The 54820-nt window shown below is 68.8% G+C and carries 57 protein-coding genes, 2 tRNA genes and 1 riboswitch (1 of these 60 cut by a window edge); of the genes, 15 read left to right on the top strand and 44 right to left on the bottom strand.

What is annotated here, in order from left to right; translation table 11 throughout:
• Positions 1-159: 159 nt before the first annotated feature.
• Both ACN5KJ_RS16450 and ACN5KJ_RS16455 read right to left on the bottom strand, forming a co-directional pair.
• The gene (locus ACN5KJ_RS16450) at positions 160-1155 is read right to left on the bottom strand and encodes a hypothetical protein (RefSeq protein WP_418595069.1); all 996 of its coding nucleotides are present in this window, start codon (positions 1153-1155) and stop codon (positions 160-162) included.
• A 16-nt stretch (positions 1156-1171) separates the two neighbouring features.
• Positions 1172-1248, bottom strand: a tRNA-Arg gene (locus tag ACN5KJ_RS16455).
• 270 nt (positions 1249-1518) lie between these two features.
• Between ACN5KJ_RS16455 and ACN5KJ_RS16460 the strand changes: the two genes are divergently transcribed.
• Together ACN5KJ_RS16460 and ACN5KJ_RS16465 are read left to right on the top strand one after the other, a co-directional pair.
• The gene (locus ACN5KJ_RS16460; protein ID WP_347166784.1) at positions 1519-2544 is read left to right on the top strand and encodes a LacI family DNA-binding transcriptional regulator; all 1026 of its coding nucleotides are present in this window, start codon (positions 1519-1521) and stop codon (positions 2542-2544) included.
• 9 nt (positions 2545-2553) lie between these two features.
• Positions 2554-3750 (top strand): winged helix-turn-helix domain-containing protein, encoded by a 1197-nt coding sequence (locus ACN5KJ_RS16465; RefSeq protein WP_418595183.1) that lies wholly within the window; start codon positions 2554-2556, stop codon positions 3748-3750.
• A 94-nt stretch (positions 3751-3844) separates the two neighbouring features.
• Here ACN5KJ_RS16465 and ACN5KJ_RS16470 read toward each other — a convergent pair whose 3' ends face one another.
• The 12 genes from ACN5KJ_RS16470 to miaB form a co-directional block, all read right to left on the bottom strand.
• A complete protein-coding gene (locus tag ACN5KJ_RS16470) occupies positions 3845-4462 on the bottom strand; it encodes a d(CMP) kinase (protein ID WP_347166783.1) in 618 nt (205 codons plus the stop codon).
• A gap of 91 nt (positions 4463-4553) precedes the next feature.
• Positions 4554-5912: a 3-phosphoshikimate 1-carboxyvinyltransferase gene (gene aroA / locus ACN5KJ_RS16475; RefSeq protein ID WP_418595070.1), complete on the bottom strand. Its 1359-nt coding sequence runs from the start codon at positions 5910-5912 to the stop codon at positions 4554-4556.
• 309 nt (positions 5913-6221) lie between these two features.
• A complete protein-coding gene (trmB, locus tag ACN5KJ_RS16480) occupies positions 6222-6935 on the bottom strand; it encodes a tRNA (guanine(46)-N(7))-methyltransferase TrmB (protein ID WP_418595071.1) in 714 nt (237 codons plus the stop codon).
• A gap of 257 nt (positions 6936-7192) precedes the next feature.
• A complete protein-coding gene (locus tag ACN5KJ_RS16485; protein WP_418595072.1) occupies positions 7193-7831 on the bottom strand; it encodes a hypothetical protein in 639 nt (212 codons plus the stop codon).
• Between the two features lie 325 nt (positions 7832-8156).
• Positions 8157-9335, bottom strand: a complete 1179-nt coding sequence (metK, locus tag ACN5KJ_RS16490) for a methionine adenosyltransferase (protein WP_418595073.1) — start codon at positions 9333-9335, stop codon at positions 8157-8159.
• Between the two features lie 7 nt (positions 9336-9342).
• A riboswitch (SAM-SAH riboswitch) is annotated at positions 9343-9391 on the bottom strand.
• A gap of 37 nt (positions 9392-9428) precedes the next feature.
• Positions 9429-10991, bottom strand: coding sequence for an apolipoprotein N-acyltransferase (lnt, locus tag ACN5KJ_RS16495; protein WP_418595074.1), 1563 nt, complete (start codon positions 10989-10991; stop codon positions 9429-9431).
• Positions 10992-11007: 16 nt separating this feature from the next.
• A complete protein-coding gene (locus ACN5KJ_RS16500; RefSeq protein ID WP_418595184.1) occupies positions 11008-11970 on the bottom strand; it encodes a hemolysin family protein in 963 nt (320 codons plus the stop codon).
• A 13-nt stretch (positions 11971-11983) separates the two neighbouring features.
• Entirely contained in the window at positions 11984-12502 is a 519-nt protein-coding gene (gene ybeY / locus ACN5KJ_RS16505) for an rRNA maturation RNase YbeY (protein ID WP_418595075.1), read from the bottom strand.
• 68 nt (positions 12503-12570) lie between these two features.
• The gene (locus tag ACN5KJ_RS16510; RefSeq protein ID WP_418595076.1) at positions 12571-13548 is read right to left on the bottom strand and encodes a PhoH family protein; all 978 of its coding nucleotides are present in this window, start codon (positions 13546-13548) and stop codon (positions 12571-12573) included.
• 143 nt (positions 13549-13691) lie between these two features.
• Positions 13692-14006 carry a hypothetical protein gene (locus tag ACN5KJ_RS16515; RefSeq protein WP_347166777.1) on the bottom strand — a complete coding sequence of 105 codons (315 nt, stop codon included), beginning with the start codon at positions 14004-14006 and terminating at the stop codon, positions 13692-13694.
• A gap of 11 nt (positions 14007-14017) precedes the next feature.
• Positions 14018-14617, bottom strand: coding sequence for an OmpA family protein (locus tag ACN5KJ_RS16520; protein ID WP_418595077.1), 600 nt, complete (start codon positions 14615-14617; stop codon positions 14018-14020).
• Positions 14618-14797: 180 nt separating this feature from the next.
• Positions 14798-16147, bottom strand: coding sequence for a tRNA (N6-isopentenyl adenosine(37)-C2)-methylthiotransferase MiaB (gene miaB / locus ACN5KJ_RS16525; protein ID WP_418595078.1), 1350 nt, complete (start codon positions 16145-16147; stop codon positions 14798-14800).
• 115 nt (positions 16148-16262) lie between these two features.
• Between miaB and ACN5KJ_RS16530 the strand changes: the two genes are divergently transcribed.
• Positions 16263-17132 (top strand): hypothetical protein, encoded by an 870-nt coding sequence (locus tag ACN5KJ_RS16530; protein ID WP_347166776.1) that lies wholly within the window; start codon positions 16263-16265, stop codon positions 17130-17132.
• Between the two features lie 237 nt (positions 17133-17369).
• On the opposite strand, the gene ACN5KJ_RS16535 is transcribed toward ACN5KJ_RS16530, so the two are convergent.
• From ACN5KJ_RS16535 to ACN5KJ_RS16565, 7 genes are all read right to left on the bottom strand, one after another.
• Positions 17370-17975 carry a DedA family protein gene (locus tag ACN5KJ_RS16535; RefSeq protein ID WP_418595079.1) on the bottom strand — a complete coding sequence of 202 codons (606 nt, stop codon included), beginning with the start codon at positions 17973-17975 and terminating at the stop codon, positions 17370-17372.
• Positions 17972-18316 carry a hypothetical protein gene (locus tag ACN5KJ_RS16540; protein ID WP_418595080.1) on the bottom strand — a complete coding sequence of 115 codons (345 nt, stop codon included), beginning with the start codon at positions 18314-18316 and terminating at the stop codon, positions 17972-17974. The genes ACN5KJ_RS16535 and ACN5KJ_RS16540 overlap by 4 nt, the downstream gene beginning before the upstream one ends.
• Positions 18317-18474: 158 nt before the next feature.
• Positions 18475-19149, bottom strand: a complete 675-nt coding sequence (locus ACN5KJ_RS16545) for an FAD-binding oxidoreductase (RefSeq protein WP_418595081.1) — start codon at positions 19147-19149, stop codon at positions 18475-18477.
• A 52-nt stretch (positions 19150-19201) separates the two neighbouring features.
• Complete coding sequence (locus ACN5KJ_RS16550; protein WP_347166772.1) at positions 19202-19534, bottom strand: hypothetical protein; 333 nt, start codon at positions 19532-19534, stop codon at positions 19202-19204.
• A 350-nt stretch (positions 19535-19884) separates the two neighbouring features.
• Positions 19885-20673: an enoyl-ACP reductase FabI gene (locus ACN5KJ_RS16555; RefSeq protein ID WP_023849516.1), complete on the bottom strand. Its 789-nt coding sequence runs from the start codon at positions 20671-20673 to the stop codon at positions 19885-19887.
• 15 nt (positions 20674-20688) lie between these two features.
• The gene (gene fabB / locus ACN5KJ_RS16560; RefSeq protein WP_418595082.1) at positions 20689-21918 is read right to left on the bottom strand and encodes a beta-ketoacyl-ACP synthase I; all 1230 of its coding nucleotides are present in this window, start codon (positions 21916-21918) and stop codon (positions 20689-20691) included.
• A gap of 201 nt (positions 21919-22119) precedes the next feature.
• The gene (locus tag ACN5KJ_RS16565) at positions 22120-22353 is read right to left on the bottom strand and encodes a hypothetical protein (protein ID WP_206566133.1); all 234 of its coding nucleotides are present in this window, start codon (positions 22351-22353) and stop codon (positions 22120-22122) included.
• 97 nt (positions 22354-22450) lie between these two features.
• Here ACN5KJ_RS16565 and ACN5KJ_RS16570 point away from each other — a divergent pair, with 97 nt between their 5' ends.
• A complete protein-coding gene (locus tag ACN5KJ_RS16570; protein ID WP_418595083.1) occupies positions 22451-23062 on the top strand; it encodes a hypothetical protein in 612 nt (203 codons plus the stop codon).
• 109 nt (positions 23063-23171) lie between these two features.
• Here ACN5KJ_RS16570 and fabA read toward each other — a convergent pair whose 3' ends face one another.
• Positions 23172-23681: a bifunctional 3-hydroxydecanoyl-ACP dehydratase/trans-2-decenoyl-ACP isomerase gene (gene fabA / locus ACN5KJ_RS16575; protein WP_206566135.1), complete on the bottom strand. Its 510-nt coding sequence runs from the start codon at positions 23679-23681 to the stop codon at positions 23172-23174.
• A 173-nt stretch (positions 23682-23854) separates the two neighbouring features.
• On the opposite strand from fabA, the gene irr reads away from it, so the two are divergent.
• Complete coding sequence (gene irr / locus ACN5KJ_RS16580; protein ID WP_418595084.1) at positions 23855-24271, top strand: Fur family transcriptional regulator Irr; 417 nt, start codon at positions 23855-23857, stop codon at positions 24269-24271.
• 198 nt (positions 24272-24469) lie between these two features.
• Here irr and ACN5KJ_RS16585 read toward each other — a convergent pair whose 3' ends face one another.
• From ACN5KJ_RS16585 to ACN5KJ_RS16605, 5 genes are all read right to left on the bottom strand, one after another.
• Positions 24470-25606: an N-acetylglucosamine-6-phosphate deacetylase gene (locus tag ACN5KJ_RS16585; RefSeq protein ID WP_418595085.1), complete on the bottom strand. Its 1137-nt coding sequence runs from the start codon at positions 25604-25606 to the stop codon at positions 24470-24472.
• A 160-nt stretch (positions 25607-25766) separates the two neighbouring features.
• Entirely contained in the window at positions 25767-26636 is an 870-nt protein-coding gene (locus tag ACN5KJ_RS16590) for a BadF/BadG/BcrA/BcrD ATPase family protein (protein ID WP_418595086.1), read from the bottom strand.
• Positions 26637-26667: 31 nt separating this feature from the next.
• Positions 26668-26752, bottom strand: a tRNA-Leu gene (locus ACN5KJ_RS16595).
• Between the two features lie 308 nt (positions 26753-27060).
• Positions 27061-27582, bottom strand: a complete 522-nt coding sequence (locus ACN5KJ_RS16600) for a tetratricopeptide repeat protein (protein ID WP_418595087.1) — start codon at positions 27580-27582, stop codon at positions 27061-27063.
• Between the two features lie 50 nt (positions 27583-27632).
• Complete coding sequence (locus ACN5KJ_RS16605) at positions 27633-28109, bottom strand: Lrp/AsnC family transcriptional regulator (RefSeq protein WP_418595088.1); 477 nt, start codon at positions 28107-28109, stop codon at positions 27633-27635.
• A gap of 126 nt (positions 28110-28235) precedes the next feature.
• Between ACN5KJ_RS16605 and putA the strand changes: the two genes are divergently transcribed.
• From putA to ACN5KJ_RS16620, 3 genes are all read left to right on the top strand, one after another.
• A complete protein-coding gene (gene putA / locus ACN5KJ_RS16610; protein WP_418595089.1) occupies positions 28236-31646 on the top strand; it encodes a bifunctional proline dehydrogenase/L-glutamate gamma-semialdehyde dehydrogenase PutA in 3411 nt (1136 codons plus the stop codon).
• Between the two features lie 240 nt (positions 31647-31886).
• Positions 31887-32660, top strand: a complete 774-nt coding sequence (locus ACN5KJ_RS16615; RefSeq protein ID WP_418595090.1) for a rhomboid family intramembrane serine protease — start codon at positions 31887-31889, stop codon at positions 32658-32660.
• A complete protein-coding gene (locus tag ACN5KJ_RS16620; protein ID WP_347166763.1) occupies positions 32657-33022 on the top strand; it encodes a GFA family protein in 366 nt (121 codons plus the stop codon). Before ACN5KJ_RS16615 ends, ACN5KJ_RS16620 begins: the two co-directional genes overlap by 4 nt.
• 308 nt (positions 33023-33330) lie before the next feature.
• On the opposite strand, the gene ACN5KJ_RS16625 is transcribed toward ACN5KJ_RS16620, so the two are convergent.
• Positions 33331-34122 (bottom strand): inositol monophosphatase family protein, encoded by a 792-nt coding sequence (locus ACN5KJ_RS16625; RefSeq protein ID WP_347166762.1) that lies wholly within the window; start codon positions 34120-34122, stop codon positions 33331-33333.
• 83 nt (positions 34123-34205) lie between these two features.
• Positions 34206-34523, bottom strand: coding sequence for a hypothetical protein (locus ACN5KJ_RS16630; RefSeq protein ID WP_418595091.1), 318 nt, complete (start codon positions 34521-34523; stop codon positions 34206-34208).
• Between the two features lie 214 nt (positions 34524-34737).
• Between ACN5KJ_RS16630 and ACN5KJ_RS16635 the strand changes: the two genes are divergently transcribed.
• Complete coding sequence (locus tag ACN5KJ_RS16635; protein WP_418595092.1) at positions 34738-35193, top strand: YHS domain-containing (seleno)protein; 456 nt, start codon at positions 34738-34740, stop codon at positions 35191-35193.
• A gap of 217 nt (positions 35194-35410) precedes the next feature.
• Here ACN5KJ_RS16635 and ACN5KJ_RS16640 read toward each other — a convergent pair whose 3' ends face one another.
• Both ACN5KJ_RS16640 and ACN5KJ_RS16645 read right to left on the bottom strand, forming a co-directional pair.
• Complete coding sequence (locus ACN5KJ_RS16640) at positions 35411-35812, bottom strand: hypothetical protein (protein WP_347166759.1); 402 nt, start codon at positions 35810-35812, stop codon at positions 35411-35413.
• A gap of 255 nt (positions 35813-36067) precedes the next feature.
• Positions 36068-37270, bottom strand: a complete 1203-nt coding sequence (locus ACN5KJ_RS16645; RefSeq protein WP_347168008.1) for a pyridoxal phosphate-dependent aminotransferase — start codon at positions 37268-37270, stop codon at positions 36068-36070.
• Positions 37271-37355: 85 nt separating this feature from the next.
• On the opposite strand from ACN5KJ_RS16645, the gene ACN5KJ_RS16650 reads away from it, so the two are divergent.
• From ACN5KJ_RS16650 to ACN5KJ_RS16660, 3 genes are all read left to right on the top strand, one after another.
• A complete protein-coding gene (locus ACN5KJ_RS16650) occupies positions 37356-37742 on the top strand; it encodes a helix-turn-helix domain-containing protein (RefSeq protein ID WP_347166758.1) in 387 nt (128 codons plus the stop codon).
• Positions 37742-38005: a succinate dehydrogenase assembly factor 2 gene (locus ACN5KJ_RS16655; RefSeq protein ID WP_418595093.1), complete on the top strand. Its 264-nt coding sequence runs from the start codon at positions 37742-37744 to the stop codon at positions 38003-38005. Before ACN5KJ_RS16650 ends, ACN5KJ_RS16655 begins: the two co-directional genes overlap by 1 nt.
• A 467-nt stretch (positions 38006-38472) precedes the next feature.
• Positions 38473-38970, top strand: coding sequence for a MarR family winged helix-turn-helix transcriptional regulator (locus ACN5KJ_RS16660; RefSeq protein ID WP_347166756.1), 498 nt, complete (start codon positions 38473-38475; stop codon positions 38968-38970).
• A 185-nt stretch (positions 38971-39155) separates the two neighbouring features.
• On the opposite strand, the gene ACN5KJ_RS16665 is transcribed toward ACN5KJ_RS16660, so the two are convergent.
• From ACN5KJ_RS16665 to ACN5KJ_RS16685, 5 genes are read right to left on the bottom strand one after another with little or no spacing between them, the layout of a single operon-like run.
• Positions 39156-39827 carry a DUF1194 domain-containing protein gene (locus ACN5KJ_RS16665; protein ID WP_418595094.1) on the bottom strand — a complete coding sequence of 224 codons (672 nt, stop codon included), beginning with the start codon at positions 39825-39827 and terminating at the stop codon, positions 39156-39158.
• Positions 39824-40528, bottom strand: a complete 705-nt coding sequence (locus ACN5KJ_RS16670) for a DUF1194 domain-containing protein (protein WP_418595095.1) — start codon at positions 40526-40528, stop codon at positions 39824-39826. Before ACN5KJ_RS16670 ends, ACN5KJ_RS16665 begins: the two co-directional genes overlap by 4 nt.
• A complete protein-coding gene (locus ACN5KJ_RS16675; RefSeq protein ID WP_418595096.1) occupies positions 40522-40956 on the bottom strand; it encodes a VOC family protein in 435 nt (144 codons plus the stop codon). Before ACN5KJ_RS16675 ends, ACN5KJ_RS16670 begins: the two co-directional genes overlap by 7 nt.
• Positions 40957-40996: 40 nt before the next feature.
• Entirely contained in the window at positions 40997-42391 is a 1395-nt protein-coding gene (locus ACN5KJ_RS16680) for a surface lipoprotein assembly modifier (protein ID WP_418595097.1), read from the bottom strand.
• Between the two features lie 45 nt (positions 42392-42436).
• Positions 42437-43471 carry a hypothetical protein gene (locus ACN5KJ_RS16685; RefSeq protein WP_418595098.1) on the bottom strand — a complete coding sequence of 345 codons (1035 nt, stop codon included), beginning with the start codon at positions 43469-43471 and terminating at the stop codon, positions 42437-42439.
• 259 nt (positions 43472-43730) lie between these two features.
• Here ACN5KJ_RS16685 and ACN5KJ_RS16690 point away from each other — a divergent pair, with 259 nt between their 5' ends.
• Positions 43731-44627: a thymidylate synthase gene (locus tag ACN5KJ_RS16690; RefSeq protein ID WP_418595099.1), complete on the top strand. Its 897-nt coding sequence runs from the start codon at positions 43731-43733 to the stop codon at positions 44625-44627.
• Between the two features lie 188 nt (positions 44628-44815).
• On the opposite strand, the gene ACN5KJ_RS16695 is transcribed toward ACN5KJ_RS16690, so the two are convergent.
• From ACN5KJ_RS16695 to ACN5KJ_RS16730, 8 genes are all read right to left on the bottom strand, one after another.
• The gene (locus tag ACN5KJ_RS16695) at positions 44816-45547 is read right to left on the bottom strand and encodes a transporter substrate-binding domain-containing protein (RefSeq protein WP_418595100.1); all 732 of its coding nucleotides are present in this window, start codon (positions 45545-45547) and stop codon (positions 44816-44818) included.
• A 40-nt stretch (positions 45548-45587) separates the two neighbouring features.
• A complete protein-coding gene (locus ACN5KJ_RS16700; RefSeq protein WP_418595101.1) occupies positions 45588-47603 on the bottom strand; it encodes a M3 family metallopeptidase in 2016 nt (671 codons plus the stop codon).
• Positions 47604-47833: 230 nt separating this feature from the next.
• A complete protein-coding gene (locus ACN5KJ_RS16705; protein WP_418595102.1) occupies positions 47834-48886 on the bottom strand; it encodes a HesA/MoeB/ThiF family protein in 1053 nt (350 codons plus the stop codon).
• Entirely contained in the window at positions 48886-49344 is a 459-nt protein-coding gene (gene dut, locus ACN5KJ_RS16710) for a dUTP diphosphatase (RefSeq protein ID WP_418595103.1), read from the bottom strand. Before dut ends, ACN5KJ_RS16705 begins: the two co-directional genes overlap by 1 nt.
• Positions 49345-49408: 64 nt before the next feature.
• Complete coding sequence (coaBC, locus tag ACN5KJ_RS16715; RefSeq protein ID WP_418595104.1) at positions 49409-50641, bottom strand: bifunctional phosphopantothenoylcysteine decarboxylase/phosphopantothenate--cysteine ligase CoaBC; 1233 nt, start codon at positions 50639-50641, stop codon at positions 49409-49411.
• A gap of 97 nt (positions 50642-50738) precedes the next feature.
• On the bottom strand, positions 50739-51149 hold the full coding sequence (locus ACN5KJ_RS16720; protein WP_347166744.1) for a VOC family protein: 411 nt from the start codon (positions 51147-51149) through the stop codon (positions 50739-50741).
• Positions 51150-51204: 55 nt separating this feature from the next.
• Positions 51205-51996: a ChaN family lipoprotein gene (locus tag ACN5KJ_RS16725; protein ID WP_418595105.1), complete on the bottom strand. Its 792-nt coding sequence runs from the start codon at positions 51994-51996 to the stop codon at positions 51205-51207.
• A complete protein-coding gene (locus tag ACN5KJ_RS16730; protein WP_347166742.1) occupies positions 51993-52871 on the bottom strand; it encodes an RNA polymerase factor sigma-32 in 879 nt (292 codons plus the stop codon). The genes ACN5KJ_RS16725 and ACN5KJ_RS16730 overlap by 4 nt, the downstream gene beginning before the upstream one ends.
• Positions 52872-53072: 201 nt before the next feature.
• Between ACN5KJ_RS16730 and ACN5KJ_RS16735 the strand changes: the two genes are divergently transcribed.
• Both ACN5KJ_RS16735 and ACN5KJ_RS16740 read left to right on the top strand, forming a co-directional pair.
• Complete coding sequence (locus ACN5KJ_RS16735) at positions 53073-53945, top strand: glutathione S-transferase (RefSeq protein WP_418595106.1); 873 nt, start codon at positions 53073-53075, stop codon at positions 53943-53945.
• A 27-nt stretch (positions 53946-53972) separates the two neighbouring features.
• Positions 53973-54820, top strand: the 5' portion of a protein-coding gene (locus tag ACN5KJ_RS16740) for a YifB family Mg chelatase-like AAA ATPase (protein ID WP_418595107.1). The gene runs 697 nt beyond the window's last position; 848 of the gene's 1545 nt are visible here — the first part of the coding sequence; it begins with the start codon at positions 53973-53975; the stop codon falls past the right edge of the window.

A 54820-nucleotide genomic window follows, 5' to 3' on the forward strand; every position in this document is an offset into this window, starting at 1 on the left:
GGGTGCATCGAAAGATCACACTCTCGGAAAGGCCCTCTTTGACGCCGCTTGCGCGCGTCTGGTTGGGGTTTGAAGGGGAGGCTTGCCGCCCCTCACAAGTCCCGCCGATGTAATCGGTGGGTAACCTTGCTCTCTGCTCTTTGTAGGGATCAGTTGCGTTCATGATCGAAGCCCCGCCGCTTCGATTTCAGCAGGGCTGACAAGCTTCGCGGCCAGCAACGCGGTTACTTGGCCGGGCGTGATATGGCGACACAGCGGATGGCGGTCCGTGACCCAATCGGCCAAGCCTTTCAGCAGTTCGGCTTCTTTGGCCTTGTCCGTTTCTCGCGCCTCCTCGACGTCGTGAAGGTATTTCAACCAACGGCCAGAGCTGAACCAATTGTCGGAGAAGCACACCTTGGATCGGGTGAATCCTTCGCTCTCGTTCGCATAGGCCCGCACAGCGTTCTCGAGGTCTTTGGCGTCCACTCCGTCGGCTAGCGCTTGGCGGATTTGCAAGATACAAACCGCTTTCCCGCGAACGCGATCCTCTGGATAGGCGAACAAAATCTTTTCAGAAATTTCATCCTCCACCGCCGCCTTCGCCTGCGAAGGATTTGGTTTTTGATATGGTTTATATCTGTTCCTATAGGATTTGCCCTCTGGGGCAGACGGCTTGCCCTCAGGGGCAAATGCATCATTTTCCTTTTTGGTCGGATCGATTTGCCCATTTGGGCAAATGGTGTTGCCCAAGGCATACCAACAAGTCCGGTCATAGCGATCATCGCTGAAATTACCCTTGATGATCAGCTCTGCATTGACCAGCTTTTCGAGCGCTGTTCGGATCTGTTTTTCGCTCAGATAGGGGAACAACTCACCGAAGGCCGAGATGGAGTTGTAGGTCCAGTAGCGACCGTCGCGCAAGTTGCGGCGATTGGCTTGGTTCTTCTCAATCCAGAAGGTGATGTTCTGGAAAATCACTGCCGCGTTCAGGCCAACACGTCCCGCGATTTCGGGATCAAAGCTATGGCGGCTCATGATTGGCCCCCGAAATACGCACAAACGTGCGAATTTTGTACAGGTTTTGTACGAGAAATCGGCCGTTTCAGCCGATTTTGCCGCGAAAGCTGGCGGGACTTTTGCAAGCTTCCGCACAACATCCTGTAAATAATCCATATTTTTCAGGTGCTTTTGGCGATCCCGGCAGGATTCGAACCTGCAACCTGCCCCTTAGGAGGGGGCTGCTCTATCCAGTTGAGCCACGGGACCGCGCGGGGGCGGTCTTAACCCGGATCGCCGCCGCTGTCATGCCCTGTTCTGCCAGCGCCCCATGCTGCGGCTCCGGCGCACCACCCAGGGCAACAAGTCGCCTGCCAGCCGCCCACCGCGGGCCGTGGCGAACCGGGCGGCGGGGCCTGCAATTGCCCCGCCGCTGTGTCCCGCCAGCCCGCGACCTTTTTCCCGACCGCCCCTTGTCATGCGTCTTGGCCTCCTTCTGGGGTTGGAGTAACCTCCGGACAAACAAGAGAGGTTCTGCCCTTGGCCAGCGACGATCCCCGCCCCCTTACCCTTCGCGATGTCTCCGAGGCTTCGGGTGTGTCCGAGATGACCGTAAGCCGCGTGCTGCGCAACCGTGGCGACGTCAGCCACGCCACCCGCGAGCGGGTGCTGGAAGCCGCCAAGACCCTTGGCTACGTGCCCAACAAGATCGCGGGCGCGCTGGCCAGCCAGCGGGTGAACCTTGTCGCGGTGATCATTCCCAGCCTGCGCAACATGGTCTTTCCCGAGGTCATGGCCGGCATCAGCGGCGTGCTGGAAAACACCGACCTGCAACCGGTCGTGGGCGTCACCGACTACATGCCCGAGAAGGAAGAGCGCGTCCTCTACGAGATGCTGTCGTGGCGGCCCTCGGGTGTGATCGTCGCGGGGCTGGAACACACAGAGGCCTCGATCGCCATGCTCAAGGCCTCGGGCATCCCGGTGGTCGAGATCATGGACACCGACGGCAAGCCCATCGACTGCGCCGTGGGCATCAGCCACCGCCGCGCCGGGCGCGAGATGGCCCGCGCGATCCTGAAACAGGGCTACCAGCGCATCGGCTTCCTGGGCACCAAGATGCCGCTGGACCACCGGGCGCGGAAGCGCTTCGAAGGCTTCACCGAGGCGCTGGCCAAGGAGGGCGTCGAGATCGTCACGCAAGAGTTCTATTCCGGCGGCTCGGCGCTGGCCAAGGGCCGCGAGATGACCCGCACCATGCTGGAGCGCGAGCCGGAGCTGGATTTCCTGTATTACTCCAATGACATGATCGCGGCGGGCGGCTTGATGGAACTGCTCGATCAGGGCATCGACATCCCCGGCCAGATCGGCATCGCGGGCTTCAACGGGGTCGAACTGCTGGACGGTCTGCCGCGTCGGGTCGCCACCATGGACGCCTGCCGGTCCGAGATCGGCACCAAGGCGGCCCAGGTCATCGCCGCGCGGGTCGAGAACCCCGAGGCCGAGATCGAGCGCATCATGGAACTGACGCCCCGGATCAGCTACGGCGACACGCTGAAGCGCCGCTAGCCGCCCGTGCTGCGGCTGCCAAACGACGCCGCGCGGCGGCTGTTCCTGCACCGCCACCTGCTGGCAGAGGCGCCCGCCGGTCCCGGCAAGGGCGCCGACCTGCACGGCCTGATCCAGCAGCTGGGCTTCGTCCAGCTGGACAGCGTGCGCACGGTCGAGCGCGCACATCACATGATCCTCTTCGCGCGGCGGCCCGCCTATCGCCCGCGCCACCTTGGCCCGTTGCTGGAACGCGACCGGCTGCTCTTCGAGCACTGGACCCATGACGCGGCGCTGATCCCCATGGCCTTCTACCCGCACTGGCGGCTGCGCTTCGCCCGCGACCGCGCGCGGCTTGAAAGCCGCTGGGAACGGCAGCGCCCGGCGGGGTTTTCCGAAGAGGTGGCGCAGGTCATGCAGCAGATCCGCGAGACCGGCGCCTGTTCCTCCTCGGACGTGGGCGAAGGTGAGGCTCGGTCAAAGGGCGGCTGGTGGGAATGGCACCCGTCGAAGACCGCGCTGGAATACCTATGGCGGTCCGGCGACCTTGCGGTCTGCCACCGCGCGGCCTTTCGCAAGAACTACGACCTGACAGAGCGGGTGATCCCCGCCGAGGCCCGCGACTGGCTGCCCACCAAGGCGGAAAGCATCGACTGGCTCTGCCGCGCGGCGCTGGACCGGCTGGGCTTCGCCACCTCGGGCGAGCTGGCGGCCTTCTGGGCCACGGTCACGCCCGCCGAGGCCAGGGACTGGGTCGAGGCGGCCCTGGCGCGTGGCGCGGTCGAACCGGTGGAGGTCATGGGGGTGGACGGCAAGCCGCGCCGCTCGGTGGCCTTCCCGGGCGTCGTAGAGGCGGCGCAGACGGCGCCGGAGCCCACCAAGCGGCTGCGCGTGCTCAGCCCCTTCGACCCGGCCCTGCGCGACCGCAACCGGGCGGAACGGCTGTTCGGCTTCCATTACCGGATCGAGATCTTCGTGCCCGCCGCGCAGCGCCGCTATGGCTATTACGTCTTCCCGCTGCTGGAAGGCGCACGCCTCGTGGGCCGCATCGACATGAGCGCCGACCGCACGACGGGGGCGCTGGTCGTCACCGCGCTCTGGCCAGAGCCCGGGCTGCGCTGGGGCGAGGGCCGCCAGTCACGGCTGGAGGCAGAGCTGGCGCGCGTGGCGCGCTTCGCAGGACTGGAAAGCGTGCGGTTCGAAGACGGCTGGCTGCGCACGGCCTGAGCGCCGGGGCGATACCGGGTCGATACCGAGCCGACGTCCGGGCCGCGCGCGGTCCTGCCAGGGCCGCGGCGGGTCGCAGACCCACCCTGCCCCGTCAGCCCGCCCGACCGCCGCGCTGTTCGACCGCGGCCACGGCCCGGGCCACCGCCGCCTCGATGCTCAGCGCCGTGGTGTCGATCTCCACCGCGTCCTCTGCCGCCCGCAGCGGCGCATCCGCGCGGCCCATGTCGCGCTCGTCCCGCGCCCGGACATCCGCCAGCACGGCGGCGAGGTCTGTCTCGACCCCCTTGGCCTGCAACTCGGCAAAGCGCCGCTCGGCGCGGATCTCGGGCGAGGCGGTGACGAAGAGCTTGGCCTCGGCCTCGGGGCAGATCACCGTACCGATGTCGCGCCCGTCCAGCACCGCGCCACCCGCGCGCCGCGCAAAGGCGCGCTGGAAATCCACCAGCGCCGCGCGCACCTCGGGGATCGCCGCCACCTTCGACGCCGCCTCTGCCACCGCGGGCAGGCGCAGCGCGTCGCTTTCAAGCCCGCCGGCCTGCAGGGCGCGGGCCGCCGCAATGGGCTCTTCGCCCTCCAGCAGGCGCGCGCCCACGGCCCGGTACAGAAGCCCGGTATCCAGATGCGCAAAACGGAAATGCGCCGCCAGCGCGCGGCTGATCGTGCCCTTGCCCGAGGCCGCCGGCCCGTCGATGGCGATGGTAAAGCTCATGCGTCCTGCTCTCCTGCTTTGTCCGGCGCGCGGCCCGGCCCCAGCATGCACCGCAGGCGCCGGGGCGCAAGGCCCCGGGCGCGGCCCCTGCTCAGGCGGTCTCGGTCGCGCCGCGCGTGATCCGCGCGCCGAGGCCGGTCATCAACCCCTCGAAGATCGGGAAGGAGGTCGCGATCGCGCCGCCGTCGTCCAGCGTCATCGGCGCCTTCGAGGCCATGCCCAGTACAAGGAAGGACATGGCGATGCGGTGGTCGAGATGGGTCTTCACCGTCGCGCCGCCCGGCACGGCACCCTGGCCGCAGCCATGCACCGTCCACCAGTCCTCGCCCTCGTCCACGGCCACGCCCGCCGCCCGCAGGCCCGTGGCCATGGCGTCGATGCGGTCGCTTTCCTTGACGCGCAATTCCTTGACGCCGGGCATATGGGTGATGCCCTCGGCGCAGGCCGCGACGACGGACAGCACCGGGTATTCGTCGATCATGCTGGCGGCGCGCTCGGGCGGCACCTCGATACCCTTGAGGTTCGGCGAGAACCGCGCGCGCAGGTCCGCCACCGGCTCGCCGCCCTCTTCGCGCATGTTCTCGAAGGTCAGGTCGGCGCCCATGTCCTGCAGGGTAAAGAACAGCCCTGCCCGCGTCGGGTTCAGCCCGATGTTGGGCACCAGCACGTCAGAGCCCTCGACGATCAGCGCCGCGCAGACCGGGAAGGCCGCCGACGAGGGATCGCGCGGCACGACGATGGTCTGCGGCTTCAGCTCGGGCCGCCCCACCAGAGTGATCACCCGCCCCTCGGGGGTGTCCTCGGTGGTCACGGCAGCCCCGAAGCCCGTCAGCATGCGCTCGGAATGGTCGCGGGTCGCCTCGCGTTCGATCACCACGGTCTCGCCGGGGGCGTTCAGCCCCGCCAGCAGCACCGCGCTCTTGACCTGCGCCGAGGGCATGGGCGTGGCATAGCGCACCGGCACCGGGCTGGTCGCGCCCAGGATGGTCATCGGCAGCCGCCCGCCCGAGCGCCCGTAGGCCCGCGCCCCGAACAGCGCCAGCGGGTCGGTCACCCGCGCCATGGGCCGCTTGTTCAGCGAGGCATCGCCGGTGAAGGTCGCGGCGATGGGCGAGGTCGCCATGGCGCCCATGATCAGCCGCACGCCGGTGCCCGCATTGCCGCAGTCGATCACATTATCGGGCTCGGAGAAACCACCGACACCCACGCCATGCACATGCCATGTCTCGCCACGCTTCTCGACCTCGGCGCCGAAGGCGCGCATGGCCTTGCCGGTGTCCAGCACGTCCTGCCCTTCCAGCAGCCCGGTGACCTTGGTCTCACCGACCGACAGCGCGCCAAGGATCAGCGAGCGGTGCGAGATCGACTTGTCGCCCGGCACATGTGCCTCGCCTTTCAGCGGGCCTCCGCGCTCGGAACTCATGGGGATGGGGGTGCCATGGGCAGACATGATAGCGCTCTCCTCGGGCCGGGTCGACGCGGTGATAGAGGAAGCCCCCGGGCCTGTCCATGCCCGGCCGCCGATGGCCGCGCAGAGGCCCCCGGCACAGGCCCCGCGACCGCCACCGACGCCCGCCCGAACCGCCACCTTCCCGCCACGCCCGCTGACGCCTGCCCGCCCCCCGCTTGTGCCCCATGGCCGCCGTCCGGCCACGCCAGCGCGTGCCGGCCGGCACCCCTGCTTCTTTGGTCTTCCAAATACCTCGGGGGGCCGCGCAGCGGCGGGGGCAGAGCCCCCTGCCCGCCCGGCCCACAGGCGCTACCGCCGCCGGAAGGTCAGGTAATGCGGCACCCGGCCCTCGCGCAGGGCCTTCTGCTCGTAGCGCGTCGACAGCCAGTCGCCCCAGGGCGCGCGCCAGTCGTCGGGCCGCTCCGCCAGCCAGTCGAAGCCCGCCTTCGGCACCTCGACCAGCGTCTGCCGCACGTAATCGGGAATGTCGGTGGCCACGCGGAACTCCGCCCCCGGCGCCAGCACCTCAGCCAGCGGGTCCAGGTGCTCGGGCGTCACAAAGCGCCGCCGGTGGTGCTTCTTCTTCGGCCAGGGGTCGGGGTACAGCAGGAAAGCCTTGGCGATCGATCCCCCCGGCAGCACGTCGAAGAGGTTGCGCGCATCGCCCGGGTAGACCGCGAGGTTGGTCACCCCCGCCGCCCGGATCTTGCCCAGAAGCATGGCGACGCCGTTGATGAAAGGCTCGCAGCCGATGATCGCCACATCCGGGTTCTGCGCCGCCTGGTGCACCAGGTGCTCGCCGCCGCCGAAACCGACCTCCAGCCAGACCGGACGGTCGCCGAAGCGCGCCTTCAGGTCCAGCGGCAGGCGCTCCGGGTTGACCTCCCAGTCCACCGCGCCGGGCGACAGGGCCGCGAGGTCCTCGTCGAGGTAGGTCTCTTGCGCGGGCCGCAGGGTCTTGCCCTTCACCCGCCCGTAGAAATTGCGCCACGGCGCGCCGGGATGCTTGTTCGATGTCGTCATGGCGCCCGCCCATAGCGCCAAGCCCCGCCCGCATCAAGCGCAACGGCGGCGCCGCGCGCGACCGAAGGGCCTTGCCGCCGCCGGTGCGGCCCGCGCCCCATGCGCAAAAGGCCCTTCCCCCCGGCAGGCAAGTGCTGCGGGAAAGGCTGTCCCCCGGCCCGCGCAGGGCGCAAATGGCCCCGTGACCACGCCCCGGTGCGCGCAGGGCCCTTCCCCGCGCGCGCAGGGCCCGCGCGCCGCATCCCTGCCGGTCCCGGCTAGTCCGTCAGCACACCGGCCTGCACCAGCTCCAGCCGCGTGGGAAACCATGTCGTGCTGCGCAGGCGCTTGGTCTCGATCGCGAAGTCCAGCGCCACGCCCCGCGACTGCATGAAGCCCATCTCCTTGAACAGCTCGGACTGGGTGTCCTCATAGACCCAGGAGGCGAAATCGAAGGGTGTCTCCCAGCCCTCTTCCCCGGCGTAGCTGTCGTAATAAGTCTTCATCGCGCCCGGCGCCCAGCTGCGCTGATGAAAGCCCAGCTTGCCGCCGCGCGCCAGTTCGCGCCGGGTGCCGCCAAGGAAGATCGTCACGCAGGAGGACGAACATTCGCCCTCCACCACGGTATCCAGTTCGAAATCGATCACCACGCGGGCCATTTCACTGCCCGCCCAAACGCTGCCGCCGGTGCTGTTCAGCCGCAGGCTTCGGATGCCCTCGGTGCCGCGCAGGATCTCGAGCAGGTCCTCCAGATCGCCGTTCTGGATCTCCCGGTCGCCCGGGTCGGAGGCGGCCTCGGTGTCGTAGATCAGGACCGGACCGTCGACGTGGAACTTGCCGCTTTCGGGCTGCCCGTCGGCCTCGGCCTGCGCCAGAAAGGGAACCGCGATACAGGTCAGGACGGTGCGGCACAGCATGGGGGCGATTCCTTGGGGGCAACGGGTCTCCGCATGAAAGCGCGCCAAGCGGTTCCGGGCAAGGGCGGCGTCGGTCCGCGCCAGCGAGCCGCCGCGCCCCGCCCCCGGGCCGCCGCCCGACCGCCGCCCGGGGAACCCGTGGCGCACCGCCATCATCCCGGCGCTGGCGCCCGGCAAGCCGGCCACGGCCACGGGCCGGCGGCCCCTCCCGTCATTTCCCCTTTCCGGCCATGCGGCCCCAGCCAGCCAGACAGACAGACCGGGTGACCAAAAAGAAAAGGCGCCCCCGGGGGGACGCCTTGGAAACTCTGGCCGGTGCGGGCGGTCAGACCGCCTTCTTCAGCGCCTCGGCAAGATCGGTGCGTTCCCAGGAAAAGCCGCCGTCCGCCTCAGGGGCGCGACCGAAGTGGCCGTAGGCCGCGGTGCGCTGGTAGATCGGGCGGTTGAGGTCCAGATGCGTGCGGATGCCGCGCGGCGTCAGGTCGATGACCTTGGGGATGGCCTGCTCGATCTGCTCTGCCGGGATCTCTCCGGTGCCGTGGGTCTCGACGTAGATCGACAGCGGCTTGGCCACGCCGATGGCATAGGACAGCTGCACCGTGCAGCGCGAGGCCATGCCCGCCGCCACCACGTTCTTGGCAAGATAGCGCGCTACATAGGCCGCCGAGCGGTCCACCTTGGTCGGATCCTTGCCCGAGAAGGCGCCGCCGCCATGCGGGGCCGCGCCGCCGTAGGTGTCGACGATGATCTTGCGACCGGTCAGGCCCGCGTCGCCGTCCGGCCCGCCGATGACGAACTTGCCGGTCGGGTTGACGTGCCAGACCGTCTCGGGCGTCACCCAGCCTTCGGGCAGGGTCTGCAGGATGTAGGGCTCCACCACCGCGCGCACGTCGGCGCTGGTCATGTCCGGGTCCATGTGCTGGGTCGAGAGCACGATCGAGGTCACGCCGACCGGCTTGCCGTCCTTGTATCGGACCGAGAGCTGCGACTTGGCATCGGGGCCGAGCACCGGCTCGGTGCCGTCCTTGCGCACCTCGGCGAGGCGGCGCAGGATCGCGTGGCTGTACTGGATCGGCGCCGGCATCAGCGCGTCGGTCTCGTCGGTGGCGTAGCCGAACATGATGCCCTGATCGCCTGCGCCCTCGTCGCCCTGCTGGCCGGTCACGCCCTGCGCGATATGCGCCGACTGCTCGTGCAGCAGGTTGGTCACCTCGCAGGTGGCGTGGTGGAACTTGTCCTGCTCGTAGCCGATGTCCTTGATGCAGGCGCGGGCGATGTCCTCGATGCGGCCCATGTACTCGGCCAGCTTGGCCTGGTCGGTCAGGCCGACCTCGCCGCCGATGACGACGCGGTTGGTGGTGGCGAAGGTCTCGCAGGCGACGCGCGCCAGCGGGTCTTCGGCCAGAAAGGCGTCGAGGACGGCATCCGAGATCCGGTCACAGACCTTGTCGGGATGCCCCTCCGAGACGGACTCGGACGTGAACGTGTAATTCTGCCGGGACATGGGAAAGCGCTCCATTCGGGTTTATCCGCCACGCCAGGAAGCCGTTGTGACGGTTTTGTATCCCACAGCCCCTACGCCCGGGCCGATGGGGGGTCAATGGGGTTTGCGGGCGCGCCCTTTCCAAGCGGTAAATACAGCGCACCCCGCGCCGAGGAGGATCAGCAGGAACACCGGCAGGTCGCCGGTCCGCGCATAGGGCGTCATCCGCAGCGGCGGCGGCAGCGGCGCATCGAGGAAACCCGCCTCGCCCAGCGGCAGCGAGGCCAGCACCCGCCCTGCCCCGTCGATCACCGCCGAAACGCCGGTATTGGCGGATCGCAGCATCGGCAGGCCCTGTTCGATGGCGCGGATGCGCGCCTGTGCAAGATGCTGATACGGCCCGGAAAACTGGCCGAACCAGGCGTCGTTGGTAAGCTGCATCAGCATCTCGGGCCGGGCGGGCGCGCGATGGACGTCCTGCGGAAAGACCGCCTCGTAGCAGATCAGCGGCAGCGCGCTGCCCAGCGGCCCCAGATCCAGCAGTTCCGGCCCCGGCCCGGCGCTGTAGCCGCCTTCGGCCCGCGCGGCCAGCCCGGCGATGTTCCAGCGCGCAAAGAGCCCGGCGGCAGGCATGTATTCGCCGAAGGGCACGAGGTGGTGCTTGTCGTAGACCTGCGCGAGGTCGCCCTCGGCGTCCATCAGCACAAGCGAGTTGTGCCAGCGGCCCATCTCTTCGCGCTGGATGCCCACGACGACCTGCGCCGCGCCTGCGACATGGCTGATCAGCCCCAGCGCATCGCCGGCGTTGTGCAGCAGCATCGGCAGCGCGGTTTCGGACCACAGGATCAGCGTGGGCGGCTCTTGCCCCTCGGCGGGGGGCGCCTCTGTGTATTCGACCTGGCGGTTGAAAAAGACCGGGACCATGTCCGGGTCCCACTTCTGGTCCTGCGGCGCATTGGGCTGGATCAGGCGCACCACCGGACGACCGTCGAGCGCCTGAAGCGGCGGCAGCAGGGCCCAGCCCACGGCCAGAAGCACCGCGCCCAGGGCCCCTCCGGCCAGCCCGGCACGCGCACGCGGCGCCGGTGGCAGGGCCTCGGCCAGAAGCGCCGCCAGAGCCAGCGTCAGCGCGGTCAGGCCATAGGGGCCGACAAGGGCGGCCCATTGCATGACCGGCGTCGGCAGCCAGAGATAACTGACATTGGCCCAGGGAAAGCCGGTCAGCACGTAGCCGCGCGCCAGTTCCGCCGCGGTCCAGGACAGGACCAGCGCCGCGGGCGCATAGCGGCGCGCCCGGGCGGCGCCCCAGAAGGCCAGCCCCCAGAACAGCGCCAGCCCACCCGCCAGACCGATCAGCCCGAAGGGCGCCATCCAGCCGGTTTCCGCCGCATCGACGAGGAAGGGCTCGACGATCCAGCCCATGGAGAAGCCGAAATACCCCAGCCCGAAGGCCCAGCCGGTGCCCGCCGCAAGACCGCCGCGAGGGCTGACCCGGAACAGCCAGAAGGCCGCCACCAGCCCGGCAAGCCCGCAGATCCAGAGATCGTAGGGGGCCTGTCCCAGCCCCATGACCACGCCCGCCGCCACGGCGAGCGGCAGGCGCATCCAGCGCGGCAGAGTGCTGCGCCGGTCCGGCGGCGGCGCCGGATCGGGGTGGCGGCGTCCGGCGCCTGGCATCGGCGCCCCGGCGCTGTCAGGCATGATCGCCGGTGCCGTCCGGCACGCCCTGCGCGCCGCCCTCTGCAGGGGCCTGCGCCGGACGCGGCACGGCGCCACGCCCTGTGCCCGGCAGGCGCACCCGCAGGCGCTTGATGCGGCGCGGATCGGCATCCACCACCTCGAAGTCGATGCCCTCGGGGTGACGCACGACTTCGCCGCGCGCGGGCACGCGGCCCGCCAGCATGAAGACGAGACCGCCCAGGGTGTCGATCTCTTCCTCGTCGATGTCGTCGTGTTCGGTCAGCCGCAGGCCGATCTCGCCCTCGAACTCGTCCAGCGGCGTGCGCGCCAGCGCGAGATAGCTGCCCGCCTTCTCGCGCGTGAAGTTGGCCTCGTCCTCGGTGTCGTGCTCGTCCTCGATCTGGCCGATGACCTGTTCGATCAGGTCCTCGATGGTCACCAGCCCGTCGACGCCGCCGTATTCGTCGATCACCAGAGCCATGTGCCGCCGCTCGGACTGCATCTTGGTCAGCAGCACCCCGATCGGCATCGAGGGCGGCACGTAGACCAGCGGGCGCAGCATCCGTTTCAGGTTGAACCGGTTGCCCGAGCCGTTGAAGCCATAGGCCAGCGCGAAGTCCTTCAGGTGGGCCATGCCGACCGGCGTGTCGAGCGTGCCGGAGTAGACCGGCAGCCGCGTCATGCCGCTTTCGCGGAAGACCTTCACGAGATCCTCCTTGGAAATCGTGTCGGGTACGGCCACGATTTCGACCTTGGGAATGGCCACATCCTCGACCCGCATCCGGCGGAGATTCATCATCCCGTGCAGGGTATTGCCCCCGCGTCCGGCATCGGCGTCGTCGCCGCCGCCATCGTCGGAGCCGCCGAGCCATCCCATGACCCGCCGGATCAGCCCCGGAGAGTCCTCTTCGTCAATTGTATATCCCGTCTGCTGCGCGCTCTGCGCCGCCGTAGACGAGCCTTCTGTATCGCCCATCAATCCGTTCCAGTCATAGGCCATCCGGCCCGTTATCCTCTGAATATGGGTCCGGCAGCCCGAGCTTGCCAAGTATGGCCGCCTCGAGCCCCTCCATAACCGTGGCATCCTCGTCACGGATATGGTCGTAACCCAGCAAATGTAACACCCCGTGAACGACAAGATGCGTCACATGAGCGGAAAAATTCTTGCCCGCGGCCTCTGCCTCGGCCGCGCAGGTCTCGAAGGCCAGGGCAATGTCGCCAAGGTGATGCGGGTCGTCCTCGGGGTCCGGCGGCGCCGGCGAAGCGCCGGGCGCCTCGGGCGCGAGATCCTGCGCGGGCCAGGACAGCACGTTGGTCGGGCGCGGCTTGCCGCGGAAATCGGCGTTGAGCGTGGCGATGCGGGCATCGTCGCAGGCCAGCACGGCGATCTCGAAATCCCCGGGATCGAGGCCGAGATGGGCCAGCGTGGCGCGCGCCGCCTCTTCGGCCAGCGCATCGAGGCCCGCAGTCTGCCAGCGGTCGTCCTCGATTATCGGATCGGTGAGCATGATGGTAACCGCCGGGGGCTCTGCCCCCGGACCCCCGAGAGTATTTGGACCAAGAAGAAACAGGGGCGTCAGGCGCCCTCTGCGTCCTTCTCATAGGCCTCGATGATGGCGGCGACCAGAGGGTGTCGCACCACGTCCTTCGAACTGAAGTAATTGAACGAGATGCCGGGGATGTGGTCGAGCAGCCGTTCCGCATCGGCCAGCCCCGAGGGCACGCCGCGCGGCAGGTCGATCTGGGTCCGGTCGCCGGTGATCACCATGCGCGAGCCCTCGCCCAGACGGGTGAGGAACATCTTCATCTGCATGGTCGTGGCGTTCTGCGCCTCGTCCAGCACCACGAAGGCATTCGACAACGTGCGCCCGCGCATGAAGGCCAGCGGCGCGATCTCGACGGTCTTTTCCTCGCGCATCTTCGCCAGCTGCTTGCCGGGCAGGAAGTCGTTCAGCGCATCCATCAAGGGCTGCATGTAGGGATCGACCTTTTCCTCCTGCGTGCCGGGCAGGAAGCCCAGACGTTCGCCCGCCTCGACGGCGGGGCGGCAGAGGATGATCTTGTCGACGGCGCCGGTGATCAGCATGTTCACCCCCACCGCCACCGCGAGGTAGGTCTTGCCGGTGCCCGCCGGGCCGATGCCGAAAGCCATCTCGTGCTGGTAGAGCGACCGGACATAGGCCTTCTGCGCGTCGGTGCGCGGCTCGATCAGCTTCTTGCGGGTCTTGATCTCGACCTTGCCGCCGGTGAACATCTCCAGCTGCTCGTCCGGGTCGGTATGATCCTCCGCCATGCGGAATTCGCGGTCGATGTCGCCATGGCCGACCGCCCGCCCCTGTTCCAGCCGCTGGTAGAGCGCCTGAAGCACCTGCGTGGCATCCGCCAGCGCCTCTTCGGACCCATGGATCGCCAGCTGGTTGCCGCGGCGCAGGATCTGCACGCCGGTCCGGGATTCGATATCGGTCAGGTTGCGGTCGAACTCTCCGCAAAGGTCGATCAGCAGTCTGTTGTCGGGGAATTCGAGAACGGTTTCGCTCAATATGCCCGTGGTCACGCACGTCTCCACACCTGGTTGTACAGATATGGTGCCAACCCCGGCGGCGGGACGCAAGACTTGAGGGCCGAATGTCACGGCTCTGAAACGAAAAACGACCGCGCGGGAGGCACCCGCGCGGCCGCGTCCTGGTGGCTATGCGCCTAGAGCGGGTCGCCGATGATGCTGGTCGAGCCCTGCTTGAAATCGCCGGTGGCGATGGTCGGCGGGGCAACACCCGAGCAGACCGGCTTGCCATATTTGTCGAGCCGGCCCGAGAGGTAGCCCTCGACGCCGTCGTCGATGATCCAGTGATCGCAGCCGTTGGGATCAACCCAGATGCCCGCGCGCATCTGCGACAGGTCATCGCGGTCGAAGGTGTTGCGGTCCTGACTCTTGTCGGGGCCGATCGGTGCGTCGACACAGCCCGCAAGGCTGCCGGCAAGGGCAAGGGCGAGGATCGGTTTGAGAATGGTCATGTCCTGGTTCCTCAGCGAATGCAGATGATTTCGACGCGACGGTTCTTGGCCATGCCCTGCGCGGTGGCATTCGAGGCCACCGGCATGCGCTCGCCGTAACCGCGGATGTCGGTCACGTTCTTGCCCAGGCCACGCGCGATGCTGGCCACCGAGACGGCGCGGTTGTAGCTCAGCTTCATGTTGTAGGCGTCCGAGGCCCGGCTGTCGGTGTGGCCGGCGATCACATAGGCGATGGCCGTGGCATTGGAAAAGAACTCGGCGAGACGCTGCTTGCCCTGCGGCGAGATCCTGTAGCTGTCGGTGGCGAAGAACTGGTCGGTGTTCAGCACGCCGCAGGTGTTCTGGCGGCGGCAGACCGGGATGCCCTTGCGATCGAGGTGGTTGTCCATGTAGCCCTCGACACCGTCGTCCATGACCCAGTGCTCGCAGCCGTCGGGATCGACCCAGATGCCCGGGATATACTGTTCGCCCCGGATCGTGCGGGTGTTCTGCGTCGAAATGAACGCGTCGTTCTGCGCCGTCTGGTCAGCGAAGGCCGGCGCCGTGGCCGACAGACCTGCAAGAGCGGCCAGAGCCATCGCTCCGATGGCCTTGGTGATGCGGTTTGCCACAGCCTCTTTCCCTTTACTCATGATTCCCCCAAGTGCACGGCTCCCGTTTGGCAGCGGGCCGCGCAAATTAACTATAATCAACACATTAGCAAATGTGCTTTGCCTGTGAAGGAAAAAGCAAGCGGCACCGTCACGGTTTCGGAAACAATTCCCGCAAGCGCGCGTGTTTGTTGTGGATATTTAAGATGATGGTTGCGAAACAATCGGTTCGCGCCGTTCCTGCGCCCCTGCCACAACCCCTTTCAAAGAGTTCGGCCCCGAGGAAACGATTCGGATTCGCGCCAGGTCCCCGGCGGCCAGAGCGTCGGTCTCGACATGCACGGCGTGCAGGTATTCCGACTTGCCGACCATCTGCCCGGGCAGCCGTCCGGGCTTTTCGAAAAGCACCTGAACCTCGCGTCCGACCATGGCGTCCTGCAGCGCGCGCTGCTGCGTCGTCAGCAGGGCCTGAAGCCGCTGCAGGCGGTCGTCCTTCTCGTCCTCGGGCACCTGCGGGCGCTCTGCGGCGGGGGTGCCGGGGCGCTCGGAATACTTGAAGGAGAAGGCGCTGCCATATTCCACCGCCTCGATCAGCGAGAGGGTATCGCGGAAGTCCTCTTCGGTCTCTTCCGGGAAGCCCACGATGAAATCGCCGGACATATGCAGGTCGGGCCGTACCGCGCGCAGCCGCTCGATCAGGCGCAGGTAGCTTTCTGCCGTGTGCTGCCGGTTCATCCGCTTCAGCACCCGGTCCGAGCCCGCCTGCACCGGCAGATGCAGGTAGGGCATCAGCTTCTCGCAGTCGCCATGGGCCGCGATCAGCGCCTCGTCCATGTCGTTGGGATGCGAGGTGGTGTAGCGGATGCGCGCCAGACCCTCGATCTTCTCCAGCGCGCGGATCAGCCCGGCCAGCCCGCCCTCGTGGCCGTGATAGGCGTTGACGTTCTGGCCCAGGAGGGTGATCTCGCGCACGCCGCGCTCGACCAGATCGCGCGCTTCGGCCACAACCCGGTCGGCCGGGCGCGAAACCTCGGCGCCGCGCGTGTAGGGCACCACGCAGAAGGCGCAGAACTTGTCGCAGCCCTCCTGCACGGTCAGGAAGGCCGCCGGCGCGCGCCGCGCCTTGGACCGGCCCTTGAGATGCGCGAACTTGTCCTCTTCGGGGAAATCCGTGTCGATGGCCTTGGCGCCGTTGTGGGTGCGCGCGGTCAGCTCGGGCAGGCGGTGGTAGCTCTGCGGCCCGACGACCAGATCGACCATGGGCTGACGCTTCATGATCTCCTCACCCTCGGCCTGCGCCACGCAGCCCGCCACGCCGATCTTCAGATCCGGACGCGCCGCCTTCAGCCCCTTGTAGCGGCCCAGCTCGGAATAGACCTTCTCCGCCGCCTTCTCGCGGATGTGGCAGGTGTTCAGCAGGATCATGTCCGCGTCGTCAGGGCGGTCGGTGACCTCGTAGCCCTCGCCGCCCATGGCCTCGGCCATGCGCTCGCTGTCGTAGACGTTCATCTGGCAGCCGTAGGTCTTGATGAAGAGCTTCTTCGCGGTCATCGCCTGCTTCCTTCCGGTCACGGATCAGGGGCCTGCACTACAGCACAATCCCCCCGGCTTGCAATGCGCGAGATTTTCACCGAGTCTGCAGCGGACCGCCCGCAAGAAGGCTTCCATGCAGTACCGCGACCTCAAGGACTTCCTGAACCGCGCCCGCGCCGCGCTGCAGACCGGGCCGGTGGCGCTTGTCTTCGCCGAAGACGCGGCAGAGCTGGACACCACGCTCCGGCACCACCGCCATTCGGGCTTCCGCACGGTGCTGCTGTTCTCGCCGCCCCGCTTCGAGATCGCCGCGGACCTGCAGGACAAGGTCCACCGCATCGACACCGACATGACCGCCGAAGGCGTGCTGCAGGCGGCGGTAAACACCCTGATCGCCGCCGCCCCGGGCCAGTGGTTCTACTACTGCTACAACGCCGAATACCTCTTCTACCCCTATTGCGAAACGCGCACGGTGGGCGAGATGCTCGCTTTCCACACCGAGGAACGGCGCGACGCGATGCTGACCTATGTGGTCGACCTCTACGCCGGGGACCTCGCCCGCGCGCCCGGCGCCGTCTCGCTCGACGACGCATGGCTCGACCGCTCGGGCTACTACGCGCTGGCACGGCCCGACCCGGCCAACCACAACCACCCGAAAGAGCGGCAACTCGACTTCTTCGGCGGGCTGCGCTGGCGCCACGAGGAACACGTGCCGCTGGCCCGCCGCAAGATCGACCGCATCAGCCTGTTCCGCGCCAGACCCGGGCTGCACCTGCGCGAGGATCACACCTTCGACGACGAGGAATACAACACCTACGCCTGCCCCTGGCACAACAACCTGACCGCGGCGGTGGCCTCCTTCCGCACCGCCAAGGCGCTGAAGCACAATCCCGGCAGCAGCCATGACATCCGCAGCTTCCGCTGGCACAATTCCATGCCCTTCGAATGGCACTCCCGCCAGCTTCTAGACCTCGGCCTGATGGAGCCGGGCCAGTGGTTCTGACCGCCTGACCCGCCGCTGCGCGGTGTCGCCCGCCTGACGGCGGACGACCGGTGGGGGCTCTGCCCCCGCTCGCTGCGCTCGCCCCCCCGAGGTATTTGAAAGACCAAAGAAGCCACGGGCCCCCTGCTTCTTTGGTCTCGAAAATACCTCGGGGTTCGGGGCAGAGCCCCGACGGGAGTCCGAGGGTGAAACCCTCGGGCGTGAGAGCGCGCCGAAGGCGCTCCGCGAGAGAGGGTGCTACTCCGCGGCGGCCCGCTCCGCCGCGCGGCGCCGGAACAGCAGCCAGCCAAGGAAGGCCGCGACGACACCCCCCGCGACCAGCCCCCCGAACTCCTGCGCCAGCTCGGCGATCTCGGCAATCTCGGCGGAAAAGAAATAGCCCAGAGAGACATACATCCCGACCCAGATCACCTCGCCGCTCACGCTGCCCAGCGTGAACTTGGCCCAGGCCAGCCCCCCGGCCCCGGCGATCAGGTTGGCATAGGGCCCCAGCGGCGCCACCAGCCAGCGCGACAGGAAGACCGCGATGGCCCCCCAGCGCGCCACCGCATCCTGCGCGCGACCCACGCTGCGCCCGATCTTGGGCCGGGCGCGCAGCCGCGCCACCAGCCCCGAACCACCCCGGCGTCCGATGAAGTATCCCACCTGATCCCCCAGCAGGGCCCCAAGGTAGGCGGTGACGCAGATCGCCGTCAGGCTCATGTCGCCCGCGGCCGCAAAGGCCCCGCCCGCCAGCATCAGGAAGGTCGAGGGCACCGGCGCCGCAAGGCAGGAGGTGAAGGTCGCGATGGCAATCGCCCAAAGCCCGTAATCGGCCAGAAGCTGCACCACATCCGGGCTCATCGCTGCGCCTCCCGGTAGGTCGAGATGGCGGCGTCGAGCGTGCGCATCAGCTCTTCGACGGGCACGCCGCGCAGCGCCGCGACCTCGCGCAGGGTCATGCGCCGGGGCGGCGCATCGGGCGACAGCCCCAGCGCCGCGCCGATGACCTCGGGCGGCACGCGCCGCGTATGCGCCACGTAGCGCGGCGTCATCCAGGGCTCCAGATCCTGCCGGTTGCGCGCCTGATCCCAGTGAAAGGCCGTCTGGCCAAGCTGGAAGGCGAAATACAGCGTGACGACAAGGGCCACGCCGAAACCGGCCTTCAAGAGCCTGCGCAGTCTGTCGCGGTTCGCCTCGGTCATCCGCAAGGCCCTTACAGGCCAAGGCGCCCCGACGCCAGAGGGACGGGGGCGCTTTTCGCATCACCGCAGGACGGCCCCTCCCGCGCGGGCGGGCACCCCGGGGGCGCGCCCCCCCTTCCCCGCCCCCCGGCCCGCGCCTCGAAAGGCGCGCGGGACGGTCAGCCGAAATCCTCGGTCACGATCCGGGCCCGGGGCATGCCGACCGCAGCCAGCGCCTTTTGCATGGCACCGATCATCGGGTCGGGTCCGCAGATGTAGCAGGTGTCCCGCCCCGGCACGACAAGCGTCGACAGAAGCTCTGCATCGATCCGGCCCCGGGCCAGCGGGCTGCCCGGCTGGTCGGTCACGGTCCAGTAGCAGTTCAGCCCGGGCATGGCCTCGAACTCCTGCCGCAGGATGATGTCGCGGTCCGTCCTGTTCGAGAAGACCAGCGTATTGCCCTGCAGGGTGCCCGTCCTGGCCAGCTTGTTGCGCAGGATGGCAATGAAGGGCGTCACCCCGGCGCCGCCCGCGATGAAGACCCCCTCGCCCCTGTCCTCGATCGCGCCCCAGGGGCCCCCGATCAGCGCCGTGTCGCCGGGCGCCATCTGGCCGATCCGTTTCGTCACCCCGTCGTGGTCGGGATAGGATTTGATCGTGAATTCAAGATGATCGTCGCCCGGCAGGCTGGTGAAGGTGAAGGGCCGCCGTTCGTCGCGCCAACCGTCCCGGTCCAGCGCGAAATCCGTGGCCTGCCCGGGGGTGAAGTCGAACCCCTCGGGCTTTTCGAAGGTCAGCCGGTGGGTGTCATGTGTCACCGGCTCCGTGCTCTTCAGGGTGATCCTGATTGTCATGGGATCCTCTTTGCCGTTCACCAAGGAACGACACAGGCCCCCCGGCGGTTCCTCAGACCTCCTTCGAGGCGCGCGACCCGTAGGTGCACAGCACCGCGTGCCCGTCCGTGGCGCGGACCAGCCGGTTGTCGCGGAAGATCGCGTGCACGAACCGCTCTTGCCCGTCGCCGGCGTAGACGAAACTGACGCAGGATTCGTCGAAATCCGCCGGATTGCGCTCGAACCCGCGCTCCAGCCCAAGCTGCGCCTCGATATCGGCCTGTGTCGCACCGATGGCCAGCCGCTCCGCCACACCGTCGTTCCCCGGCGCCTCGGCGCGCGGGCCGCCGCCCCCGGCACAGGCGGCAAGAAGGCAAAGAGGGACAAGGGCGACAACTGGTTTCATGAGACAACTCCACTTTGGCAGGCGAAGGCTAGCACGCGGCTTTCGCAACGGAAACCGCCCTGCTCCTCGCTGCCCGGCAACCAGGTTTCGCCGCCCGCCCGGTACTGCGCCAAGCCCCGCGCCGCCCGATCCGGCCCCCGCGGTGCCGCGATCAACGCCCCCCAGATCCGCGGCCCCGCACCGGCCTTCAGGCGCACCGGACCAGCGCAGCCACAGCCGCCGCACGGGGCGTCGCGCCCCGCGTCAGGCCCTGCCCGCCAAACCATGACAGGAAAAGGCCCGGCTCCTTTCGGGGCCGGGCCTGTGACATCAAGGCGGGCTCAGGGCGCGCGCCGGGCCGTCCCGCGCGTTCAGAGGTGATCGTATTGCGGCATGCCCAGCACGTGATAGCCGCCGTCGACGCGGATGATCTCTCCGGTCGTGCAGGCGCCTGCGTCCGAGATCAGGTAGACCGCCGTGCCGCCCACCGCCTCCAGCGTGGCGTTCGCGCCCAGCGGCGCGTTCATGTCGGTGTGCTTGTAGGTCTTGCGCGCGCCGCCGATGGCCGCACCGGCCAGCGTCTTCATCGGCCCCGGCGAGATCGCATTCACCCGGATCCCGTCCGTCCCGAGGTCGTTGGCCAGATAGCGCGTGGTCGATTCCAGCGCCGCCTTGGCGACCCCCATGACGTTGTAGTTCGGCGTCACCCGGGTCGAGCCCATGTAGGTCAGCGTCAGCAGCGTGCCGCCCGCCGTCATCAGCGGATGCGCCCGCCGCGCCACGTCGATGAAGGAATAGACCGAGATGTCCATGGAGTTGCGGAAGTTCCCGCGCGAGGTGTTCAGGATCCGCCCCGTCAGTTCGGACTTGTCGCTGTAGGCGATGGCATGGACAACGAAGTCCAGCCGGTCCCAGCGCGCGCCCAGCTTCTCAAAGGCGGCATCCAGCGAGGCATCGTCGGTGACATCCACATCGACCATAAAATCCGACCCGACAGAGGCCGCCAGCGGCTCCAGCCGCTTGCCGAAGGCCTCGCCCTGATAGGTAAAGGCCAGCTCGGCCCCCGCCTCGGCGCAGGCCTTCGCAATGCCCCAGGCGATCGACCGCTCGTTCGCCACACCCATGACAAGCCCGCGCTTGCCCTCCAAGGAAATCGTCATCTCAAACGCCCCGCGTCAGTCCCGGAATTTCGACAGCACCATCGACCCGTTCGTCCCGCCGAACCCGAAAGAGTTCGTCATGACCGAATCGAGCCCGGCATTCTCGACCAGCGCGGTGGCGATCTCTGCCCGCTTCAGGGCCGGGTCCAGCGTTTCCACGTTGATCGAGGGGATGATGAAATCATGCTCCAGCGCCAGCAGGCAATAGATCGCCTCCTGCGCGCCGGTGGCGCCCTGGCTGTGGCCGGTCATCGACTTGGTCGAAGAGACCGGCGGCGTGTCGCCCGCGCCGAAGACCCGGCGCACCGCCTCGATCTCGCCGACGTCGCCCACCGGGGTCGAGGTGCCATGCGCGTTGATATAGCTGACCTTGCGACCTTCGGGCAGGGTCGACAGCGCCAGCCGCATGGCGCGCTCGCCGCCCTCTCCGCTCGGCGCCACCATGTCGGCGCCGTCCGAGGTTGCGCCAAGGCCGGTGACCTCTGCGTAGATCTTCGCACCGCGCGCGCGGGCGTGCTCCAGCTCTTCCAGCACGACGATGCCGCCGCCGCCGGAGATCACGAAGCCGTCCCGGCCCGCATCGAAGGCGCGCGAGGCCTTCTCGGGCGTGTCGTTGTACTTCGAGGACATGGCGCCCATGGCGTCGAAGAGGCAGGACAGGGTCCAGTCCAGTTCCTCGCCGCCGCCCGCGAACATCACGTCCTGCTTGCCCAGCATGATCTGTTCCGCCGCGTTGCCGATGCAATGCAGCGAGGTCGAGCAGGCCGAGGTGATCGAGTAGTTGATGCCCTTGATCTTGAAGGCGGTCGAGAGGTTGGCGCTGATCGTCGAGCACATGGCCTTGGGCACCGCGAAGGGGCCGACCCGCTTGGTCGCGCCGGTCTTCAGCACCGTCTCATGCGCGGTCAGCAGCGCGCTTGTCGACGGCCCGCCAGAGCCCGCCACCAGCCCGGTGCGCGGGTTCACGATGTCGCTCTCGTCCAGCCCTGCATCGGCGATGGCCTGTTGCATGGCGATATGGGCATAGGCCGCCCCCGGCCCCATGAAGCGCAGGGTACGCTTGTCGACATGTTCGGTCACGTCGATCTTCAGCTGGCCGGAAATCTGGCTGCGGAATCCGTGCTCCTTCATCTCTTCGGATGCGGATATCCCGGACTTTCCGGCCTTCAGAGAGGCCAGTACCTCTTCGGCATTGTTCCCGATGCTGGACACGATCCCCAGCCCGGTGACGACGACACGGCGCATACGGCCTCCCTTGCATTTGCTTGCGCCTTACTAAGGGACGCGGGCCGGGTGGCGCAAGGCGGGAAGGGGCGGACCGACACGCTTATCCCCCGCATGGCGGCCCGATTCGTCGCTTCGGCGGCGGGAAATGCGCAGCCCCTGCCCCCGGGGGACGCCGGGCCTTTGCCGTCCAAGGACCACCCGGCCCGCCGGTCCCGGACCTCAATGCAGGCTCAGCAGGACCTGGATGTCGCGACGGCTGAGCGGCGCCAGCAGCGCCCGCTCCTCGGCGTTCAGGCCCTCGCCGCGCGCCACCCTCTGCTCGATCCCCTGCGCCACCTCGCTTGTCGAACGATAGTAGAACTCGGGGTCCGAGGCGCTGAGGTCGCGCATCAGGCGCTCCAGCAGCCGCTTGCGCTTCTCCGCATCCAGATCGCTTCGCTTGTCCTGCAGCACGGGCTTGACCTCCGGTTCGCACGGCCTCTCTTCCCTGCACAAGATAGCGGCGAACGCGCCGCCGTCGACCGCCCCGAGACATTGGAGAGGCCCGCCCGTGTTCCGCCGCCTGACGCGCTGGATGTCACCGCCCCAGAAACCGGCCCGCCACCCGCCCGACCCCGAGGCCGAAGAGGCCCTCGCGGCGGTTCTGGACCGCGATCCCTACCTCTGCCTCGCGGATCGGGGCCTGCGGCTGGTCTCTGTCTTCGACGACCTGCGCTACGACCGCGCCGACATGGACATGCTGAACGGCCCGATGCGCAGGCGACTCGTCGCCGCGCTGGCCCCGCTGGGCGTCCGGCAAGGCAGCGGGTCGCGCCTGGGCTGTCCGGTCACGGGCCTGCGCCTGCATATGCCGAAGTTCCGCGCCCTCGGCGCCTCGCCTTTCGACGCGCTGCGCGATACGGTCCGCGCCCCCACGGACTACGCCGTGCTGACCCCCACGCAGGCCGCCTGCGCGATCATCGACGGCCATTCCACCGACGCGGCCGTGGCGCGCCTGGAGCGGCTGGTCCGACAGCACCCGGTCAACCTGCTGCGGATCTTCGACTTTCTCGACGGAAGCCCGGCGCACCAGGCCTTCCGCCCTGCCATCGGCCACCTTGTCCCGATCCAGCGAGAGGCGGTGCGCAGGGCGCCCCTGAAGGATCGCCGCGCCCTGCGCTGACGCCCTTGACAGAGGCGGTCGCGAAAACCCGCCCGGCGCCGCCATGAAAAAGGCCGGCGCCCAAGGCACCGGCCCGCAACAGTCCGCCCCGGTCGAGGCCGGGCAGCCCTCAGTTCTCGCTGAGCGCCACCTTCATGTCCTTGACCTCGTAGATCACCTCGCCATCGGCCTCGACGATGCCATCGGCCACACCCATGGTCAGCCGGCGCGTCTGCACCGCCTTGGTGAAATCCACCTTGTAGGTCAGCATCTTGCGGTCGGGCCGCACCATGCCCTTCAGCTTCACCTCGCCGACACCCAGCGCATAGCCGCGCCCCGTCCAGCCACGCCAGCCCAGGTTGAAACCGGTCAGCTGCCACAGCCCGTCAAGGCCAAGACAGCCCGGCATGATCGGGTTGCCGGGAAAGTGACACTCGAAGAACCACAGGTCCGGCGTGATGTCGAACTCGGCCCGCACATGGCCCTTGCCGTGCAGCCCCGCGTCGCCGGAAATCTCGGTGATCCGGTCCATCATCAGCATCGGAGGCTCGGGCAGCTGGGCATTGCCCGGCCCGAAAAGCTCGCCGCGTGCACATTTCAGAAGGTCTTCCTTGCCGAAGCTGGTCGGATAGTCGGCCATGTCGGCACGCCCCTTTTGCTGGTCTCCCGTGACCGGGAAAAATCCGGCCCCCTCTAGCACCGGGTTGCGGCGCGGCGCAAGGGTGCGGGCGGTCCCGGCGAAATCTGTTTGAATTCCGCCCCCGCAAGCCCCTATATTCCACAAGGACCCAAGGCAGACGGCATGGACAGGCGATGACCCAGGCAACGGAACGCGGCAAGGCATGGCTGGCGCACAGCGACCTGCGCCCGACCCGTCAGCGCGTCGCCCTCGCCGCGCTGCTGGTCGGCGACGGCCAGAACCGCCATGTCACCGCCGAAAGCCTCTTCGTCTCCGCCCAGGATCAGGGCGAGCAGGTCTCCCTCGCGACGGTCTACAACACGCTGCGCGCCTTCTGCGACGCCGGCCTGATGCAAGAGGTGACGGTGGACGGCTCGCGCAGCTACTTCGACACCAACACCCACGACCACCCGCATTTCTACTGGGAGGACGACGCCCATCTGACCGATGCCCCCTCGGACGAACTGGTGATCTCGCGCCTGCCCAAGGCCCCCGAGGGCGCCGAAATCGCCTCCGTCGACGTGGTCATCCGCCTGCGCCGCAAAAGCTGACCGCCCCCCGGCATCCGGCGGCAGGCCCGAACCGTCCGCCCTTCTTTGGTCTCGAAATACCTCGGGGTCTGGGGCAGCGCCCCAACGGGGGTTTGGGGGCTCCGCCCCCAAGAGGGAATGCGCGCCGCAGGCGCTCCGCAAGGCAACCGCCCCGCCCAAGCCAACCGCCTCGCTAGGGTCCCGCGCCGCCATGCAGCGTCAGGCCAGCCGCAGCCCCGCGCGCCAGACCCCCCGCAGGGACCAGTCCGCCCCCAGCCAGACCAGATCCGCCGACGCGCCGTCCCGGATCCGTCCGCACCCCAGATGCGCGCCGGGGGTGCCGGTGACCATGGCCAGCGCGCGGGCCTCCGGCACGCCGATGCCCACCAGATTGCGCACCGATTGGGCCAGCGTCAGGCAGGCCCCCGCCAGCGTGCCGTCTTCCAGCGTCAGGCGATCCTGCCGCGCCGCGCCACCGGCCAGCGCCACCGTGGTCTCGCTGCGCAGCACCCGGCGCCCGTTCAGCGCAAAGCCCGGCTCCTCCGAGCCCGCCAGCGCCATGCAGTCCGAGACCGCGTGGATGCCGCTGTCCCGGGCCGCCAGCGCCACCCGCAGCGCCACCGGATCGACATGCAGAAGATCCGCGATCACCCCCGCTGAGACCGCCGCATCCAGCGCCGCGCCGACCAGCCCCGGCGCCCGCGCGCGCATCTGGCTCATGGCGTTGAACAGATGCGTGACATGGCGCGCCCCCGCGTCGAAGGCCGCCCGCGCCGCCTCGGCAGAGCAATCGGTATGGCCCAGCGAGACCGCCACCCCCGCCCCGGCCAGCGCCGAGATCTGCGCGTTCGTCACCGCCTCGGGCGCCACCGTGACCATGAGGAAGGGCAAGGCGCGTGCCGCCTCCATCAGTTCGGCAAGGTCCGCCCCGGTCATCGGGCGGATCAGGGCCCCGTCATGCGCGCCCTTCTTCGAGGGTGCCAGATGCGGCCCCTCCAGATGCAGCCCGGCGATGCCCGGCACACCCGCCCGCAGGGCATCGGAAACGGCGGCAATGGCGCGGCTCACCACCTCCGGCCCGGAAGAGATCACCGTGGGCAGGATCGTCGTCGCGCCAAGCCCGCCGTGCACCCGCGACATCAACCGCAGGGTTTCGACCGTCGGCGCCGCGTCGAACATGACCCCGCCGCCGCCGTTGACCTGAAGATCGACGAAGCCCGGCAGCAGGACACCCTCGTCCAGCGGCTCGACCGGGCCTCCGGCGCCGCCGAACCGGCCGCCCGAGATCCGCACCTCGGCCCCGACGAAATCCCTGCCGTCGAAGACACGCGGCGCGCGCAGGGTCAGATCGCTCACACCCGCCTCCCGTGCACATCTGCCGAAGCAGCCAGGGCCCTCCTGTCACGCCCCAGCCGCGCGGCCATCGGCCCGCCCGCCACGGCCCACACCCGGCCAGGCGGCGCGCACCGATGCCGCCGCAGGGCGCAGCGCGCCCCGCCCTGTCCCGGCAGGCCGGTCATGGCAGGCACCCCTCGGCCATCCGGCCCGCAAGCGCCAGTGCCCCGTCGGGCGCCGCCCCCTGCGGCTTCGTCAGCGCCGCGCGCATGGCGGTCGGCAGGGCCCCGGCATAGACCGGCCCCAGCCCGCCAGTCAGGCACAGCGCCTCGCCGCTTTGCCACCCCAGCGCCGTCAGTGCCCCGGCGATGTAGCCGGCGCCGCGCGTGATCAGGTCGACGGCCTGCGCGTCGCCGCCCTCGGCGGCGGCCACCACGCCCGGCGCCAGTTCGGCCAGATCGCGCGACCGCGCCCGCGTGGCGAAGGCGACGATGCCGCTGCGCCCGCCCATCTCGTCCCACAGCCCGCGCGTCAGGTCGGACCCGGCGCCCCAGCCCTCGGACACCCGCAGCGTCGCGGCAAGGGCCTCGCGGCCCAGCCATGCGCCCGAGGCCTCGTCACCCAGAGCCAGCCCGTGGCCGCCGAGAAAGCGCATGGCGCCACCCGTCTGCCGCGCAAGGAAAGACCCGGTGCCGATCACCGCCACGGCGCCGTCGCGCGCCGCCAGCGCATCCACCACGGAGGCGCGCCGGTCCTCTTCGATCACCACCCGGGCAAAGGGCAGCGCCCTGCGCAGGCGCTCTGCGACGCGGGCATCCACGACCCCGGCCATGCCCAGATAGGCCGGCGCCTGCGCAAGCCTCTCGACCGGCAGGTCCAGCGCCTCTGCCAGCGCCTGCACGACGGCCCGCACCGCGGCCACCGCGCCGTCGAAGTCAGAGGTCGCATTGGCGCCCGGGACGGCGCGTGTCACGCGCTTGCCCCCGTAAAGCGCTGCGCCGCGACAGGTCGTGCCGCCGCCGTCGATGCCGATCAGAAGGGGATGGGACATGGCTTGCCTTTGCCTGTGTTCTCGGGCCCGCTGGTACCCGCGGCCGGACTCGAACCGGCACGGCACAAGGCCTGGAGATTTTAAGTCTCCTGTGTCTACCATTCCACCACGCGGGCCAGCGGGAACTCTCTAGCAAGCACATGCGCAGAGGAACAGGCGGAATCCGCCCTCCCGGCGGCGCACTGCCCGCCCCCCCCCGACAGCCGGACGGCAGTGTCGACGGCAAGGGTGGCCCCACGCTGCGGCGATGGTCCGGGCAAAACCGGGTTCGGCGCCGCCCCGGCCCCACGGCTGACAGCAGGACGCGGCGCGGGAACAGCGCCCGCGCCGCCCCGGTCAACGGCGCTGCGGGGCCGCGCCCTGAAGGCAGCACGACCTCGGGGAAACGGCATCGGACCCCGCAAGGACAGGCCCGGCGTTCAGATCAGAGCTCTTCGCCCGGCACCGGTTTCAGAAGCGCGCGCTCCGCCAGCCACGGGTTCACCGCCAGCGCCGCGCGCAGGGCCGCCTGCCCCTCTGCCTCGCGCCCCAACGCCAGCAGCGTCAGGGCATAGCCCGAGAGCGCGCCCACATGGCGCGGGCGCAGTTCCAGCGCGCGTTCGAGATCGGGCAGAGCCAGCGCGTAGTCCCGCCGGATGAAATTCACGAAGGCGCGCTGGTTGTAGCCTTCGGCGTAATGCGGGCAGTAGCCCACCAGCGCGTCGAAGCGATCGAGCGCGCGCAGGAAATCGTAAGAGGCCCGCGCCCGCATGCCCTCGTCCAGCATCATCTGGCTTGGCTCGTCGGGCGCGTCGTCCCACAGCGCCCACATCCGGTTGACGATCAGCCGCGCCGTCCCTTCGTCCGGGGCCGTCAGCAGGCTGTCATAGAGCGGCGCCATCGCGTCCGAGATATCCGGCACCTCGGGGCAGCCATCCGCCAGCGCGGGCAGCGCAAGAACACTCATCGCGACGGCCAGTCTCATGCAGGCAGGATGCAAAGCCGCCTGCCCCAGGGTCAAGTCACTTCGGCGAGACCGTCGTCCTTGACCGCCTCCATGGCCACATAGGTCGAGGTCGAGGCCATGCCCGGCAGGGTCGAGATCTTGTCCGCCAGCACCTGCCGGTAGCTGGGCATATCCGCCGTGCGCACCTTCAGCAGATAGTCGAAATTGCCCGCGATCAGATGCGCCTGCTCGATCTCGGGAATGGCGCCGACGGCGGCGTTGAACTTGGCCAGCGTCGGTTCGCGGGTGTCGATCATGCGCACCTCGACAAAGGCGACATGGTCGAGGCCCAGCCGGATCGGATCCAGCGAGGCCCGGTAGCCCCGGATGATGCCGTTTTCCTCCAGCCGTTTCAGCCGCGCCTGCGTCGGCGATTTGGACAGGCCGATGCGCCGCGCCAGTTCGGTGACGGAAATCCGCGCCTCGCTGGCCAGGGTCGCCAGAATCGCCCGGTCGAAGCCATCCAGATCCGCAATTTCACTTTGCATCGTTTTATCCCCCACTTTCAGGAGAAACGATAAGCTGAATGCGCAAACTTGGTCAATCCGACTGACGAGATTGCGATACTATGGTCGGAATACCCTCCGGAGCCCCATGTTTTGCCCAAGGACACCATGACAGACCTGCGCGACCGTATCGACGCCCTGACCTACGCGCCCGAGGCGCAGGTCCTTTCCGACCTTCGCACGCTGGCCGCGCTCAGCGAAAGCGACCGCCGCGCCATCTCGCAGGATGCCGCGCGGCTGGTGCGCGACATCCGCGGCAGCACCCGCCCCGGCCTGATGGAGGTCTTCCTCGCCGAATACGGCCTGTCTACCGACGAGGGCATCGCGCTGATGTGTCTGGCAGAGGCGCTGTTGCGCGTGCCCGACGCGCGGACCATCGACGCGCTGATCGAGGACAAGATCGCGCCCTCGGACTGGGGGCGGCACATGGGGCATTCGACCTCGCCGCTGGTCAATGCCTCGACATGGGCGCTGATGCTGACCGGCAAGGTGCTGGAGGACACGCCACCGGGGCCGGTGGGCCATCTGCGCGGCGCCATCAAGCGGCTGGGCGAGCCGGTGATCCGCACCGCCGTGGGCCGGGCCATGCGCGAGATGGGCTCGCAATTCGTGCTGGGCGAGACGATCCGGTCGGCGATGACGCGCGGCTCGAAGATGGAGGCCAAGGGCTACAGCTACTCCTACGACATGCTGGGTGAGGCCGCGCGCACCGAGGCCGACGCACAGCGCTATTTCGATGCCTACGCGCGGGCCATCGAGGCCATTGCCGGGGCGGCGAAGGCCAGCGACATCCGCGATAACCCGGGCATCTCGGTGAAGCTTTCCGCCCTGCACCCCCGTTACGACGAGTTGCAGCGCGCGGGTTCCATGGCCGTGCTGGTCCCCCGCCTGACGGCGCTCTGCAAACAGGCCAAGGATGCGCGGATCGGCCTGAACATCGACGCGGAAGAGGCCGACCGCCTCGCGCTGTCCCTCGACATCATCGAGGCGGCCTTGTCCGACCCGCAGCTGGCGGGCTGGGACGGCTTCGGCGTGGTGGTGCAGGCCTACGGGCTGCGCGCCGCCCCGGTGCTGGACTGGCTGCACGCGCTGGCGACGCGGCTGGACCGGCGCATCATGGTGCGGCTGGTCAAGGGCGCCTATTGGGACACCGAGATCAAGCGCGCCCAGGTGGCCGGGCTGGACGCCTTCCCGGTCTTCACCGCCAAGACCGCCACGGATGTCAGCTATATCGCCAATGCCCGCAAGCTGCTGTCGATGACCGACCGCATCTACCCGCAGTTCGCCACCCACAACGCCCATACGGTCGCGGCAATCCTGCACATGGCGGATGACAAATCCGCCTTCGAATTCCAGCGCCTGCACGGCATGGGCGAGACGCTGCATGGGCTCGTGAAGGACCGCGAGGGCACGCGCTGCCGCATCTACGCCCCCGTGGGCGCGCACCGCGACCTGCTGGCCTACCTCGTGCGCAGGCTGCTGGAAAACGGCGCGAACTCGTCCTTCGTGAACCAGATCGTCGACGAGGAAGTGCCGCCAGAGGTGGTGGCCGCCGACCCCTTCGACACCGCCCGGCCCGGCAGCCTGCCGACCGGCGCCGCGCTGTTCCAGCCCGAACGCCCGAACTCAAAGGGCCATGACCTGCGCCACCGCCCGACGCTGCACGCGCTGGACAAGGGCCGCGACGCCTTCCGCGCGCACCGCTGGCAGGCCGGGCCGCTGCTGGCTGTCGAGGCCGCGCAGGGCGCCGATGAAACCGTCACCAATCCCGCCGATCCCTCCGACAGGGTCGGCGCGGTGACGCTGGCCACACCCGAGGGCGCCCGCGCCGCCGCGCAGGCCGCACAGCCCTGGCAGGCCGACGCAGCCACCCGCGCCCGCGTCCTGAACGCCGCCGCCGATCTTTACGAGGCGCACAGGGACGAGCTCTTTGCGATCCTGCACCGCGAGGCGGCCAAGACCCTGCTGGATGCGGTGGCCGAACTGCGCGAGGCGGTGGACTTCCTGCGCTACTACGCCGCCCGCGCCGAGGGCGCCCCGCCGCGCGGCACCTTCGCCTGCATCTCGCCGTGGAACTTCCCGCTGGCGATCTTCACGGGGCAGGTCTCTGCCGCGCTGGCCACGGGCAACGCGGTGCTGGCCAAGCCCGCCGAGCAGACGCCGCTGGTGGCCTTCCGCGCCGTGGAACTGCTGCATGAGGCCGGTGTCCCGCGCGCGGCGCTGCAACTGCTGCCCGGCGCGGGCGACATCGGCGCGGCACTGACCGCCTGCGGCGCGGTGGACGGCGTGGCCTTCACCGGCTCGACCGAAACGGCGCAGGCGATCCACCGCAGCATGGCCGCCCACCTTGCCCCCGGCGCGCCGCTGATCGCCGAGACCGGCGGGCTGAACGCGATGATCGTCGACTCGACCGCCCTGCCGGAACAGGCGGTGCAGGCCATCGTGGAAAGCGCCTTCCAGTCGGCGGGCCAGCGCTGTTCCGCGCTGCGCTGCCTCTACCTGCAGGAAGACGTGGCCGATACGGTGCTGGAGATGCTGAAGGGCGCCATGTCGGCGCTGGAAACGGGCGACCCCTGGCAGGTGGCCACCGACGTCGGCCCGGTGATCGACGCCGAGGCGCGGGCGGGCATCCTGTCCCACATCGAACAGGCCCGCGCCGAGGGCCGCGTGCTGCATGCGCTGGACACCCCCGCCCAGGGGCACTTCGTCCCGGCCACCCTGATCCGCGTGCCCGGCATCGAGGCGCTGGAGCGCGAGATCTTCGGCCCGGTGCTGCATGTGGCGACCTTCAAGGCGGCGCGGCTGGACGCGGTGATCGACGCCATCAACGCCACCGGCTACGGGCTGACCTTCGGCCTGATGACCCGCATCGACGACCGCGTGCAGCATGTGACCGACCGGGTCCACGCGGGCAACCTCTACGTCAACCGCAACCAGATCGGCGCCATCGTGGGCAGCCAGCCCTTCGGCGGCGAGGGCCTGTCCGGCACCGGCCCCAAGGCGGGCGGGCCGCTCTACCTCGACCGGTTCCGCCAGCAGCCCGCGCCGGGCGCGGTGGCGGACTGGACCGACGCCATGGACCCGCAGGCGCTGGAGACCCTGATCGCCCGCGCCCCCGCCGGCGCACCATCCGCCCGTACCGAGCTTCCCGGCCCGACCGGCGAGGCCAACCAGCTGACCGACATGCCGCGCCCGCCGCTGCTGTGCCTCGGGCCGGGACAGGCGGCGGCAGAGGCGCAGGCCCGCGCCGTCCGCGCCGCAGGCGGCAGCGCGGTCACCGCCACCGGCAGCCTGCCGCCAGAGGCCCTCGGCTCCCTGACCGGCATCGCAGGGGTGCTGTGGTGGGGCGACGCCACGACCGGCGCGGCCTGCCGCGCCGCGCTGGCCGGGCGCGCCGGGCCGATCCTGCCACTGATCACCGGCCTGCCGGACCGGGGCCACACCCGCGCCGAACGCCACGTCTGCATCGACACGACGGCAGCCGGGGGCAATGCGGCGCTTCTGGCGGGTCAGGCCTGATCGCGCCGGGGGGCGGGGGAGGTGCAAACCCACCCTGCCCCGCTCACCGGACCGTCAGGGCTTGCCGGGCGTGGCGGGCTCCCGATGACAGGGGGTGCATCGAGCCGACCCGCCCGCTGCCCCCGACCGGAACGCAGAGTTCAAAGCACGCCTTACTCCCGGAGCACTTTTTTAAAGCCAAACCGGCATGGGCCCACCCGCCACCTTGACGCCGCCGCAAAGGATGCCACCCTCGGCCCCATGTTTCCGATCCGAGACCACAATCCCTCGGGACGCGTGCCCTTCGTCACCTATGCCCTGATGCTGACCAATATCGCGGTCTTTATCGGGACATGGGATCTTGGCCAGTCACCCCGCGCGCTCTACGCCTTTTACGCCGAATTCGCGCTGGTCCCGGCCTTCCTGATGGAAGGCTATGGCTGGCAGGGGTTGGTGACCTCGATGTTCCTGCACGGCGGCCTGTTGCACATCGCCGGCAACATGCTGTTCCTGTTCATCTTCGGCGACAACCTCGAAGACGAGATGGGGCACCTGGGCTTTACCCTCTTCTACCTCGCCTGCGGGATCGGCGCCGGCCTGATCCACGTGATCTCGGCGCCCTATTCCACCGTGCCGACCGTGGGCGCCTCGGGGGCCATCGCGGGCGTCATGGGGGGTTACCTGTTGCTCTTTCCCAGAGCGCGGGTCGATATCCTGCTGATCCTCATCGTGATCTTCAGGATCATCCCGGTTCCGGCATGGCTGATGCTGGCGATCTGGTTCGGGATGCAGCTGCTGGGCGGCTGGAGCACCGCGCCGGACGAGGGCGGCGTCGCCTATTGGGCCCATATCGGGGGCTTCGTGGCAGGCCTGATCCTGACCGTCCCGGTCTGGCTGAAACGTGGCGGCCCGGCCTTCTGGAACCGCACCCGCGGCCAGCCGCCGCACCCGGTGGCGCGTTACGACCGCTCGCATATTCCGCGCATCCGCAGGGCGCGCAGAACAACACAGGTCCCTAGGATACGCCGCCGATGAACCCACACAAAGCCATCTGCCACTGCGGCGCCGTCGAACTGCGCGTGACGCTGAGCGACGGGCTGAACAGCGCGCGCCGCTGCGATTGCTCCTTCTGCCGCCGCCGCTCCGTCCCGGTGGTCTCGGCCCCGCTCGACGGGATCGAGGTGGTCCGAGGCGCCGACAACCTCACGCTCTATACCTGGGGCACGCACACGGCCCGGCACCACTTCTGCAAGACCTGCGGGATCTACCTGTTCCACCGCCGCCGCTCCGATCCGAACGAATACGGCGTGAACCTCTACGCGATCGAGGGGATGGACCCGAAGGACATCGAGCCGGTCGACTGGCACGACGGCGTCAATCACCCGTCCGACCGCTGACCCGACAAGCCTCAGCGCGGGCGGAGACCGGGTTCAGAGGTATTTGGACCAAGAAGAAACCCAGGCGCTGTACCCTGCACAGCCCCCTGCCGCCCGACCGATCCGACCCCCTGCATCCCCGGCGCCCTGCCGTCGGGACCCGCGCCGCGACAGGCAAGCCCGGCAGCACCAGGACACCGCCCTGTGTCCCTGGCAACCCAAGGTCACCCGGGCGCCTTCGCTCTGCCCTGTGCTTCTTCTTGGCCCAAATATCCTCCGCCGGAGGCATCCGACAAAAGCCCCGAAGCGCCCCGGCCGGGGCAGCGCGCTCAGGCCGCGCGCAGCAGCTTGGAGAGCGGCGTGAAGATCTCGCCATTGGCACAGAGGATGGAGCCGCTTTCGAGGAAGTTCTGCCCCGCGCGCACGCCTTCGACCAGCGCACCGGCCTCGATAGCGATCAGGCTGCCCGCCGCGATGTCCCAGATCTTCAGCTCGCGTTCCCAGTAGCCCTCGAAGCGGCCCGCCGCCACATAGGCAAGGTCGAGCGCGGCAGAGCCCGAGGGCCGCAGCCCGGCGACTTCGGGCATGACGCGGGCGAGGTCCTTCAGCGTCGCGGGCAGCGTGTGCTTGCCGGCGAAGGGGATGCCGGTGGCGACCAGCGCCTCGTTCATCGCGCGGCGGCCCGAGACACGCAGGCGGCGCGAATCGTTCAGCCAGGCCCCGGCGCCGCGTTCGGCGTAGAACATCTCGTCCTTGGCGGCGTCATAGACCACGCCGGACACGATCTGCCCCTTGTGCTCCAGCGCGATGGAGACCGCCCAGTGCGGCATGCCGTGCAGGAAGTTCGTCGTGCCGTCCAGCGCATCGACGATCCAGCGCCGGGTCGGGTCCTCGCCCTCGGCCTCGCCGCTTTCCTCGCCGACCCAGCCATAGGTCGGGCGCGCGCCCATCAGCTCTTCGCGCAGGATGCGGTCGGCCTCGATATCGGCGCGGGTCACGAAGTCCGAGGTCCCCTTGCGCGAGACCTGCAGGTTCTCGACCTCGCGGAAATCCTTGACCAGAGACCGCCCCGCCTTGCGCGCCGCCTTCATCATGATGTTGAGATTCGCGCTGCCCTGCATGCTCGGGCCCTTTCCGGATGGCCAAAAGAAATCAGGCCGCGGCTATACGCGGCCTGACCGGTCTTGCCAAGGGGCGGCGCGCCTCAGCGGTACACCACGCCCTTTTCGCCGGCAGGCGCATAGGCCCGCGGCGCGGGCTTGTGCCGGGCGTTGTAATACTTCTTCTGGCCGCCCGGGCGGTCGATGTAGTAGCCCGCGTTCGGGTTGCCGCAGCAGATCACACCGCCCACGGTGACGGGCTGCAGCCCGGCCGGACAGAGGTTCGGCGCCTTGTAGGCATGCACCAGCATGTTCGAGTTCGGGTTGTTGGTTCCGTCGCCCATGTACATGTCGCCCCAGGCGAGCGCGGCGGATCCGGAAACAGCAAAGGCCAGCGTGGCCGCAACAAGCGAAAATCGCATAATAGTCCCCCGTGAAGCGTAATATCTGCCGAACAGGCTAGCAGCCCATCGGGGCAAGTCAATTTTTTCGTGTCTTTGCAGGTGGTTTTCCGATCCCCAGGCGGGCCCGGCGCCGATGCCGCGACCGACACGCGCCTTCACGTCCGCGTGGACGCTCTTTGCCGAAGGCGCCAGCGGGTGCAGATTGGAAACAGTCGTCCCGAGGAATCCCGCCATGCCGCACCTGTCCCGCCGCCACCTTGTCCTCACCGGCCTCGCCGCCCCGGCACTGGCCCTGCCCGCTGCCGCCCGCGATCGCGCGCCCGAGGTCTATGCCGAACTCGGTGTGGCGATCGACGGGTCCGACCCCGTGGCCTATTTCGACGGCACGGGCCCCGTCATGGGCGAGGACCACGGCCTGATGTGGCGCGGCGCCACATGGTATTTCGCATCGCATGCCAATGCCGCGCGCTTCGAGGCCGACCCGAAGGCCTATGCCCCGCAGTTCGGCGGCTATTGCGCCTATGCCGCCGCGCGCGGCTATCTCGCGCCGACGGTGCCCGAAGCCTGGACACTGCACCAGGGGCGGCTCTACCTGAACGCCAGCCTGCGCGCCCGCGCCCTGTGGCTCTCCGACATCGAGGGGAATATCGCCAGGGGCCGCGCCAACTGGCCTGCGATCCTGGGCTGAGGCCCGCCGATCACCACGACCGGCCTCTCCGGCGCCCGCAGGGCGCAGGTCGTCAGGGACCGGTGAAAACAGCGACCGAAGGCCAGGGGCGCAGCGCGGCGCGATCTCCGGCCGCTTGCAGACGGTCTCTGCCATGGCCGGAAATCAAAGGGCGGCCCTCCCGCACGAAAACCCGGTCACCGCGCCCCGGAACCGCCCCGCCCGATTGGCCGGCAGGTCAGCCCTTCATCACCCGGTCCGCCTTCTTGCGCACCAGCACCGTCCGCAGATCGTGCATGGCCATCAAGAGCGCATCCGTGACCTCTTCCAGCTGCACATCCGAGGCCTTGGACTGCGCCCATTGGGTTGTCGTGTTCAGGGTATCCACCGCGCGGTGGATATCGTCGATATCGCGCAGGGCCAGCAGCGCCTTGCGTTTGCGCATCCAGGCCTCGATCTCGGCCCGTTCGCCCGCACTCAGGACATGGTCGCCCTGCGGCCTGATCTCGCCCTTGTTGAGGTTGACCACGGCGATCTGGTCCATCTCGATCCGCCGCTGCCGGTTTTCGGTGTCGACGCGAAAGACCGCGGCGCCGTTGTCGCGCACGCGAAAATAGAACTCCGGCAGGTCTGTGCTCACCCCTGTCTCCTCGCTTCAGGCCGCCCGACTGTCACCCAATGCAGCCGCGCAGTCCACCGCCCCATGGCAAAACACCCGCATCTGCTTGCCTGGCTTCACAATGACCCCGGAAGCGACCAGTCCAGGACATGCCTCCGGCACGATGCCGCCCCAACCGACCGGCCCGCCTCCCGTTTCTTCTGTCCGGAAATATCCCGGGGGTCCGGGGGCTGGCCCCCGGCTGGTCGCCCGGACCGAAGGGCCGGGCGAAACCCCTCAGGACAGCCCCTCGCAGAACCGTTTGATCCGGGCGCAGGCCTCTTCCAGCACCGCGTCCGAGGTCGCGTAGCTGACGCGAAAGTTCGGCGACAGTCCGAAGGCCGCGCCGAAGACCACCGCCACGCCTTCCTCTTCCAGCAGCGCGGTGCAGAAGGCCTCGTCGTCCACGATCGCCACCCCGCCCTTCGAGGTCTTGCCGAGGCAGCCCTCGATCGAGGGGTAGACGTAGAAAGCCCCCTCGGGCACCGCGCAGGCGATTCCCGGACAGGCATTCAGCCCCGCCACCACCAGGTCGCGCCGCCGCAGGAAATGCGCCGCCCGTTCGGCCAGGAAATCCTGCGGCCCGTTCAACGCCTCGACGCTGGCCCATTGCGAGATCGAACAGGGGTTGGTCGTGGACTGCGACTGCACCTTCAGCATGGCCTTGATCAGCGCCTCGGGGCCTGCCGCGTAGCCGATCCGCCAGCCGGTCATGGCATAGGCCTTCGAGACGCCGTTGCAGGTCAGCGTGCGGTCATAGAGCCCCGGCTCGACCTGCGCGGGGGTGACGAATTCGAACCCGTCGTAGGCAAGGTGTTCGTACATGTCGTCGGTCATCACCCAGACCTGGGGATGGCGCATCAGCACGTCGGTCAGCGCCTTCAGCTCGTCGCGGGTGTAGCCCGCCCCGGTCGGGTTGGAGGGCGAGTTGAAGATGAACCACTTGGTGGCGGGCGTGATCGCCGCCTCCAGCGCCTCGGGGGTGATCTTGTAGCCCCGGGCGCGCTCGCCCTTGACGATGACCGGGGTGCCCTGCCCCAGCCGCACCATGTCCGGGTAGCTGACCCAGTAGGGCGCCGGGATCACCACCTCGTCGCCGGGGTTCAGCGTCGCCATCAGCGCGTTGTACAGCACCTGCTTGCCGCCGGTGCAGACAATCACCTGGGACGGAGCGTAGCGCAGCCCGTTCTCGCGGGCGAACTTGGCGCAGATCGCCTCTTTCAGTTCCGGAATGCCGTCCGGCGGGGTGTATTTCGTTTTTCCGGCCTCGATTGCCGCAATCGCGGCAGCCTTGATCGTGTCCGGCGTGTCAAAGTCGGGCTCACCGGCGCCCAGCCCGATCACGTCGCGCCCCGCGGCCTTCAGCTCACGCGCAAGCTGCGTGACGGCGACCGTGGGCGAAGGCTTTACCGCGGCCAGGGTGTCGGAGAGAAAAGGCATCAGGGCCACCCGTTTGTCTTGTTGCGCCCCATGTCTTAGGGTGCGCCCAACGCGCGCACAAGCCGCCGAGAGGAGAGATTTCCCGATGCAGGACATCACCGATTACTACGGCCCCGAGGTTGCGACCTTCGGCGACCGCGTCGCCGCCGCGCGCGAGGCGGCGGGCATGACGCCGGAAGTGCTGGCCAAGCGGCTGGGCATCAAGCTCGTCACCCTGCAACGCTGGGAAGACGACGTCTCGGAACCCCGCGCCAACAAGCTGTCGACCCTGTCGGGCGTGCTGAACGTCTCGATGGTCTGGCTGATCACCGGCGAGGGCGAGGGCGTCGAGGCCCCGGCGGAATCCCTGCCCGTCGACCTGCGCGAGATCCTCGACGAGATGCGCAGCCTGCGCGCCCAGATCAAAAGCCGGGCCGACACGCTGGGCCGTCTGGAAAAGCGCCTGCGCGAATTGCTGAAGGAACAGGCCTGATGGCGCAGGAAGATCACGAGACGCGGCTGAAGCGCCTGCGCATGCGCTCGATGCGGCGCGGCATCAAGGAAATGGACATCCTGCTGGTGCGCTACGCCGACGCCCGCCTGTCGGCGCTGGATGCCGGGGAACTGGACGCCTACGAGGCGCTTCTCGACGAGAACGACCAGGACCTCTACCAGTGGATCTCGGGCCAGCAACCCGCCCCGCAGGCCCATGCGCCGATGGTGGCCGACATTTCCCGGGTCGCGGCGCGGGGCTGAGCCAGAGCCGCCCCCACGCAATCCCGCGCGTCCGAAACCAAAACCGCGAACCAGCCTGCCGCTGCGTCCCGCCCCTACTTCTTTGGTCTGAAAAATACCTCGGGGGGCGAGCGCAGCGAGCGGGGCAGAGCCCCACGCGGGGTCATGCGGCAAGCATGACCCTGGCATGACGCCCCTCCCCCGCCAGGGATGCTCCGACCGCTTCGGCGCATCGGGCCTCCCTCCGCGGCCACAGCCCCTCCCGCTTGAAGGGCCGGCCCCCGCCTCAGCCCTGACAGACGCGGCCAGCGCCACCGCGCACCGCCTGGTCCGGCGCCGCAGACCCGTTACCCCCCAACCGCCCTAACCCCGCATTAACCAGCCCCCGGAGAATGCCGCGAATTTTCGCACTCTTCGCTGCGGTTTAACGCGATATTCGTGTTTTCGCCCGAAACATCCCCAAGGACAAAAAACAGGCGGAGACCACCATGAGCATTCATGCGTCCATGAACAGCGGCCCAAAGCAGGGCTTCATGGCAAGCTACCTCGATGCGTTGAGCCTTGTGGAGCGGTTGCACCGTCTCCTGCTCGACGTCATCAAGGACGAGTTCGAAAGACTGGGCATCATCGACGTGAACGCGGTGCAGGCCCTTCTGCTCTTCAACATCGGCGAGAACGAGGTCACGGCGGGCGAGCTGAAATCGCGCGGCTACTACCAGGGCTCGAACGTCAGCTACAACCTCAAGAAGCTGGTCGAGATGGGCTACATGCACCATCAGCGCTGCGAGATCGACCGCCGCTCGGTCCGGGTCCGGCTGACCCAGCGTGGCCGCGAAATCCGCGGCATCGTGGCCGAACTGTTCCTGCGCCACGCCGACGGGCTGCAGGGCAAGGGGGTGATCAGCCTGGAAGGGATGGACGACATCACCTCCTCGTTGCGCCGGGTCGAACGCTACTGGACCGACCAGATCCGCTATATCTACTGACGCCCCTTCCCTGTCGCCCCCGATCCGGCAGACCGCAAGACCGGCGACACCGGTGGCAGAACGCCACAAGGGCCAGCGGACCGCCCCGGCCAGAGGCCCGAAGACCCGCCTTCGCCCCATGCGCGCCCCCTCTGGGATCGCCCGGACGCCCCCCGGCGGCGGCCATGGATCGCGCCCTGCACCGGCTACCGCGCCGAGACCACCAGCACCTGAAGCTCTTTCTTCAGCTTGCGCACCATCGCCTCCTGAAAATCCGCAAAGCCGCTGGCCGTCTCGATGAAGGCCTCGGGGCCCTGCACCACGTAGGCCTTGTAGTAGGCCCAGAGCGGCCCCAGCACACCCGTGTCCCCCTCGGCGCCGATCACAAGACCGTTGATCACGATGCCGTCCGGGCGCACCGCGCGCGGGTGCGGGCCGGTGTTCGACAGGCCGTCGCCCGAAATGTCCAGCACCCGCCGCCAACAGCCGGCCTGCGACGCCAGAAGCCCCTCCCCGAACCGCTTTGCCGCGCCAAGCGCGGTCGAGGGATCGCTGCCCAGCCGCTCGACCCGCCGCAGCCGCGCCGCCACCGCCGCCACATCCGCGGCGCCGGAGATCATGACCCAGTCCACCAGCAGCCGCTGCGCCTGCGGCCCGGACCATTCGTAGACCGCAAAGGCCACCGGCGCCTCCGGCAGCGCGGCAAAGGCCGCCACGACGCCCGGATCCTCCAGCGCGCCCGCAAGCCCGTCCAGTTGCAGCCGGTATTCCACCGCGTCGACCGAGCCCGAGACATCCAGCCCAAGCGCCAGCGCCTGCCGGCAGGCCGCCCCGGCGCCCCCGGCCCAGAGCATCAGCAGGAGGACAAGCGCCCTCACCCCGGGCCGTGGACCGGCGCGCGCCGGACCTCGCCGACGATCCGGTCCTGGATCTCGCGGTACAGCTTGCGGGTCATCGCCTCGCGGAACCCCTCGTAGCCGGGGGCGACCTCCAGAAAGGCGCCCGGACCGCGCAGCACCTCCATCTCGAAGTGGTCGTAGACATCCGGGTCGGCGCCCAGAACCGCAAGGCCATTGACCACGATCTCTTCGAAGGGGAAGTGCCGGTAGGCCAGCTGCGGCCAGAACCCGTCGTTGGTGATGCCGTCGCCCGACACGTCGATCACCTGCCGGTCGCAGGCGGGTGCCTCGCGCATCAGCGTCGCCCCGTAGCCCAGGGCATAGCCAAGGGCGGTTGGATAGCGCCGGTAGGACCGCTGCACGCCGCGCAGCCGCGCCGACACCCCGGCGATGTCCTCGGCGCTGCGCAGCACCACCCAGTCCTGGATCAGCACCGACTGGCGCCGCCCGCTCCATTCGTAGATCGCCAGCGCCACCGCGCCGGGGTTGCCGAGGATGGCGCCCTGCACCTCTTCGGCCTGCAGGGCGGCGGCGATCCCGTCGCGTTGCAGCACGTATTCCGCGTCATCGACAGAGGACGACACGTCCAGAGCCAGCACAAGCGCCAGCCGACAGTCCTGTGCCAGCGCCCCGAGGGGCGCCAGCATCAGGCCGAGGGCAAGCGCCGCCGGCCTTACCAATGGCCCGTGTTTTCCATGCTGGCCCAGGGTTCCGCCGGGGCCTTGGCCTCGCCTTCCTGAAGCAGCTCGATGGACACGTTGTCGGGCGAGCGCACGAAGGCCATGTGCCCGTCGCGCGGCGGGCGGTTGATGGTGACGCCGTTGTCCATCAGGTTCTGGCACATCTCGTAGATGTCCGGCACCGTGTAGGCGAGGTGGCCGAAGTGCCGCGAATCCGAGGGCAGCCCCTCGTCGCCGTCCCAGTTGTAGGTCAGCTCCACGTCCGCGTGGCCATCCGCCTGCTCCGGCGGGCACAGGAAGACCAGCGTGAACCGGCCCTTGTCGTTTTCGATCCGGCGCCGTTCGGTCAGGCCCAGCAGCTCGTAGAATGCGATGGACGCGTCAAGGTCCTTCACCCGCACCATGGTGTGCAAGTACTTGATTCCCATAAGGTCTCCCTTCGCAGCCCGGCTTGGGCCGCTGTCGTTCCTAGAATACCGATCTCAGGCCAAGGCGCAGGTCCGTGCCCTGAGTCTCGTAGATGGTATAATTGGACTGTCTGTCGCGGAAGGAAACCCCGACCTCGGGGGCGAAGCCGTAGTAATCCAGATCCGGCAGCGTCACATCCAGCGACACAGCCCATTGCCTATCCTGCCTCGGATCGGTCCAGAAGGTCGTTGGGCCCCGGTCGTAGTCCACGGCCTCATAGCTCAGCGCCAGGCGCGGCAGCATGCCCCTCACCGGCTTCGTCCGGGCATAGGTCAGCACCGCACGCCCGGTTTCCCGCGCAACGGACCGCGAGTCGGACTCGGTGTCGGCCCATCCCAGATCCAGCCTCAACAAACCCTGTCCGACCTCTTTGGACAGGGTGACGCCGTAGTCCCGCGTATCCGAATCGAGCACCGAGAAATCACGCCGCTCTTCGGTCTCGAGGCCAAGGCGCCCACCAAGGACCATCCCCGGCGCCACCGCGCGCCCATAGCTGAAGTCCAGCCGCACCGCGTCCGACAGCGTCTTCCCGGCCAGCCATGTGCGCTGCAGCGAGAGCTCTGTCAGCGCCAGCCAGCGACCATCAGAGGCCCGCGCCTCGTACCCCGCCGAAAGCCGCAGCTCTTCTTCCCGGTAGTCGTCCGCATCCACGCCCGGCACCTTGTCACGGGCGTCCTCGGAGAAACGCAGGCGGGTCACATCGAGGTCGACGCCAAAGTTCAGCCGCCGGTTCTCCGCCAGCGCGACACGATAGACGTAGCCGGCGCCGATGCCGTATTCCACACCCGACAGCGGCACGGCGGTGGGGTTGACGAAGGGCAGCCCGGCGAAGGTAAAGCTGTTGGACTTCGGCGCGTTGTTCAGATTGTCCGAGGGCGCGACGCTGACATCCAGCGACAGCCGCCACGGCGTGATCCGGCGAACATGGCGAAAATCGCGGATGGCCACCGCCCGGCTCGCTTCATCCGGGGCAATCTGCGCAGCCCGGCGCAGCCAGTATTGCGCGATGGCCCGATCCCCCTTGGACGACCGCGTCTGCGCCTGGATCATCGCGGCGAAGAAGCGGTCCTGCGGTGTCGAGGCCGCCGCCCAGGCGGCGCGCGCCGCCTTCACCGCCTCGGCATCGCGGCCCAGGTCGCGCAGGGCGCGGGCGCGCAGCATCAGGGTCTGCGGATGGTCCGGCGCCCCCAGAAGGGCGCCGTCCGCAAGGATCAGCGCTGCCTCGGGCCGACCATCGGCGAGAAACCCGGCCGCCGCGCCGCGCGCCTCGTCAAGGCTCAGCCGCGTCTCTTCCGCCTGCACGGCCGAGATGCACAAGCCCAAGGCCAGCGCCGGACCGGCGACCAGGGACAGCCAGCGCTGGGGCCGCGAGGCCCAAGGCAGGGGGCCGCGCAAAAGGCGCCCTGCCCTCTGCCAGAGGGGGCTCGGGTTGGCCACGGATCAGCGTTCGCCGACGAAGGAGCCGACTTCGCGGACGGTGACCTCGACATACTCTCCGCTGACCGGATCGATGCCGACGGGCGTCTCGCCCTGCACCACCACGATACCGGCCACTTCCTCGCCGTTCGGACCGGCAAACAGACCGCTCCATCTGCCGCCGATCTCACCTGCCGGGGTTCCGGCATCCGGGCCGTTTCTCCGCACCATTTGCATGTTGCCGGAGTCGATCGACCAGTTCTCGAAGTTGATGGTGTTGGGGTCCAACCGCAGGTAGGTCGCGTCCCCCACGGTGTCGCCCGTGGCGTTGGTCTCTGTCAGTTCGACCCCCATCGCGTCGAAGACCTTGCGATCCAGCACAAGGCCGCGCACGCTGCCGGTCTCGTCGTAGTCCTCGATGTCGACGGTGATCTCCGTCGTACCGGTGACATACTGGATCTGTTCCTGCGGATTGCGGGTATCGGGATAAAGGGTCCGGACCCCGGCGTATTCCCCGCTGAAGACGTAGGTTGCATTGGCCACGGGCAGGGCACCGGTGCCGGACAGCCGTTCGACCCCGATGCCGCCGACATCCACCGGCCGCTTGAACACGGTGGACCGAGAGCCCGCCGCAGCGGTCTGCACGTAGTCCGTGCGCCGGAAAACCGCATAATATTCGTCGACCGTAGCGGCATTCTGATAGGCATCGTACCGCGAACCGGCGGCGCGCAGCCGCGCGCTGGCGGTATCGTCGCGGTCAAAGGGGTTCCTGTCGTCGAAGGTCATGTTGTTGAGCACCAGCTCGCCGGTCGCCGGGTCGAAATCGATATCGTTCATCGGGGCCGTTGCCGAGGCCCCCACATCCGCACCGTACTTGTCGGGCGAAGGGACCGGCTCCGGTTCGGGCTCGGGTTCCGGTTCGGGGACAAGCGGCTGTTCACCGACCCCGACACCATCGGTATCGCCAGAGGACAGCGGGTCGTCGTCGCCGCCACCACTGGACGAACTGCACGCCGAAAGAGCGCCCGCAACCGCGAGCGTGAGAAAAATGCGATACATATGACTGCCTCAGGTCTTGCCCAATTATTTTGAAAAAATCTGCGGGGCGGGCGGTAAAAAGTCAATTCTGCCTGCCTTTTGCGCGCCACATGTGAGGCAAATTCGCCCCACACCCGCCAGGCCTTCGGCTTTACGGACTGACGCGGCCACTGTATCTTGTGGGAACCGCCCCCCCCCACCCCTTCCATTAGAGGCCGTCCATGCTGCTGAATTCCCCTCTCCCCGCCTCTTTCCCGCCGTCCCGGCAGGAGGGCTGATCGTGCGGCATCCCGAATATCAGTACCTCGACCTGATGGAACGCGTGCTGGAGCAGGGCGATGCGCGGGTCGACCGGACCGGCGTCGGCACCCGGTCCCTGTTCGGCGCCATGCTGCGGTTCGACCTCTCGGAAGGCACCGCGCCGATCCTGACAACCAAGCGGGTCTACTGGAAAACCGCCGTCAAAGAGATGCTCTGGTTCCTCACCGGCGGCACCAACCTCCAGCCGCTTTTGCGCGAGAACGTGCGGATCTGGACCGACTGGCCGCTGGACAGCTACCGCCGCGAAACCGGCGAGGCGATCTCTCAGGAAGCCTTCGAGCAGCGCATTGTCGAGGACGATGCCTTTGCCGCGCGCTGGGGCGAGCTGGGGCCGGTCTACGGCAAGCAGTGGCGCCGCTGGCTGGGCGCGGACGGGCGCGAATACGACCAGATCGGCACGCTGGTGCAGACCCTGCGCGAGAACCCGTCCAGCCGCCGGATGCTGTTCCACGGCTGGAACGTGCCGGAACTGGGCCAGATGGCGCTGCCGCCCTGCCACATGGTCTACCAGTACCACGTCACCTCGACCGGACGGCTGAACTGCCTGCTCTACCAGCGTTCGGTCGACCTGTTGCTGGGCGCGCCCTTCAACTTCGTCGGCGCCACGGCGCTGCACCTGATGCTGGCGGATCAGGCGGGCCTGACCCCCGGCGAGCTGGTCTGGGTCGGCGGCGACGTGCACCTGTACCAGAACCACCTCGATCAGGCGCGCGAACAGCTGACCCGCGAACCGCGCCCCCTGCCCCGCATCGCGCTCACCCGCCGCGGGCAGGGCATCGACGACTACCGGATCGAGGATTTCACGGTAGAGGGCTACGACCCCCACGCCGCCATCAAGGCAGAGGTCGCGGTCTGACGGCCTGCGGATTCAGCCCGGTCAGACCCCTTGAGCAACCGCAGGCGGGGTAGGCCCGCCCGGCCCGCTTCGCCATACAGCGAACCGAAGCACGGGGCGGCATCGGAAAGATCGGCGCCGCTCCGGTATCCTGACACCGGCCAGGACGGCGACAGGCGCCTCCGCCCCTGCCGGTCAGTGTGCGCGCCCTAGGATGCAGGCACCACGGCGCAGTCGCGGGACACCCCGTGCCGCTCCAGTATGTCGCCAACCAGCCCCGAGCGCGCCGCCTCATCGACAAAGGCCCGCAACGCCGCCGCCGCCTTCGGGCGGCCCTGCGGCACACCCATGGCCTGACGGATCGACATGAAGGCCGGGGCCAGCACGCGGGCGCCGGGACGCGCCGCGGCCTCTCGTGCCATGACCGCGCCGATGCCCGCCACCGCCGCGACCGCCCCGTCGTCCAGCGCCGCAAGCATGGCGTGGATATCCGGGAAATGGACAAGCCGCTCCGCGCCCTCCTGCCGCTCCAGCGTCAGGCTGTAGGCACTGCCGACCACGGTGCCCACCGCCGCCCCCGAGGCCACAAGCGCCCCCGCATCCGCCGCATCGCAGCCCGGTCCGGCCAGGTAACAGCCGTCGATCTGCACGTAGGGCTCTGAAAAGGCGATGGTTTCCGCCCGCTTCGGATCGACCGCCAGAAAACACAGGTCCCAGACGCCGGAGCGGGCCGTGTCGGAAACATCCACCGCGCGCGCCATTTCGACGAAATCCACCGCCAGGCCCAGCCGCGCGGCCAGCGCCTGTGCAAGATCCACCGTGATGCCCCGGGGCCGCCCCGCCTCATCGCGCCCGATCAGCACCCCGTTGCCAAAGTTCAGCGCGGCGCGCAGCCGCCCTTCGGGACAGAACTCGCGGATCGTCTCACCGTCCATCGACATGGCATACCCCTTCTGGTGCCGCCGGGCGCAGGGCCCGGCCTCAGGCCGCCAGCCCGCGCCCCTTCAACAGCGCCTCGACCCCCGGCATCCGGCCCCGGAAGCGGGTGTACAGCACCTCTGCCTCGACAGAGCCGCCGCGCGAGAGGATGTAGTCCTCCAGCCGCCGCGCCACCTCGGGGTCGAAGGCGCCACCGGCCTCTTCGAAGGCCGCGAAGGCGTCGGCATCCATGACTTCCGACCACATGTAGCTGTAGTAGCCGCTGGAATAGCCGTCGCCCGAGAAGACATGCGCGAAATGCGGCGTCGCGTGGCGCATGGCGATGGCATGGGGCATGCCCATCTCTTCCAGTACCTCGGCCTGCTTCTGCATCACGTCGGCGGGCGGCTGGCCCTGGTGGAACTCCAGGTCCACCAGCGCCGAGGCCACGTATTCCACCGTCTGGAACCCCATGTCGAAGGTCGCGGCCTTCAGCACCTTGTCCAGCAGGGCGGGCGGCATCGGCTCGCCGGTCTCGGCATGGGTGGCGAATTCCCCCAGCACCTCGGGCACCTCCAGCCAGTGCTCGTACAGCTGGCTGGGCAGTTCGACGAAATCGCGCGCCACCGAGGTCCCCGAGACAGAGCCGAAGGTGACATCCGACAGCATCTGGTGCAGCGCATGGCCGAACTCGTGGAACAGCGTGCGCGCATCGTCATAGGACAGCAGCGCGGGCTTGCCCCCGGACGGCTTGGCGAAATTGCAGACGTTGACCACGATGGGCGTCTTGGCGACGGGCCGCTTCGCCTGCTCGCGGAAGGTCGAACACCAGGCCCCCGACCGCTTGGAGGCCCGCGCGAAATAGTCGCCGATGAAGACCGCAAGATGCTGGCCATTGCGCGTCACCGCCCAGGCCCGGCAGTCGGGGTGGTAGAGCGGCACCTGCAGCGGTTCGAACGACAGCCCGAACAGGCGGCTGGAACAGGCAAAGGCCGCCTCGATCATCCGGTCCAGTTGCAAGTAGGGCTTCAGTTCCGCCTCATCGAGATCGTGCAGAGCGCGGCGCCGCTTCTCGGCGTAGTAGCGCCAGTCCCAGGGCTCCAGCGGGCCGGACAGACCGTCGGCCTTCAGCATCGCTTCCATCTCGGCGGCATCCGACAGGGCGGCAGCCCGCGCCGGTTCCCAGACCGCCATCAGCAGCTCGCGCACCCGCGCGGGCGTGCCCGCCATCTCGGTCTCCAGCTTGTAGGCGGCGAAGTCCTCGTATCCCAGCAGCGCCGCCCGCTCCTTGCGCAGCGCCAGCGTCTCGGCGGCGATACCGCGGTTGTCGGTCTCACCGCCGTTCTCGCCCCGCATCACCCAGGCCCGCCAGGCCTTCTCGCGCAGCGCACGCCGGGGCGAGAACTGCAGGAAGGGCGTGATCAGCGACCGCGACAGCGTCACCAGCGGCGTCTCGAAACCCGCCGCCTCACCGGCAGAGCGCGCGGCATCGACGACGAACTCCGGCAGCCCCTCCAGATCCGCCTCGGACAGGGGCATGGACCAGGCCGCCTCGTCCGTCAGCAGGTTCTGCGTGAACTGCGTGCCCAGCACGGCCAGCCGCGACTTCACCACCGCCATGCGCTCTGCCGCATCGCCCTCCAGCGCCGCCCCGGCCCGCACGAAGCCGCGATGCGTCAGGTAAAGCACCCGCTCTTCCTCGGGCTCCAGCGCCTCGCGCCCGTCCCACAGCGCCTCGATCCGGGCAAACAACGCCTTGTTCGAATAGATCGCCGAGGAATGCGCCGCCAGCTTCGGCGAGAACTCCCGCTGCAAGGCCTGCCGCGCCGCGTTGCTGTCGGCGCCCGCAAGGTTGAAAAACACCCCCAGAACCCTGTCCAGCGCCGCGCCCGCCCCCTCCATCGCCTCGACGGTATTGGCGAAACTCGGCGGCTCCGGGTTGTCGGCAATCGCCTCGATCTCGGCCAGATGCTCCGCCAGCGCCGCCTCGAAGGCCGGCGCGAAATGCGCATCCTCGATGGCGTCGAAGGGGGCGATCCCGTAGGGCGTCTGCCAGGGCATCAACAGCGGGTTGGTCATCACGTCTCTCCTGTCTGCCCGTCAAAGCTAGGCGACCCGGGCCGCGGCTTCAATCGCGCCCCCTGTGCTTCTTCTCTGCCCAGGTCCCCAGGACCCCGCCCCCCGACAGGCGCCACCGTCTCGACCGGGCGCCGCCCGAACCCCGGCACCCCAATCCGACAGGAAGCACCCCCGTCAGGCTTCTTCTTGGTCCAAATACCTCTGCGCCACGCCAGCCGACCGGCGCCCGGTCAGGACGCAGTGCCCCCGCAGGCCGGGCAATCGGCACGCCGCTTCAGCGTGATCTTGCGGGTCTCGCCCCAGAGCGCGTCGTAGATCAGCATCTCTCCGCGCAGGCCCTGCCCGGCGCCGGTGATGCGCTTGATCGCCTCGACCGCCATCATCGTCCCGACGACCCCCGGCAAGGGCCCCAGCACCCCCGCCTCGGCGCAGGAGGGCGCCAGCCCCGCAGCCGGCGCTGTGGGGAAGATGCATTCGTAGCAGGGCCCGCCCGAGGCCGGATCGAACAGGTTGACCTGCCCCTCCCACTGGCTGAGCGCGCCCGAGATCAGCGGCTTGCCCGCCGCCACGGCGGCACGGTTCACAAGGTAGCGGGTGTCGAAATTGTCGGTGCCGTCCAGCACCAGATCGTAGTCTGCCATCAGCGCGGCGGCGCTGTCCGGGTCCAGCCGCCGGTTGTAGGGGCGGACGGCGATATAGGGGTTCAGCGCCTCCATGGCGGCCTGCGCGGAAAACACCTTGGCCATGCCGATGCGCTGATCGGTATGGATCACCTGCCGTTGCAGGTTGCCACTGTCGACCACGTCGTCGTCGATCACGCCGATGGTGCCGACGCCGCCCGCCGCCAGGTACAGCAGCACAGGAGAGCCCAGCCCCCCCGCGCCCACCACCAGAACCTTCGCCTCTTTCAGCGCCTTCTGGCCCGGTCCGCCCAATTCGCGCAGCACGATGTGGCGGGCGTAGCGCTCCAGCTCACCCTCGCGGAACAGGCCGGGACGCGGCGGCGGCGCCTCGGCGGCCTCTTTCCGCACCGCGCGCGCCTTCAGGCCACGGACAAGGCGGGCATACCCCAGCGCCAGCGCGCCGAGGCCGCCGAGGATCAGCCAGGGCGCCGCGCTGCCGCCGGTCGCCGCGCGCAGGGCATGACCCTCCGGCAGGGCCACCTGCGCGATCAGCACGGCGACGTAGAGGATCGCGATCATGTAAAGCCGCGCCGCGCGGGGCGTCTTCATCACATGGCCAAGCCCCCAGAGCCCCGCCGCCAGCGCCAGCACCAGCAGCATCAGCCGCGCCCCGTCGAGCCAAAGCCGCCCTCGCCACGCACCGTGTCCGGCAGGCTGTCCGCCTGCGTGAAGGTGGCACGGACCACCGGCGCCACGATCATCTGCGCAATGCGGTCGCCATGGGCGATGGTAAAGGGCTCTGTCCCGGCATTCATCACGATCACCCCCAGCGCACCGCGATAGTCGCTGTCGATGGTCCCGGGCGAATTCGGCAGGGTGATCCCGTGTTTCAGCGCAAGGCCCGAACGCGGGCGGATCTGCACCTCGTAGCCCTCGGGGATCGCCATCCGCAGCCCGGTCGGCACCAGCGCCCGCCCGCCGGGGGTCAGCACCACGGTGCCCCGGTCCGGCAGGTTGGCGCGCAGGTCGGCACCCGCCGCACCCTCTGTCGCATAGGCGGGCAGGCCCAGCGACCGGTCCGCCTCCTCAAGCCATTGAAAGGTGATTGCGACGCTCATGCCCGGCCCTCTCCGCCTCTGGGTGACGGCCCTGCGCCGCCGGTTTGGTATAGACCGCAGCCGGTCATGACGTGTCCCCGTCCCGGGGGCCGGGTTTGCGGGCGCTGCCCAGTGCCCCGGCGATCCGCTCGGCCAGCCTGCGGGCCACCTCGGCCTTCGAGGCGCGGGGCCATGCCTCGGCCCCCTCGGCGGTGATCAGGGTCACCGCGTTTTCCGTCCCGCCCATGATGCCCGTCGACGGCGAGACATCGTTTGCAACGATCCAGTCACAGCCCTTGCGGGCGCGCTTGGCGGTGGCATTGGCCACCACGTCATCGGTTTCCGCGGCAAAGCCCACGACCAGCGGCGGGCGGCCCTCGGTCAGGCCCGAGACCCCGGCAAGGATGTCCGGGTTCTCGGCGAAGTCCAGCACCGGCAGGGCGCCGTTCCGCTTCTTGATCTTGCTGTCAGAGGCGCTGGCCACGCGCCAGTCCGCCACGGCGGCGGCAAAGACGCCCGCGTCCACCGGCAGGGCGGCCATGACCGCATCGCGCATCTCTTGCGCGGTTTCCACCTCGACGACCTGCGCGCCCTCTGGACGCGCCGCGTCGGCGGGGCCGGTGACAAAGACCACCTCGGCGCCCAGCCGCAGCAGGGCCTGCGCGATGGCGGTGCCCTGCGCGCCGGAAGAGCGGTTGGCGATGTAGCGCACCGGGTCGATGGGTTCATGCGTGGGGCCAGAGGTGACAAGCACGCGCCGCCCCGTCATCGGGCCGTCGCCCAGCCGTGCCTCGATAGCGGCGACGATTTCCAGCGGTTCGGACATGCGGCCCGGGCCATGCTCACCGCAGGCCATGTCGCCCGCGTTCGGACCGACAACCGCCACGCCGTCGCCCTGAAGCACCGACAGGTTGCGCTGCGTGGCCGGATGCTCCCACATGCGCACATTCATCGCGGGGGCGATCAGCACCGGCGTATCGGTGGCCATCAGCAGCGTCGAGGCCAGATCGTCCGCCCGGCCCGTCGCAATCTTACCCATCAGGTCCGCCGTCGCCGGGGCCACCACCAGCAGGTCCGCGACGCGGGACAGCTGGATATGGCCCATCTCGGCCTCCTTGGTCAGGTCGAAGAGGTCGCGGTGAACCTCTTCCCCGGCCAGCGCCGACACCGACAGGGGCGTCACGAACTGCTCTGCCGCGCCGGTCATGACCGGGGTCACGGCGGCGCCGCGTTCGCGCAGGCGCCGGATCAGGTCAAGCGCCTTGTAGGCGGCGATGCCGCCGCCGATGATCAGCAAAATGCGTTTGCCCCGCAGCATGGCGCGCCCTTTCTTCAGCCCGGGCCGGACCTTAGCCGCCTTGGCGGAAAGGGCAAGGGCAGCCCGGCGGCCCGAGGCCCGCGCAGCGCCCGAACCCTCAGCCGCCGACCTGCGGCGCATAGGTGCCGAAACACCAGAGATTGCCCTCGAAATCGCGGCAGCGGAATTCACGGCTGCCATAGTCCCGGTCGGTCAGCCCTTCGAGGATCTCGACGCCCGAGGCCTGAACCCGCTTGAACAGGTCGTCGGGGTTCTCGACCGCAAGATACAGCGACTTGCCGCCGTTCGCATCCGGCCCCGGTGTGCCCACCTCGGCGCCATAGGCATCGTCGCGGGCCTGCCCCAGCATCAGGATCGACCCGCCCAGCGCCAGTTCCGCATGGGCGACGGTCTCTCCCTCGCGGTGGGTGTTGACCTCGGCAAAGCCAACGACCTCGGTCAGCCAGCCAACCATCCGGGCGCAATCGCGATACCGGAAGGTCGGGTAGAGCTTCTGCCTTGGTGCCATGGACCCCTCCTGTTCCTGCGGCGTGCAGTTCAGCCCCGTACCTTCCCGGCCCCCGTCACGTCTTGAAGGCGTCGCAGGGATCGCCGCGATCCACCGCCGGTTCAGAGCGCACAAGATCGAAGATGCCGTCCGGGATCGGGGCGCCCTCTTCGCCCTGCGCCACGGCGAAGACGGTGGCGCCGGTGCCCTCCAGCGCGGCGACGGCCAGGGCCCCGGCACCCCAGTCCAACCGGGCGTGGCCGTTGCCGGTGATCACCGCCACGGGGCCGCCGGTTTCCTCCAGCGCCCGTATCGCGGCCTCGGCCAGCAGGGTGTCGCGCACCCGCTGCACATCGACCATCTGGGGCAGCATCTCGGGCGGCAGCGCGCCGCAATGGGCCGCCTGCTGAAGCACAAGGCGCTCTTCCTCTTCTTCCGGGGGCAGGTCGGTGGCCAGCAGAGCCGCGAGGTCCTCATTGGCCAGCTCGACCGAGGTGCGCCCCTCCTGCATGACCGCCCGGGCGCGCTCTCTCGGCAGTTCCGCGCCGTAATGGTCGGCCTCGGGTTCTGCGGTGAAGATCGGGTGATACATGGCAAAGTCCGGCCAGCCGGTGCCGGACCATCCCAGCGCCTCGTCCAGCGCCGCCCGATCGTCAAGGATCTCGGGCGTGATGGCCGAAACCTCTGCGCTGTCGAGCATTTCCCAGACGATGGCCTTGGGGTTCAGGGCATCGACCGCCTCTGCCTGCCATGCGTGATGGGCGGGGTTATCGTGGACTTCCCCCAGGAAAACGATGTCCGCCCGGGGAAACTCCTCGGCCGGACAGGCCGTCGCCGTGACGGCGACAAGAAATGCAAAGGCTCTCATGCGAGGAAGTTCTTAACCTCGCCGGACTGCGTTTCAAGCGACTTGCGCATCTTGGCGAAGGCCGCAGCCTCCAGCTGGCGCACGCGCTCTTTCGACAGGCCGAGTTCGGTGCCAAGGCTTTCCAGCGTGCGGCTTTCCTCGCGCAGCTTGCGCTCGCGCACGATGAACCGCTCGCGTTCGTTCAGCGCGCCCATGGCATGCACCAGCCAGTCGCGCAGCTGCTCGTTGTCATGGTTGGCCTCGACGATCTGGGCGGCCTGCTCGGCATCGTCCTGCAGCGTGTCGATCCACTCGCGCCCCTCGTCCTCGACCGACTGGGTGGCGTTCAGAGAGTAGTCAGAGCCCGACAGGCGGCCCTCCATCATCTCGACGTCGCGCAGCGGCACACCGATCTCGGTTGCGATCATGTGGCGCAACTGGTGCCCGTCGAGGTTTTCACCCTGAGCGGCGGCCTCGCGTTCGATCTTGGCCTGCACGCGGCGCATGTTGAAGAACAGTGACTTCTGCGAAGAGGTGGAGCCGGTGCGCACCATCGACCAGTTGCGCATCACGTAGTCCTGGATAGAGGCCTTGATCCACCAGACCGCATAGGTCGAAAAGCGCACGCCGCGATCCGGGTCGAACTTGTCGGCGGCCTTCATCAGGCCAAGACCGGCCTCCTGGATCAGGTCGTTCATGGGGGCGCCGTAACGCTTGAACTTCGCCGCCATCGAGATCGCCAGCCGCATGTAGGCATTGATCAGCCGGTGCAGGGCCTGCACGTCGCGATCGTCGCGCCAGGCATAGGCCAGCTGCAATTCCGTCTCGGCGTCCAGAAGTTCTGCCTTCATGGCCCGGCGGGACAGTGTTTGATCGTTGAAGCCATCGAGTGCCATGCACTTCCCCCTGTACCCTAACCGCTTGTCAGCGGCTTTGATCGTACTACGCACGAAGCCGCCGGTTGGTTCACTTTGGGTGGAACTTTTTTGCGCGAAGGCCATTCATTCCGGTTTGTGATGCCCTCGAAAACCAAAGATCATTGGGAGCGGCGCGGAAAGTCAGGCTAAGAAAACACGCATGTTTTCAGGAGCCTCACAATGACCGACACGCTTTACATCGGCGATTACACCTATTCCAGCTGGTCCCTGCGCGGCTGGCTGCTGTTCCGGCGCTTCGGGTTGCAGGCGAAGACCGTCCTGGTGGACTTCACCGCCGGGTCCGTGGCCGAACAGGTGGCGGAAATCGCCCCCGCCCGCACCGTGCCCTGCGCGCGGCTGTCCGACGGCGCGCTGGTCTGGGACAGCCTCGCGCTGGCCGAGGAGCTTGCAAGCCGCCATCCCGGTGCCGGTCTCTGGCCCGCCGATCCGGCCCTGCGCGCCACCGCCCGCAGCCTCGCCGCCGAGATGCACGCCTCGTTCGACGCGCTGCGGGGCGACTGCCCGATGAACCTGCGCGCCGCCTATACCGGGTTCCAGCCGTCAGAGGCGGTGCGCGCCGACCTCGCGCGGGTCCAGGCGCTCTGGTCCTGGGCGCTGGAGCAGTCGGGCGGGCCCTGGCTGTGCGGAGACTACTCGGCGGTGGATGCCTTCTATGCGCCGGTCGCCGCGCGGATCGCGGGCTATGGGCTAACGGTCGGCCCGCAGGCGCAGGCCTATGTCGCGGCCCATCTGGCCGACCCGGCCTTCCGCCGCTGGCGGGCCATGGGGCTGGTGCGCGGCGCGGAGCTGCCGTGGTACGCCAGGGACCTCGACCGCGCCGACTGGCCCGGCCCCGCGCCACTGGCGGCACAGCCCGTGGACACTGGCCCCGCCGTCAACGCCGCCTGCCCCTATTCCGGCGATCCGGTGACGCATTTCCTGTCCTTCGAGGGATCGCTCTACGGCTTCTGCAACGCCTTTTGCCGCGACAAGACCGCCGCCGACCCCGAGGCATGGCCCGCCTTCATGGCGCTGGTGCAGGGCACGCGTTAACCATTATGTAACCAAGGTGAAGGCAGGATGGCGGGGCCGCAGCGGAGTCACCCAGCCATCACCGCCCTGACCCACACCGTCGCCTTCGAGGGCATAGAGGCCCGCCCGGTCGAGGTGCAATGCGCGGTCTCTGCCGGGATGCCGGGCTTTGCCATCGTGGGCCTGCCGGACAAGGCCGTGTCCGAGGCGAAGGAGCGGGTGCGCGCCGCGCTTGACGCCATGTCCATCGCGCTGCCGTCGAAACGGATCTCGGTGAACCTGTCGCCCGCCGACATGCCCAAGGAGGGTTCTCACTTCGACCTGCCCATCGCGCTGGCCCTGCTGGCGGCTCTGGACATCCTGCCGCAGGATCTGGTGGCGCAGACCATGGCGCTGGGAGAGCTGTCGCTGGACGGGGCCCTCGTGGCCGTCGCAGGCGCCCTGCCCGCCGCCATGACAGCAGCCGAACACGACCGCGCCCTGATCTGCCCCCGCGCCTCCGCCCCCGAGGCGGCCTGGGTCGAGGCCTGCGCGGTGCTTGGCGCGGGCAGCCTTCTCGAGATCGTCCAGCACTTCGGCGGGCAGGCCCCCATCGCCCCGGCCCAGGCCGGGGAAGTGACCAGCGAAACCGCCCCGCGCGACCTGCGCGACGTCAAGGGACAGGAACGGGCGAAACGGGCGCTGGAAATCGCGGCCGCCGGGCGCCACCACATGATCCTGATCGGCCCGCCCGGCGCGGGCAAGTCGATGCTGGCCGCCCGCCTGCCCGGCATCCTGCCCCCGCTGACCGCGCGCGAGGCGCTGGAAACCTCGATGATCCACTCGGTCGCGGGCCTGCTGCGCGATGGCGGCGTCTCTCGGGTGCGCCCCTTCCAGGAGCCGCATCATACCGCCTC

This window comes from Ponticoccus sp. (in: a-proteobacteria) (assembly GCF_048381735.1).

Bases quoted from the DNA above. Each gene is read 5' to 3' on its own strand.
- lnt (WP_418595074.1), bottom strand. From the start codon at position 10,991: ATGCCAGGCGCCGGACGCCGCCACCCCGATCCGGCGCCGCCGCCGGAC.
- ACN5KJ_RS16555 (WP_023849516.1), bottom strand. From the start codon at position 20,673: ATGACGATTTCCTTGGAGGGCAAGCGCGGGCTTGTCATGGGTGTGGCG.
- ACN5KJ_RS16605 (WP_418595088.1), bottom strand. From the start codon at position 28,109: ATGCAAAGTGAAATTGCGGATCTGGATGGCTTCGACCGGGCGATTCTG.
- ACN5KJ_RS16675 (WP_418595096.1), bottom strand. From the start codon at position 40,956: ATGGGAATCAAGTACTTGCACACCATGGTGCGGGTGAAGGACCTTGAC.
- ybeY (WP_418595075.1), bottom strand. From the start codon at position 12,502: ATGCTCACCGATCCGATAATCGAGGACGACCGCTGGCAGACTGCGGGC.
- ACN5KJ_RS16720 (WP_347166744.1), bottom strand. From the start codon at position 51,149: ATGGCACCAAGGCAGAAGCTCTACCCGACCTTCCGGTATCGCGATTGC.
- ACN5KJ_RS16590 (WP_418595086.1), bottom strand. From the start codon at position 26,636: ATGTCCCATCCCCTTCTGATCGGCATCGACGGCGGCGGCACGACCTGT.
- ACN5KJ_RS16725 (WP_418595105.1), bottom strand. From the start codon at position 51,996: ATGAGAGCCTTTGCATTTCTTGTCGCCGTCACGGCGACGGCCTGTCCG.
- ACN5KJ_RS16635 (WP_418595092.1), top strand. From the start codon at position 34,738: ATGCCGCACCTGTCCCGCCGCCACCTTGTCCTCACCGGCCTCGCCGCC.
- fabB (WP_418595082.1), bottom strand. From the start codon at position 21,918: ATGCGCCGTGTCGTCGTCACCGGGCTGGGGATCGTGTCCAGCATCGGG.
- miaB (WP_418595078.1), bottom strand. From the start codon at position 16,147: ATGACCGCGAAGAAGCTCTTCATCAAGACCTACGGCTGCCAGATGAAC.
- ACN5KJ_RS16500 (WP_418595184.1), bottom strand. From the start codon at position 11,970: ATGGGCGATACAGAAGGCTCGTCTACGGCGGCGCAGAGCGCGCAGCAG.
- fabA (WP_206566135.1), bottom strand. From the start codon at position 23,681: ATGGCCGACTATCCGACCAGCTTCGGCAAGGAAGACCTTCTGAAATGT.
- ACN5KJ_RS16655 (WP_418595093.1), top strand. From the start codon at position 37,742: ATGGCGCAGGAAGATCACGAGACGCGGCTGAAGCGCCTGCGCATGCGC.
- aroA (WP_418595070.1), bottom strand. From the start codon at position 5,912: ATGTCTGCCCATGGCACCCCCATCCCCATGAGTTCCGAGCGCGGAGGC.
- ACN5KJ_RS16630 (WP_418595091.1), bottom strand. From the start codon at position 34,523: ATGCGATTTTCGCTTGTTGCGGCCACGCTGGCCTTTGCTGTTTCCGGA.
- ACN5KJ_RS16620 (WP_347166763.1), top strand. From the start codon at position 32,657: ATGAACCCACACAAAGCCATCTGCCACTGCGGCGCCGTCGAACTGCGC.
- ACN5KJ_RS16535 (WP_418595079.1), bottom strand. From the start codon at position 17,975: ATGAGCCCGGATGTGGTGCAGCTTCTGGCCGATTACGGGCTTTGGGCG.
- ACN5KJ_RS16530 (WP_347166776.1), top strand. From the start codon at position 16,263: ATGCAGTACCGCGACCTCAAGGACTTCCTGAACCGCGCCCGCGCCGCG.
- ACN5KJ_RS16660 (WP_347166756.1), top strand. From the start codon at position 38,473: ATGAGCATTCATGCGTCCATGAACAGCGGCCCAAAGCAGGGCTTCATG.
- ACN5KJ_RS16700 (WP_418595101.1), bottom strand. From the start codon at position 47,603: ATGACCAACCCGCTGTTGATGCCCTGGCAGACGCCCTACGGGATCGCC.
- ACN5KJ_RS16450 (WP_418595069.1), bottom strand. From the start codon at position 1,155: ATGGATTATTTACAGGATGTTGTGCGGAAGCTTGCAAAAGTCCCGCCA.
- ACN5KJ_RS16695 (WP_418595100.1), bottom strand. From the start codon at position 45,547: ATGTCGATGGACGGTGAGACGATCCGCGAGTTCTGTCCCGAAGGGCGG.
- ACN5KJ_RS16685 (WP_418595098.1), bottom strand. From the start codon at position 43,471: ATGTATCGCATTTTTCTCACGCTCGCGGTTGCGGGCGCTCTTTCGGCG.
- ACN5KJ_RS16540 (WP_418595080.1), bottom strand. From the start codon at position 18,316: ATGACCGAGGCGAACCGCGACAGACTGCGCAGGCTCTTGAAGGCCGGT.
- ACN5KJ_RS16545 (WP_418595081.1), bottom strand. From the start codon at position 19,149: ATGACAATCAGGATCACCCTGAAGAGCACGGAGCCGGTGACACATGAC.
- dut (WP_418595103.1), bottom strand. From the start codon at position 49,344: ATGAGCGTCGCAATCACCTTTCAATGGCTTGAGGAGGCGGACCGGTCG.
- trmB (WP_418595071.1), bottom strand. From the start codon at position 6,935: ATGACGACATCGAACAAGCATCCCGGCGCGCCGTGGCGCAATTTCTAC.
- ACN5KJ_RS16705 (WP_418595102.1), bottom strand. From the start codon at position 48,886: ATGCTGCTGGTGCTGGCGCTGGCGGCGGGGCTCTGGGGGCTTGGCCAT.
- ACN5KJ_RS16730 (WP_347166742.1), bottom strand. From the start codon at position 52,871: ATGGCACTCGATGGCTTCAACGATCAAACACTGTCCCGCCGGGCCATG.
- ACN5KJ_RS16615 (WP_418595090.1), top strand. From the start codon at position 31,887: ATGTTTCCGATCCGAGACCACAATCCCTCGGGACGCGTGCCCTTCGTC.
- metK (WP_418595073.1), bottom strand. From the start codon at position 9,335: ATGTCCCGGCAGAATTACACGTTCACGTCCGAGTCCGTCTCGGAGGGG.
- putA (WP_418595089.1), top strand. From the start codon at position 28,236: ATGACAGACCTGCGCGACCGTATCGACGCCCTGACCTACGCGCCCGAG.
- irr (WP_418595084.1), top strand. From the start codon at position 23,855: ATGACCCAGGCAACGGAACGCGGCAAGGCATGGCTGGCGCACAGCGAC.
- coaBC (WP_418595104.1), bottom strand. From the start codon at position 50,641: ATGCTGCGGGGCAAACGCATTTTGCTGATCATCGGCGGCGGCATCGCC.
- ACN5KJ_RS16600 (WP_418595087.1), bottom strand. From the start codon at position 27,582: ATGAGTGTTCTTGCGCTGCCCGCGCTGGCGGATGGCTGCCCCGAGGTG.
- ACN5KJ_RS16625 (WP_347166762.1), bottom strand. From the start codon at position 34,122: ATGCAGGGCAGCGCGAATCTCAACATCATGATGAAGGCGGCGCGCAAG.
- ACN5KJ_RS16650 (WP_347166758.1), top strand. From the start codon at position 37,356: ATGCAGGACATCACCGATTACTACGGCCCCGAGGTTGCGACCTTCGGC.
- ACN5KJ_RS16515 (WP_347166777.1), bottom strand. From the start codon at position 14,006: ATGACCATTCTCAAACCGATCCTCGCCCTTGCCCTTGCCGGCAGCCTT.
- ACN5KJ_RS16645 (WP_347168008.1), bottom strand. From the start codon at position 37,270: ATGCCTTTTCTCTCCGACACCCTGGCCGCGGTAAAGCCTTCGCCCACG.
- ACN5KJ_RS16485 (WP_418595072.1), bottom strand. From the start codon at position 7,831: ATGCTGTGCCGCACCGTCCTGACCTGTATCGCGGTTCCCTTTCTGGCG.
- ACN5KJ_RS16470 (WP_347166783.1), bottom strand. From the start codon at position 4,462: ATGAGCTTTACCATCGCCATCGACGGGCCGGCGGCCTCGGGCAAGGGC.
- ACN5KJ_RS16735 (WP_418595106.1), top strand. From the start codon at position 53,073: ATGACCGACACGCTTTACATCGGCGATTACACCTATTCCAGCTGGTCC.
- ACN5KJ_RS16550 (WP_347166772.1), bottom strand. From the start codon at position 19,534: ATGAAACCAGTTGTCGCCCTTGTCCCTCTTTGCCTTCTTGCCGCCTGT.